63 protein-coding genes and 1 tRNA gene (1 of these 64 cut by a window edge) are annotated in these 53,731 nt (G+C 60.5%); 24 read left to right on the plus strand and 40 right to left on the minus strand.

Translation table 11 applies throughout. The annotated features are described in order from the left end of the window. The 5 genes from GKN89_RS21905 to GKN89_RS21925 form a co-directional block, all read right to left on the minus strand. Positions 1–396 (minus strand): STN domain-containing protein (locus tag GKN89_RS21905; RefSeq protein ID WP_195934029.1); only part of this gene is annotated, 396 nt, incomplete at its 3' end. 156 nt (positions 397–552) lie between these two features. Continuing rightward, positions 553–1,506: a FecR domain-containing protein gene (locus GKN89_RS21910; RefSeq protein WP_019454233.1), complete on the minus strand. Its 954-nt coding sequence runs from the start codon at positions 1,504–1,506 to the stop codon at positions 553–555. A 76-nt stretch (positions 1,507–1,582) separates the two neighbouring features. Then, a complete protein-coding gene (locus GKN89_RS21915; protein WP_019454234.1) occupies positions 1,583–2,083 on the minus strand; it encodes an RNA polymerase sigma factor in 501 nt (166 codons plus the stop codon). 144 nt (positions 2,084–2,227) lie between these two features. Further along, positions 2,228–2,428: a YaiA family protein gene (locus GKN89_RS21920; protein ID WP_004940491.1), complete on the minus strand. Its 201-nt coding sequence runs from the start codon at positions 2,426–2,428 to the stop codon at positions 2,228–2,230. 47 nt (positions 2,429–2,475) lie between these two features. Further along, positions 2,476–2,880 (minus strand): nuclear transport factor 2 family protein, encoded by a 405-nt coding sequence (locus tag GKN89_RS21925; RefSeq protein WP_025160072.1) that lies wholly within the window; start codon positions 2,878–2,880, stop codon positions 2,476–2,478. Between the two features lie 98 nt (positions 2,881–2,978). On the opposite strand from GKN89_RS21925, the gene GKN89_RS21930 reads away from it, so the two are divergent. Continuing rightward, entirely contained in the window at positions 2,979–3,719 is a 741-nt protein-coding gene (locus tag GKN89_RS21930; protein ID WP_154747764.1) for an AraC family transcriptional regulator, read from the plus strand. 36 nt (positions 3,720–3,755) lie between these two features. Here the strand turns inward: GKN89_RS21930 and aroL are convergent, their stop codons facing one another. The 4 genes from aroL to GKN89_RS21950 all read right to left on the minus strand — a co-directional run bounded on the left by aroL (position 3,756) and on the right by GKN89_RS21950 (position 8,193). After that, positions 3,756–4,280 carry a shikimate kinase AroL gene (aroL, locus tag GKN89_RS21935; protein ID WP_063918821.1) on the minus strand — a complete coding sequence of 175 codons (525 nt, stop codon included), beginning with the start codon at positions 4,278–4,280 and terminating at the stop codon, positions 3,756–3,758. A gap of 109 nt (positions 4,281–4,389) precedes the next feature. Continuing rightward, positions 4,390–4,908, minus strand: a complete 519-nt coding sequence (locus GKN89_RS21940) for a GNAT family N-acetyltransferase (RefSeq protein ID WP_019454238.1) — start codon at positions 4,906–4,908, stop codon at positions 4,390–4,392. A gap of 53 nt (positions 4,909–4,961) precedes the next feature. Beyond that, complete coding sequence (locus GKN89_RS21945) at positions 4,962–7,085, minus strand: TonB-dependent siderophore receptor (protein WP_154747765.1); 2,124 nt, start codon at positions 7,083–7,085, stop codon at positions 4,962–4,964. After that, entirely contained in the window at positions 7,078–8,193 is a 1,116-nt protein-coding gene (locus GKN89_RS21950; protein WP_019454240.1) for an ABC transporter substrate-binding protein, read from the minus strand. Before GKN89_RS21950 ends, GKN89_RS21945 begins: the two co-directional genes overlap by 8 nt. 217 nt (positions 8,194–8,410) lie before the next feature. On the opposite strand from GKN89_RS21950, the gene GKN89_RS21955 reads away from it, so the two are divergent. Next, on the plus strand, positions 8,411–8,872 hold the full coding sequence (locus tag GKN89_RS21955) for a GNAT family N-acetyltransferase (protein ID WP_019454241.1): 462 nt from the start codon (positions 8,411–8,413) through the stop codon (positions 8,870–8,872). Here the strand turns inward: GKN89_RS21955 and GKN89_RS21960 are convergent, their stop codons facing one another. Together GKN89_RS21960 and GKN89_RS21965 are read right to left on the minus strand one after the other, a co-directional pair. Then, positions 8,873–9,430: a class I SAM-dependent methyltransferase gene (locus GKN89_RS21960; RefSeq protein WP_025160073.1), complete on the minus strand. Its 558-nt coding sequence runs from the start codon at positions 9,428–9,430 to the stop codon at positions 8,873–8,875. A gap of 241 nt (positions 9,431–9,671) precedes the next feature. Then, complete coding sequence (locus tag GKN89_RS21965) at positions 9,672–9,956, minus strand: YdgH/BhsA/McbA-like domain containing protein (protein ID WP_019454243.1); 285 nt, start codon at positions 9,954–9,956, stop codon at positions 9,672–9,674. 309 nt (positions 9,957–10,265) lie between these two features. Here GKN89_RS21965 and GKN89_RS21970 point away from each other — a divergent pair, with 309 nt between their 5' ends. After that, on the plus strand, positions 10,266–11,441 hold the full coding sequence (locus GKN89_RS21970; protein WP_154747766.1) for a low temperature requirement protein A: 1,176 nt from the start codon (positions 10,266–10,268) through the stop codon (positions 11,439–11,441). A gap of 199 nt (positions 11,442–11,640) precedes the next feature. Here GKN89_RS21970 and GKN89_RS21975 read toward each other — a convergent pair whose 3' ends face one another. After that, a complete protein-coding gene (locus GKN89_RS21975) occupies positions 11,641–13,002 on the minus strand; it encodes an esterase-like activity of phytase family protein (protein ID WP_063918818.1) in 1,362 nt (453 codons plus the stop codon). A 427-nt stretch (positions 13,003–13,429) separates the two neighbouring features. Between GKN89_RS21975 and aqpZ the strand changes: the two genes are divergently transcribed. Then, positions 13,430–14,125 carry an aquaporin Z gene (gene aqpZ / locus GKN89_RS21980; RefSeq protein ID WP_004940529.1) on the plus strand — a complete coding sequence of 232 codons (696 nt, stop codon included), beginning with the start codon at positions 13,430–13,432 and terminating at the stop codon, positions 14,123–14,125. A 56-nt stretch (positions 14,126–14,181) separates the two neighbouring features. Here aqpZ and GKN89_RS21985 read toward each other — a convergent pair whose 3' ends face one another. After that, positions 14,182–14,952, minus strand: a complete 771-nt coding sequence (locus tag GKN89_RS21985; protein ID WP_019454248.1) for a class I SAM-dependent methyltransferase — start codon at positions 14,950–14,952, stop codon at positions 14,182–14,184. 117 nt (positions 14,953–15,069) lie between these two features. Between GKN89_RS21985 and GKN89_RS21990 the strand changes: the two genes are divergently transcribed. The 3 genes from GKN89_RS21990 to GKN89_RS22000 all read left to right on the plus strand — a co-directional run bounded on the left by GKN89_RS21990 (position 15,070) and on the right by GKN89_RS22000 (position 17,373). Then, entirely contained in the window at positions 15,070–15,855 is a 786-nt protein-coding gene (locus GKN89_RS21990; protein ID WP_154747767.1) for a helix-turn-helix transcriptional regulator, read from the plus strand. A 125-nt stretch (positions 15,856–15,980) separates the two neighbouring features. Further along, positions 15,981–16,730 (plus strand): DUF2076 domain-containing protein, encoded by a 750-nt coding sequence (locus tag GKN89_RS21995; RefSeq protein ID WP_154747768.1) that lies wholly within the window; start codon positions 15,981–15,983, stop codon positions 16,728–16,730. 97 nt (positions 16,731–16,827) lie between these two features. Further along, positions 16,828–17,373: a GNAT family N-acetyltransferase gene (locus GKN89_RS22000; RefSeq protein ID WP_154747769.1), complete on the plus strand. Its 546-nt coding sequence runs from the start codon at positions 16,828–16,830 to the stop codon at positions 17,371–17,373. Here GKN89_RS22000 and GKN89_RS22005 read toward each other — a convergent pair. The 5 genes from GKN89_RS22005 to GKN89_RS22025 form a co-directional block, all read right to left on the minus strand. Then, positions 17,364–17,615 (minus strand): hypothetical protein, encoded by a 252-nt coding sequence (locus GKN89_RS22005; protein ID WP_063918814.1) that lies wholly within the window; start codon positions 17,613–17,615, stop codon positions 17,364–17,366. The genes GKN89_RS22000 and GKN89_RS22005 overlap by 10 nt on opposite strands. A gap of 86 nt (positions 17,616–17,701) precedes the next feature. Continuing rightward, positions 17,702–18,154, minus strand: coding sequence for a thiol-disulfide oxidoreductase DCC family protein (locus GKN89_RS22010; protein WP_154747770.1), 453 nt, complete (start codon positions 18,152–18,154; stop codon positions 17,702–17,704). 75 nt (positions 18,155–18,229) lie between these two features. Continuing rightward, positions 18,230–18,559, minus strand: a complete 330-nt coding sequence (locus GKN89_RS22015) for a hypothetical protein (RefSeq protein WP_019454254.1) — start codon at positions 18,557–18,559, stop codon at positions 18,230–18,232. Between the two features lie 154 nt (positions 18,560–18,713). Beyond that, positions 18,714–19,340: an isochorismate family cysteine hydrolase YcaC gene (ycaC, locus tag GKN89_RS22020; RefSeq protein WP_004928476.1), complete on the minus strand. Its 627-nt coding sequence runs from the start codon at positions 19,338–19,340 to the stop codon at positions 18,714–18,716. A 117-nt stretch (positions 19,341–19,457) separates the two neighbouring features. Beyond that, positions 19,458–20,339, minus strand: a complete 882-nt coding sequence (locus GKN89_RS22025) for a pirin family protein (protein WP_019454255.1) — start codon at positions 20,337–20,339, stop codon at positions 19,458–19,460. Positions 20,340–20,464: 125 nt separating this feature from the next. Here GKN89_RS22025 and GKN89_RS22030 point away from each other — a divergent pair, with 125 nt between their 5' ends. Continuing rightward, positions 20,465–21,373: a LysR family transcriptional regulator gene (locus GKN89_RS22030; RefSeq protein ID WP_154747771.1), complete on the plus strand. Its 909-nt coding sequence runs from the start codon at positions 20,465–20,467 to the stop codon at positions 21,371–21,373. Here the strand turns inward: GKN89_RS22030 and GKN89_RS22035 are convergent, their stop codons facing one another. Further along, complete coding sequence (locus GKN89_RS22035; RefSeq protein ID WP_063918813.1) at positions 21,374–21,757, minus strand: glyoxalase/bleomycin resistance/extradiol dioxygenase family protein; 384 nt, start codon at positions 21,755–21,757, stop codon at positions 21,374–21,376. Positions 21,758–21,759: 2 nt separating this feature from the next. After that, entirely contained in the window at positions 21,760–22,542 is a 783-nt protein-coding gene (locus tag GKN89_RS22040) for a DeoR/GlpR family DNA-binding transcription regulator (protein WP_154747772.1), read from the minus strand. Between the two features lie 138 nt (positions 22,543–22,680). Here GKN89_RS22040 and GKN89_RS22045 point away from each other — a divergent pair, with 138 nt between their 5' ends. Continuing rightward, positions 22,681–23,370: a ZIP family metal transporter gene (locus tag GKN89_RS22045; RefSeq protein WP_154747773.1), complete on the plus strand. Its 690-nt coding sequence runs from the start codon at positions 22,681–22,683 to the stop codon at positions 23,368–23,370. Here the strand turns inward: GKN89_RS22045 and GKN89_RS24330 are convergent. Then, on the minus strand, positions 23,350–23,571 hold the full coding sequence (locus GKN89_RS24330; protein WP_162136464.1) for a hypothetical protein: 222 nt from the start codon (positions 23,569–23,571) through the stop codon (positions 23,350–23,352). The genes GKN89_RS22045 and GKN89_RS24330 overlap by 21 nt on opposite strands. Here GKN89_RS24330 and GKN89_RS22050 point away from each other — a divergent pair. Next, positions 23,477–24,094, plus strand: coding sequence for a hypothetical protein (locus GKN89_RS22050; RefSeq protein WP_154747774.1), 618 nt, complete (start codon positions 23,477–23,479; stop codon positions 24,092–24,094). The two genes, GKN89_RS24330 and GKN89_RS22050, sit on opposite strands and share 95 nt — an antisense overlap. 35 nt (positions 24,095–24,129) lie before the next feature. Here GKN89_RS22050 and GKN89_RS22055 read toward each other — a convergent pair whose 3' ends face one another. The 4 genes from GKN89_RS22055 to GKN89_RS22070 all read right to left on the minus strand — a co-directional run bounded on the left by GKN89_RS22055 (position 24,130) and on the right by GKN89_RS22070 (position 26,288). After that, on the minus strand, positions 24,130–24,393 hold the full coding sequence (locus GKN89_RS22055; protein ID WP_019454261.1) for a DUF333 domain-containing protein: 264 nt from the start codon (positions 24,391–24,393) through the stop codon (positions 24,130–24,132). A 53-nt stretch (positions 24,394–24,446) separates the two neighbouring features. After that, a complete protein-coding gene (locus GKN89_RS22060; protein ID WP_074055268.1) occupies positions 24,447–24,935 on the minus strand; it encodes a DUF2501 domain-containing protein in 489 nt (162 codons plus the stop codon). Between the two features lie 126 nt (positions 24,936–25,061). Beyond that, a complete protein-coding gene (gene pagP / locus GKN89_RS22065) occupies positions 25,062–25,652 on the minus strand; it encodes a lipid IV(A) palmitoyltransferase PagP (protein ID WP_025160075.1) in 591 nt (196 codons plus the stop codon). Positions 25,653–25,859: 207 nt separating this feature from the next. Continuing rightward, positions 25,860–26,288 carry a universal stress protein gene (locus GKN89_RS22070; RefSeq protein WP_154747775.1) on the minus strand — a complete coding sequence of 143 codons (429 nt, stop codon included), beginning with the start codon at positions 26,286–26,288 and terminating at the stop codon, positions 25,860–25,862. A gap of 675 nt (positions 26,289–26,963) precedes the next feature. Here GKN89_RS22070 and GKN89_RS22075 point away from each other — a divergent pair. Continuing rightward, positions 26,964–28,643, plus strand: a complete 1,680-nt coding sequence (locus tag GKN89_RS22075; RefSeq protein ID WP_154747776.1) for an alpha-keto acid decarboxylase family protein — start codon at positions 26,964–26,966, stop codon at positions 28,641–28,643. A gap of 19 nt (positions 28,644–28,662) precedes the next feature. On the opposite strand, the gene GKN89_RS22080 is transcribed toward GKN89_RS22075, so the two are convergent. Beyond that, positions 28,663–29,535, minus strand: coding sequence for a LysR family transcriptional regulator (locus GKN89_RS22080; RefSeq protein ID WP_154747777.1), 873 nt, complete (start codon positions 29,533–29,535; stop codon positions 28,663–28,665). Between the two features lie 105 nt (positions 29,536–29,640). Between GKN89_RS22080 and GKN89_RS22085 the strand changes: the two genes are divergently transcribed. Further along, positions 29,641–30,483: an alpha/beta fold hydrolase gene (locus GKN89_RS22085; protein WP_154747778.1), complete on the plus strand. Its 843-nt coding sequence runs from the start codon at positions 29,641–29,643 to the stop codon at positions 30,481–30,483. 11 nt (positions 30,484–30,494) lie between these two features. On the opposite strand, the gene GKN89_RS22090 is transcribed toward GKN89_RS22085, so the two are convergent. Next, positions 30,495–31,601, minus strand: coding sequence for a DUF1615 domain-containing protein (locus GKN89_RS22090; protein ID WP_154747779.1), 1,107 nt, complete (start codon positions 31,599–31,601; stop codon positions 30,495–30,497). Between the two features lie 179 nt (positions 31,602–31,780). On the opposite strand from GKN89_RS22090, the gene tehB reads away from it, so the two are divergent. Beyond that, positions 31,781–32,644, plus strand: coding sequence for an SAM-dependent methyltransferase TehB (gene tehB / locus GKN89_RS22095; protein ID WP_154747780.1), 864 nt, complete (start codon positions 31,781–31,783; stop codon positions 32,642–32,644). Here tehB and GKN89_RS22100 read toward each other — a convergent pair. Beyond that, positions 32,639–33,352 (minus strand): 2OG-Fe(II) oxygenase, encoded by a 714-nt coding sequence (locus GKN89_RS22100; RefSeq protein WP_063918805.1) that lies wholly within the window; start codon positions 33,350–33,352, stop codon positions 32,639–32,641. The genes tehB and GKN89_RS22100 overlap by 6 nt on opposite strands. After that, entirely contained in the window at positions 33,349–34,404 is a 1,056-nt protein-coding gene (ada, locus tag GKN89_RS22105) for a bifunctional DNA-binding transcriptional regulator/O6-methylguanine-DNA methyltransferase Ada (protein ID WP_154747781.1), read from the minus strand. The genes GKN89_RS22100 and ada overlap by 4 nt, the downstream gene beginning before the upstream one ends. A 237-nt stretch (positions 34,405–34,641) precedes the next feature. Between ada and leuE the strand changes: the two genes are divergently transcribed. Then, on the plus strand, positions 34,642–35,280 hold the full coding sequence (gene leuE, locus GKN89_RS22110; protein WP_016928933.1) for a leucine efflux protein LeuE: 639 nt from the start codon (positions 34,642–34,644) through the stop codon (positions 35,278–35,280). A gap of 159 nt (positions 35,281–35,439) precedes the next feature. Continuing rightward, positions 35,440–36,939 (plus strand): aldehyde dehydrogenase family protein, encoded by a 1,500-nt coding sequence (locus tag GKN89_RS22115; RefSeq protein ID WP_154747782.1) that lies wholly within the window; start codon positions 35,440–35,442, stop codon positions 36,937–36,939. Positions 36,940–36,972: 33 nt separating this feature from the next. On the opposite strand, the gene feaR is transcribed toward GKN89_RS22115, so the two are convergent. Continuing rightward, positions 36,973–37,872, minus strand: a complete 900-nt coding sequence (gene feaR / locus GKN89_RS22120; RefSeq protein ID WP_019454274.1) for a transcriptional regulator FeaR — start codon at positions 37,870–37,872, stop codon at positions 36,973–36,975. 225 nt (positions 37,873–38,097) lie between these two features. Between feaR and GKN89_RS22125 the strand changes: the two genes are divergently transcribed. Further along, complete coding sequence (locus tag GKN89_RS22125; protein WP_154747783.1) at positions 38,098–38,820, plus strand: phosphatase PAP2 family protein; 723 nt, start codon at positions 38,098–38,100, stop codon at positions 38,818–38,820. 35 nt (positions 38,821–38,855) lie between these two features. Here the strand turns inward: GKN89_RS22125 and GKN89_RS22130 are convergent, their stop codons facing one another. Together GKN89_RS22130 and GKN89_RS22135 are read right to left on the minus strand one after the other, a co-directional pair. Next, positions 38,856–39,497: a protein disulfide oxidoreductase DsbA gene (locus tag GKN89_RS22130; RefSeq protein WP_019454276.1), complete on the minus strand. Its 642-nt coding sequence runs from the start codon at positions 39,495–39,497 to the stop codon at positions 38,856–38,858. A 108-nt stretch (positions 39,498–39,605) separates the two neighbouring features. Continuing rightward, positions 39,606–40,010 carry an Exc2 family lipoprotein gene (locus tag GKN89_RS22135; protein WP_019454277.1) on the minus strand — a complete coding sequence of 135 codons (405 nt, stop codon included), beginning with the start codon at positions 40,008–40,010 and terminating at the stop codon, positions 39,606–39,608. A gap of 195 nt (positions 40,011–40,205) precedes the next feature. Here GKN89_RS22135 and GKN89_RS22140 point away from each other — a divergent pair, with 195 nt between their 5' ends. Beyond that, positions 40,206–40,454, plus strand: a complete 249-nt coding sequence (locus tag GKN89_RS22140) for a hypothetical protein (RefSeq protein WP_019454278.1) — start codon at positions 40,206–40,208, stop codon at positions 40,452–40,454. Here the strand turns inward: GKN89_RS22140 and GKN89_RS22145 are convergent. Further along, positions 40,451–41,218 (minus strand): NAD(P)H-dependent oxidoreductase, encoded by a 768-nt coding sequence (locus tag GKN89_RS22145; protein ID WP_154747784.1) that lies wholly within the window; start codon positions 41,216–41,218, stop codon positions 40,451–40,453. The two genes, GKN89_RS22140 and GKN89_RS22145, sit on opposite strands and share 4 nt — an antisense overlap. A gap of 84 nt (positions 41,219–41,302) precedes the next feature. Here GKN89_RS22145 and GKN89_RS22150 point away from each other — a divergent pair, with 84 nt between their 5' ends. Next, positions 41,303–41,683, plus strand: coding sequence for a helix-turn-helix domain-containing protein (locus tag GKN89_RS22150; protein WP_154747785.1), 381 nt, complete (start codon positions 41,303–41,305; stop codon positions 41,681–41,683). Here GKN89_RS22150 and GKN89_RS22155 read toward each other — a convergent pair. Beyond that, positions 41,680–42,261 carry a flavin reductase family protein gene (locus tag GKN89_RS22155; protein ID WP_019454281.1) on the minus strand — a complete coding sequence of 194 codons (582 nt, stop codon included), beginning with the start codon at positions 42,259–42,261 and terminating at the stop codon, positions 41,680–41,682. The two genes, GKN89_RS22150 and GKN89_RS22155, sit on opposite strands and share 4 nt — an antisense overlap. Positions 42,262–42,435: 174 nt before the next feature. Between GKN89_RS22155 and GKN89_RS22160 the strand changes: the two genes are divergently transcribed. The 5 genes from GKN89_RS22160 to GKN89_RS22180 all read left to right on the plus strand — a co-directional run bounded on the left by GKN89_RS22160 (position 42,436) and on the right by GKN89_RS22180 (position 48,071). Further along, on the plus strand, positions 42,436–44,037 hold the full coding sequence (locus GKN89_RS22160) for an ABC transporter substrate-binding protein (protein WP_019454282.1): 1,602 nt from the start codon (positions 42,436–42,438) through the stop codon (positions 44,035–44,037). A 276-nt stretch (positions 44,038–44,313) separates the two neighbouring features. Continuing rightward, positions 44,314–44,838 carry a cytochrome b561 gene (cybB, locus tag GKN89_RS22165; protein WP_154747807.1) on the plus strand — a complete coding sequence of 175 codons (525 nt, stop codon included), beginning with the start codon at positions 44,314–44,316 and terminating at the stop codon, positions 44,836–44,838. Between the two features lie 53 nt (positions 44,839–44,891). Beyond that, a complete protein-coding gene (locus tag GKN89_RS22170; protein WP_154747786.1) occupies positions 44,892–46,178 on the plus strand; it encodes a hypothetical protein in 1,287 nt (428 codons plus the stop codon). Next, on the plus strand, positions 46,175–47,350 hold the full coding sequence (locus GKN89_RS22175; protein WP_019454285.1) for a hypothetical protein: 1,176 nt from the start codon (positions 46,175–46,177) through the stop codon (positions 47,348–47,350). Before GKN89_RS22170 ends, GKN89_RS22175 begins: the two co-directional genes overlap by 4 nt. Before the next feature lie 16 nt (positions 47,351–47,366). Next, positions 47,367–48,071 carry a hypothetical protein gene (locus GKN89_RS22180; RefSeq protein WP_154747787.1) on the plus strand — a complete coding sequence of 235 codons (705 nt, stop codon included), beginning with the start codon at positions 47,367–47,369 and terminating at the stop codon, positions 48,069–48,071. A gap of 3 nt (positions 48,072–48,074) precedes the next feature. Here the strand turns inward: GKN89_RS22180 and GKN89_RS22185 are convergent, their stop codons facing one another. After that, positions 48,075–49,175 (minus strand): hypothetical protein, encoded by a 1,101-nt coding sequence (locus GKN89_RS22185; protein ID WP_154747788.1) that lies wholly within the window; start codon positions 49,173–49,175, stop codon positions 48,075–48,077. Between the two features lie 492 nt (positions 49,176–49,667). On the opposite strand from GKN89_RS22185, the gene GKN89_RS22190 reads away from it, so the two are divergent. Beyond that, the gene (locus tag GKN89_RS22190; RefSeq protein ID WP_154747789.1) at positions 49,668–50,201 is read left to right on the plus strand and encodes a hypothetical protein; all 534 of its coding nucleotides are present in this window, start codon (positions 49,668–49,670) and stop codon (positions 50,199–50,201) included. A 51-nt stretch (positions 50,202–50,252) separates the two neighbouring features. Here the strand turns inward: GKN89_RS22190 and GKN89_RS22195 are convergent, their stop codons facing one another. The 5 genes from GKN89_RS22195 to proB form a co-directional block, all read right to left on the minus strand. Further along, entirely contained in the window at positions 50,253–50,471 is a 219-nt protein-coding gene (locus GKN89_RS22195) for a TM2 domain-containing protein (protein ID WP_015376761.1), read from the minus strand. A gap of 455 nt (positions 50,472–50,926) precedes the next feature. Then, positions 50,927–51,706, minus strand: a complete 780-nt coding sequence (locus tag GKN89_RS22200; protein WP_071891938.1) for an alpha/beta hydrolase — start codon at positions 51,704–51,706, stop codon at positions 50,927–50,929. 231 nt (positions 51,707–51,937) lie between these two features. Further along, a tRNA-Thr gene (locus tag GKN89_RS22205) sits at positions 51,938–52,013 on the minus strand. 189 nt (positions 52,014–52,202) lie between these two features. Beyond that, complete coding sequence (gene proA, locus GKN89_RS22210) at positions 52,203–53,456, minus strand: glutamate-5-semialdehyde dehydrogenase (protein WP_015376739.1); 1,254 nt, start codon at positions 53,454–53,456, stop codon at positions 52,203–52,205. Positions 53,457–53,465: 9 nt separating this feature from the next. Then, positions 53,466–53,731, minus strand: the end of a protein-coding gene (proB, locus tag GKN89_RS22215) for a glutamate 5-kinase (RefSeq protein WP_033634090.1). It continues 838 nt past the right edge of the window; 266 of the gene's 1,104 nt are visible here — the last part of the coding sequence; its start codon lies beyond the right edge, outside the window — the gene reads right to left on this strand; the stop codon is at positions 53,466–53,468.

The raw sequence follows: 53,731 nt of genomic DNA on the forward strand, positions 1-53,731 counted from the left end.
CGCCAGCGCGCCGCCATCGCCGTTCGCCGCCGGCAGCCGGCTCAATACGATCTGCCCCTGCGGCTGCAGGCGGAAAGCCACCGGATTGCCGCCGATCAAGCGCCGCAGGCCCTGTTCAACGCTCATGCTGCCGTTCAACGCCGCCGCCTGCATGCCGTCGAGCTTCACCTCGTCGAAAAACACCTGCATGCCGGCCTGCTCGGCGAAGCGCAGCATGGCGCTCTGCAGAGGCTGCGCTTCAATGTTGAAATTCTTTTGCTGTGCGGCCTGCGCGCCGCTCGCTTCAGCCTGCGCGGCGATCGCCACAACAGGCTGAGTCAGCACCATCGCCGCCAACGCAGCGCGTACCGCCGTGGCCAAGCGGCCGGCCGGCGTGGTTCCCTTGTGAATAAACATGCGTGTGTGTTCCACCCGAAAGAATGCCAAACCAAGTGATAATGGAAATCAATCTCGTTTAAACATAAGGACGTTCCGGAGGGTGAAAACCCGTAAAGATTTTTTACAGAAAGTGAAAATAGCGGCGAAACGGGCGTCCCGGCCCACCTGCGCCGCTCAGTAAAGCAGCGTGATGCCGGGGAGATTCAGTTGGCGGGCGGCGAGTTCCTGACGAATGGCGCTGACACCGTCGTCGAGTTTATTGAGCGCGAACACGCCGCTTACCGTGCGCGCTCTCAGCGCAGGGGTGACAGCCACGATGCGCGTCTCGCGATAGCGGTTGAGCTGCGCGAGCGCCTGCGTCAGCGGTTGGCGGTCGATCACCAGCCAGCCGCGCCGCCAGGCATCATCGCCGGCCGTTTGCCGCGTCAGCCACAGCAGGCCGCTGCGGTAATGCGCCGCCTGGCGTTGCGCGACCACCAGCGAGCGCTCGCCGCGCTCGAGCGTCACCCGCACGCTGTGCTGATGCACGCTGACGTCGACGCCCTGCCCGGTGCGCGCCACGCTGAACTCGGTGCCCAGCGCCTGGGTGACGCCGTTTTCCGCCTCTACCCTGAACGGGCGCTTTTCCGGCCCGTTCACCGGTGCGACGATAAAATAGGCGGCGCCGCTCAGCAGCCGCACCTTGCGTTCGTTGGCGGAATAGGCCAGCGCGATCGCGCTGCCGCTGTCCAGCGCCACCCGGCTGCCGTCCGGCAACGTGACTTCGCGCACCTCGCCGCGAACGGTTTGATAATCCGCCTGCATGCCGATCCATATATCCGGCCCGCGATAAACGCCGAAGGAAACGGCGATCGCCACCGCCGCCGCCATCGCCCAGCGGGCTCCTCTACGGCGAAATGGCGTTTTCAGCGCCGCTACCTGCGGCTGCAGCGCCTGTCGCTGTTCTGGCGGCAGTTGCCCCAGCGTCGCCCACAGCAAGCGAGCCTGACGCAGCGCCGCCGGATGCTGCGGATCATCGGCCAGCCAGGCCTCCAACGCTCGCCGCTGGTCGGCGGCCAGCGCCCCTTCGGCCAGGCGCACGGCCCAGGCGGCCGCCTGTTGCCGCGACTGCGCGGTTAGCGGATTCATGATGGCATAGACCCCTGTTTTTTCTGGTTATAGGTTAAGACGTCTGAAGGCGGATAAACCCGTAAAAAAATTGTCATTATTGATCGTCCATCAACGTCATCAGCCGCTCCAGCGCGCTGGCCAGATGCTTCTCCACCGTACTGAGCGATACGCTCAGTTGAGCCGCCACCTGCGCCTGGGTCAGCCCGTCGAGCCGGTTGAGCCGGAAAATCTGCTGCGTGCGCGGCGGCATGCCCGCCAGCGCCTGTTGCAACAGCTGCAGCATTTGGCTGTCAATCGCCAGCTGCTCGAGCGCCGGTTCGCCGGAGGGATACTGCGCCAGAATGTCATCCTCTACCGCATCAGTCTGTCGCCGCTGCTGTTGCCGAAGATGGTCAAGCATCAGATTCTTGGCGGTTTTATACAGGTAAGCCTCGATATCGAGAATATTGCCCTGCGGGTATTGCTCGGTGAGGCGGGTAAAACTTTCCTGCGCCAAATCCGCGGCCAGCTGAGGGTCGCGCAGTTTGGCGTTCAAGTAGGCTTGCAGCGGCCGCATATGGCGCAGAAACAGCGCCTGCAACTCGGAATTGGACATCTCTTTTCCCAGAAGTGAAACACCCAATAGGGGCGATAAAAATCACATAAATGATTATCATTATCAATATTGTTCTGGGAAATATGTGCTAAGGCAGGGATAAACAGGAAACCGGCCTGACGCCGGTTTCCGCTGGGCTGCAGGTCAGAGCTCTAACGCCTCGTCTTCATAGCGATGCTTGGCGTCGAGCGCTTCCTGCTCGGTTTCATGCTCACTGAGCAGCGTATTCGGCTCAATGTCGTCGGTGCGCACCTCAAAGCGGCGCAGATGCAGGTTCGGGTCGCCTCGAAACACCTCTACGACGCGGGCACTCCGTGGATAAGCAGGTTGATCATTTTCGCGCATGCCGTTCTCCCGTGTGTTTCACACAGTAGCAAGTATAGCAGCCGCCCTCATTCCGACACGCGCGAGCCAAGATCGCGATCGCCGGGATCGCCCGCCAACAGCTCGGTCAGTTCTTCGCAGGCGCAAATGCGGCCTTCACGCACGGTGAAGTGCGCCAGCACCCGCACGCGGCTGCAGGTGCCGTCGCGCTTTTCCACCTCGACCAGATGGTGGGTCAGCACCGCCTCGCCCTGCTCCGCCGCCGCGATGATGCTCAGCGTCATGCGGCGGGTTTGCCGCTTCAGCAGCGCCATATGCTGCTCAAACTGCTCGAAGTGCAGCACCTTGCCATCCACCTGCTGGCGGTAGTCCGCGCTGAAGCGGGCGGCGAGCTGGGCCGGCCGATGCTCCGGGTTGGCGACGATCTGCCGCAGCGTATCGAGCACCAGATTCAATGGGGTAAGTTGAGTCATCACGTTTCTCCGAATAGGGTGAATGGCGATCCTATCTCGGTCGGGTGATGGCATAATAACCGTATCAGGACTTTCAATAACGTTAAACGGCCAACACGATGCAGATCCGCAGCCAACGCCTTCAGCATGAAAAAAAGCACCTGACGCCCTGGCATCAGCACCAAGGCGGCCAGATCTATCTCTTGACGCGCGGCATGCTGGCGCTGGAACTGCCCGGCCGGCAATGGGCGATCACCGGCGGCACGCTGGGCTGGCTGCCGCCGGGGTGCGCCCATCAGGCCCTGGCCTGCGGCGATGTGGCGGGCTGGAGTCTGTATCTGCCGGTGGAAAGCGCGCCGGAGATGCCGCTGCAGCCGCAGCTGTTCACGGCCTCTGCGCTGTTGCAGGCGCTGGTGGAACGCATCGCGCAGTTCCCTGCCGGCCCGCTGAGTGCGCCGCAACGGCGGCTGCTGCAGGTGCTGCTGGACGAAATGCACGCGGCGAGCGGCGCCCCTTTGCAACTGCCGCTGCCGCAGGACGCCCGGTTGCTGAACATCGCCCGCGCGCTGCTGAACGATCCCGCCAGCCTGCGCAGCCAGCGCGACTGGGCCGTCTGGGCCGGGCTCAGCCCGCGCACCCTGAGCCGCCGCTTTCTGCAGGAAACCGGCATCGGCTTCGCGCTGTGGCGCCAGCAGGCGCGGGTATTGCGTTCACTGGAGGGATTATCACGCGGCGAAGCGGTCGGCGAGGTGGCCGACGCCTGTGGCTATGACAACGTCAGCGCCTATATCGCCGCCTTCCGCCGCCGCTTCGGCGTCACGCCCGGCGCCTACTTTGCGGCAGTTCGGCTAACGGAATAGGGAAACGGGCGCACGGCGCCCGAAGAGAAGAAAAGGTTATTTCACCGTCTCACGCGGTAGCACCGCGAGGATTTGTTCCACCACCCGCTGCGGATCGGCCGCCGCATCCATCACGTAATGCGCGGCGTCCTGATACAGCGCTTCGCGCGCCGCCAGTACCTCGAGCATCTCCTCGGCGATCGGCCTGCCGGTGAGCGTCGGGCGCTGCGCATCTTCCGGATAGGCTTCCAACCGCTGCGCCAACACGCTGGCCGGCGCGCGCAGGTAGATAACGGTGCCATGCTGACGCATAAACTGACGGTTCTCCTCCGCCAGGATCGCGCCGCCCCCAGTGGCAACTATGGTTGACGGTTTGGTCACGGTCTGCAACGCGATAGTCTCGCGGCGGCGGAACCCCAGCCAACCTTCGCGCTCGACCATTTCCGCCACGCTCATCTGCGCCGCCTGCTGCATAAACAGATCGGTATCGACGAACTGATAGCCCAACGCCAGCGCCAATGCGCTGCCTACCGTGGTCTTGCCGGCTCCGCGAGCGCCTACCATGAACAGGGTTTGTGTCATTACGGGTTGTCCCTTATACGGTGACTTGAGTGCATTGCATACCAAAATACCGAACGGGTGCGATGGCGTGGTGGCAGCATCATACCCTGCCCGCTCTGTATTTCAATATTTACGATAGTGTAAATTCCATGGCACAGCGACTGCCGGCGGCAAAGCCATGCGCCAGATCCTCATCCAGATGCCGCCGCAGGGCGACCGTGAGTTGCGCGCCTTCAAGCGGCCGGAATCCCAGCCGCCGGTAGTAAGGCGCATTCCACGGCACGTCAATAAAGGTGGTGAGCGTCAGGCGACAGGCGCCTTGCCGTTTGGCCTCTTCCGCCACCGCCCCGATCAGGCGGCGGCCGACGCCCTGCCGCTGCCAGGTGCCGGCGACCGACAATTCGGCGATGTGCCAATCTTCCCCCTGAGCCTGCACGGCGATAAAACCGGCGCACTCGCCGTGGTCGCTTTCCGCCAGCCATTCACGGCGATCGGCAATAAATGCGGCGTGCTGTTGCGGGGTCATCACCTCGCCTTCAGCGATAAAGCGCCATGTCGGCTGCTGGCGAAACAGCTGCGCCGCCGAGCGTTCAACCGCCATCAGATGCGCGATATCCCGCTGCTGCGCCAAACGAATCTGCAGGCTCATGCGTTCTCCTTAACGTTGGGGCGGTTATTTAAGCAAATTTCACCGCCCGTGGCTTAGAAATCGATACTGCCGCGCAGCACCACCTCACGCGGCTCCCCCACCGCCACGCGCAAGTTGCCCCCGCTGGATGGGTAGTAGGTTTTATCGAACAGGTTCTTCACGTTCAGCTGCCATTTCACCCGATAGCCGTTGATCGGCATGGTGTAAGCGGCGAACGCATCGGCAACGGTGTAATTATCCAGGTAGAAGCTGTTGGCGGCGTCACCCGGGCGGCGGCCGACATAGCGCGCGCCGGCGCCGATGCGCACCTCATCGCCGCTGTACAGGCCCAGACTGCCCAGGTTCTGGGTCAGGAACAGCGAGGCGGTGTGGCGCGCCACGTTGGTCATCTCTTTGCCCTTGTTGTCCGGATCGTCCACCACGCGGGCGTCGGTATAAGCATAGGAGCCGATCAGGCTCAGCGAATCGGTGAGATTGCCGGCCACGTCCAGCTCCACGCCCTGCGAACGCACGCGCCCGGCGGTGCGCGTCACGGTTTCGCCCTCCACCAGCTCATTGACCATCACGTTGCGCTTGGTGATGTCGAACAGCGCCAGGGTGCCGGTGACGCCGTTAGGCAGCGCCAGCTTGCCGCCGACTTCCCAGGATTTGCCCTGCTCCGGCGGCAGCGAACCGATCTGGGTGGCGATGGAGGAGTTCGGCTTGAACGACTCGGTATAGCTGCTGTACAGCGACACATAAGGCGTCAGCTTGTACACCACCCCGGCGCGCGGCACCAGCTTGCCGTCCGAGCTGTCGGTGTTGGTCTGGAACGGCCGCCCCTTGCCGGCATAGACGTCGAAAGCGTCGTAACGCAGCCCGCCCATCACCAGCCATTTATCGGTCAGTTGGATAGAATCCTGCATAAACCAGCCGTAGCTGGTGAGGTTTTCCCGCTGGTCGCTGTCTTTGGCGCTGACCGCCGTCGACGGCGGCATCAGGCCGTATACCGGATGATAGATATTGAAATCGCCGTTCTTTTTGCCGCGGATCATGTCGCCGCGGTAGGTGCGGTTATCCTCAAAATCGAAGCCGAACAGCATCTGGTGGTTGATGCTGCCCCAGTCCACGTCGCCATTGAGCGTCAGCTGCACCGCGTTGGCATGACTGACGGCGTTGGCAGTCGCATCGGCCTGGCGGCTCAATTTACCGTTCTCCGGGTTCAACGCCGTGGCGCGCGCCTGGTTGTCGCTGTAGCTGTTGCGACTATAGGCGTAGGTCAGCGAGCTTTTCCAGCGCTCGTTGAGCGTCTGATCGATCTGCAAAGTGACGCTGTCCTGATCGCCGCGGGTGGCGTTGTAAGCCTCGTCGAAACGGCGATCGCGCGGCGTATTCACCGGTTTGCCGGTGCGCGAATCGATAATAGTGCCGCGATCGAACGGCACCAGATATTCCATATGCTCGTAGGCCAGCCGCACGGTGGTGTTCTCGCCGTACCACATCAGCGAGGGCGCGATCACCGTCTGACGATTGCGGCCAAAGTTGCGCCAGTAGTCGGTTTCATCGTGATCGACGATCATCCGATAGGCGAATCCCGACGTGCCGAGCGGCCCGGTGACGTCGAGCTGGCCGCCGCCGCCGTTGAAACTGCTGCCCCAGCCCTCCACGTGGGTATGCTGCTGCAGCTGGGGCTTTTTGGTGATCATGTTGATCATCCCGCCCGGCTCGCCCATGCCGTACAGCATCGAGGCCGGCCCCTTGAGCACCTCCACCCGTTCGGTGGTCGGCGTGAAGTTGCGCGCCTTCACCGAGCGCACGCCGTCGCGCAGAATGGAGCCGTCGCGGTTGTCGCCGAAGCCGCGCTTCATTACCGCGTCCTGAGTGCCGCCCAGCGTGTTGGCCTGGGTAATGCCGCTGACGTTGTATAACGCTTCGTCCAGGCTGCTGACCGCCTGATCGGTAATCACCTGCTGCGGCACCACGTCGATCGCCTGCGGCACGTTCAGCAGGTTGGTTTCGCTGCGGGTGCCGGTGACGCTGGTCAACGGCTGATAGCTCTGCACGCCGTCGGCGTCTTTACGGCCGATCACCACCAGGTTCTCGTCCTGCGACGCGGCTTTTTCCGCCGCCCACGTCGGCGATGTCGCGCAGGCCGCCAAAGGCAATGCGCACCACCAACCGCGCTTGTTGTTATTCATTATCTAACTGACTCCAATAGGTCCCTGAAAAAGGTAACGGCAAAAACTGCTGATACAGCTGTTGGAAGGTCTGTTGCGGGTTAATGTCGGCGAACAGATCCGGGTAAAACGCTTTGGCGAACATCTCGACCAGCACCACGTGGTACGGGCTGAGGTAAAAATTGTGCCAGACGCTCCAGGCACGGTGGTTTTTCACCGCCTGCAGGCTGGCCAGCATCGGCTGTTTGGCGATCAACTGGTGGAAGCTGGCGGCAGCCTCCTGTGGGCTGACCTGCGGCCCGAGGCGCAAGTCGGACAGCCGTTTGCCCTGCGGCCCGGCCATGCCGGTGGCGAGGTAAACGTCGGGATTGGCGCTCAGAATGGTTTCCGGGTTCAGTTCGCCATACACGCCTTTGACGCTGGCGTTGGCGATGTTGTCACCGCCGGCGAAGGTCAGCAGATCGCCGAGATTACCGTGCGCGGCGGTGGTGCAGCAGGTGTCGCGTCGCCCCAGATGCAGATGCAGCATCACTTTGGGTTTCGCCCCCTGATAGCCCGCCAGCCGTTGCTGAATCACCGCCATATGCTGCTGATAAAATTCGATGAACTGCTCGGCGCGCTCCTGGCGATTGAGCACGTCGCCCAGCAGCCGCACGCTCGGCACGGTGTTGTTCAGCAGATCGATGCGCAGATCGACATAGATCACCGCCACGCCGGCCTTGTTCAACGCGGAAACCAGCAGATCGTTGTCGCCGTCTTCACGCGCGTAGCGCGCCAGGATCACCAGATCCGGCTTCAGCTGCAGCAGGCTTTCGATATTGACCTGGCGAAAATTGTTGCCGCTGATAACGGGGATCGCGGCGATCTGCGGAAACTTCTGCGTATAAAGCTGCCAGCTTTGCGCATCGAAGCGCGCCAGATCCGCCGGCCAGCCGACGATGCGCTGCGCCGGGTTGCCCGGCTCCAGCAGCGCCAGCGTATACAGCATGCGGCTCTCTCCCAGCACGATACGCTGCGGGTTATCCGGCACCACGACCTGACGGCCGGTGATGTCGGTGACCGTTTTCGCCTGGGCGGGGAACAGGCCGAACCACAGGGAAAGCAGCAGTAAAATGAGGGAATTGCGCATGATTGAGCCGAAACGGAGAAATAGTGTGCGCATGATAATCACTCTCATTAGCACTTGCAATCCTGCACCGCGATTGCCAAAAGAAATCCGGGAAACGACGCCGGACGCGGGGCGAAACACCGCGAAACCGCTAAAAGAACGGCTTTAAAAAGTTAAAAAAATGGCCGAAAAATAGGTTAAATGGGGTAGGAACCCAGAAAAGAATCGGGAGACATCCATGACTCAACGCATCATTCCGCTGTCGGATTGCCCGCAGTTTGCCGATGTGTGCGCCGCCTGGGCCTTCGGCCAGTGGGGCTCACAGCGCGGCGGCTCGCTGGAGCGCACCCAGCTGCGCTTCGCCCAATGCAGCCGGCCGAGCGACGATCACCTGACGCTGATGATGATCGACGGCGATCGCCCGGTGGGCATGGCCAGCCTGTGGCCCAGCGACGATCATCAGCGCCAGGACCTCACCCCGTGGCTGGCCGGCGTCTTCGTGCATCCCGATCACCGCCGCAAGGGCATCGCCCACCGTCTGGAGATGGCGATCGTCGAGGCGGCGCGGCAGCGCCATCATCCCGTCTTGCATCTGATCACCGACAAGTCGGAAGCGCTGTACGCCGGCTGGGGTTGGCATCCCCTTGAACGCCGCCGGCAGCACGACGAAGAGGTGGTGGTGATGGCGAAGAAACTGTAGTTAACGCGGGGTACAAACATACACCAGCGCCGGCGGGAAGTTGCGCACTACCCGCAGGCGTTTCCAGTGAAAATAGCGTGACAGCAATTTTTCCGACAGGTGACTGTATTGGAACAGCACCAACGTGCCGTCGCGCGCCAGCAGCCGTTGCCGGGCCTGCTGAAGAATGCGCGCGCTGATCCTGAGCGGGATCGACAGCAGCGGCAGACAGGAAAACACCACGTCGTAATCCGTGGCCATCCGGGTCGCCGAATGGGCCATCACCTGCAGCCGCCGATCGTCAATCCCGCGCAGCCGATGCACGAAATGGGGTTGGATCTCGAAAGCCTCCAGAGTCGCGTCGGCGCGCATCCGCCCCAGGATGCGTTTGGTCAGTACGCCGTCCGCCGCGCCCAGCTCCGCGATCGACAGCGCCCGGGTCCACTCCACCTGGTTCAACATCGCCTGACACAGCCACGGGGAGGAAGGCGCCAGCGTACCGACGGTGCGCGGTGAAGCCATAAATTGCTGCAGGTAAGCGAAGTGATTCATCAGTTGTAGCCGGGTCGCATTTAACATTGAGGCCTCCTTGGGTTAAGCCCCCAATGTGAACCGAATTTCTTAAGTCTTCATTAACATGATTCCGAAAGCGGCGAACACAGTTGTAATCAAATGCAACCTCCGCGGCAGCGGCACAAATAAAAACGGTCGTAATAATGACCTGAAAATAAGCCGCTTATACGCCGACTTACCAGATAATTATTACGACCGTTTATTTTATTGGCCACGTTGCCGTGGCCAAAGGGTAAAAAGTCAACGCTTAGCGATAAATTTCCGCATTGCCGCGCCAGTTGCTGGAGTCCCCGGGGGTGTCCAGACCGATGATGCGGTAATGGCTGGCGCCGTCCGCCGCGGCTTTTTCTTTCAGGGCGTGAATGGCGTCATGCGGTGAGCCGCTAATGCCGGAAACCGACACCACGCCGAGGCTTTGCAGATTGGCGGCCTGCTCGCTGTTAACCTGTTTCACCGACGACAGCGGCGCGGCGAAAGTGGAGAATGAGGCGGCGGCGATCAAGACTGCTGCGATGCTTGGGATAAGTTTCATGATTGACTCCAGGTGTTCTTGTTTATTAGCTCGTGGTCAGTGATGTTAATTATCCGCTAGCCAATGAAAACGGACGTCATGCAACGTAAAGAACATCAATCATTGTGAGGAGAATAAGGAGGAAGTGAGAGCGAGTGTGTATTTTCAGGCGGGAATGACTTTATAGACCTCACCTTACCCCTATTTGATGAACAATTAAAGACGGTGCGAGATAAAGAATGGGCGCCGTCGCTATTTAAGATTTTTTACCCGCCGGAGCGCGCTGAGCTACGCTGATTTTGTGGCTTACCCTTTTAAGGAAGAACGCTTATGTCGCAAAACCTGCTGCGCGTGCGTGACGGTCATGGCGCTTCGGTCTCATTCTCCGAGCTGCTGTTCGATCTGATCTACGTTTTCGCCGTGACCCAACTCTCCCACTATCTGCTGCATCACCTGACGCTGACCGGGGCGCTGGAAACCCTGCTGCTGTGGTTCGCCGTCTGGTTGGCCTGGCAATACACCGCCTGGGTCACCAACTGGTTTAACCCGGATACCCGTCAGATCCGCCTGCTGCTGTTCGCGATCATGCTGCTGGGGCTGTTCGCCGCCGCCGCGTTGCCGCAGGCGTTTGGCGAACGCGGCCTGATCTTCGCCCTGTTCTACGTCGCCATCCAGGTCGGGCGTTCCATTACCGTGCTGCGCCTGCTGGAACCCGGCCACCCGTTAAAGCAAAACTTTCGCCGCATCCTCGGCTGGCTGTGCATCTCCGCCGTCTTCTGGATCGCCGGCGGGCTGGCGGAGGGCAGCGCGCGCCCGGCGCTGTGGGCGATCGCCGTACTGTGCGAATACGTCTCGCCGATGTTCGGTTTCCGTCTGCCGGTGCTGGGGCGCTCGGACAGCAGCAGCGAATGGACCATCGAAGGCCACCATCTGGCGGAGCGCTGCCAGCTATTCGTGATCGTGGCGCTGGGGGAGACCATTCTGATCACCGGCGCCACCCTGAGCGAGATGGAAAGCTGGAGCCCGCCGGTGCTTATCGCCTCGCTGGTGGCCTTTCTCGGCAGCCTGGCGATGTGGTGGGTCTACTTCGACACCAGCAGCAAAGCCGGCAGCCACGCCATCAGCCAGGCGGAAAACCCCGGCCAACTGGGCGCTTACTTCCATTACGTCCACGTTGCGCTGGTGGGGGCGATCATCGTCTGCGCCGTGGCCAACGAGCTGGTGATCGCCCATCCCGACGGCCGCATCCAACACGCCACGGCGGCGGTGTTGCTGCTCGGCCCGGCGATTTACCTGCTCGCCAATGCGCTGTACAAACGGCTGGTGTATCACCGTTTCCCGCTGTCGCATCTGGTCGGGCTGCTGGCGCTGGCGGTATTGGCCCCTTTCGCCTATTTAACCGATCTGCTGATGATCAATGGCCTGACGACGCTGATCATGGTGATGGTGGCGGTGTGGGAGAGCATCTCGCGCGGCAGAGCGCCGCAGCGGCAGGCGGAAGCCTGAAGCAAACGGGGGCGCTGTCGCCCCCGCTGTGAGATTGATGACAAAACTCATGCTATTGCCGGGTTTGCAAAGAGCAGCGGATAAAAAACAAGGAAAATCAATTTATTGATTTTCGGATGATGGCCACAAAGGAGGAAAAACCACGTTTTTTCCTCCTTTGTCAACGGTCTGACGGGGGCGCTGTCGCCCCCGATATCGGTCACTGCAAGGGTTGCGGCAAGGTGAGCACCCAGAGCTCGCTCAGCGATTCCGGCTGCTCCAGCGGGCGCAATTCGATGCGGGCGTCGGTCTTGTCGCCGTCGAGGCTCAACCGCCCTTCTTTCTCCAGCTGATAGTCGCCGATTTTCTTGCTCTTTGGCGACGCATCCACCAGCTTCGCCTGCAAGCCGAAATCATTGTCATTGATCACCGCCAGCGTGCGATCGTCGATCAGCGCCAACCCTTCCGCTTTCTCCTGACGCCAGCCCAACTGGCGCAGATCCGCCACTTCCCGTTTCTGCGCCAGCTTCACGCCGCGTTTAGCGAGATCTTTCGCGTCGTCGAACTCCAGCGCTTTCCCCTGGCCGTCAAACGCGCTCAGATCGCTGGCCTGCGCGAGATCCACCAGGTAGATTTTGTTGATCATCGTTTTGTCTTTACCGCTGCCCTGTTCAATCAACAAGATGCGCTGATTGTCCAACGCCACCACATCGCCAATCTTGGCGTCTTTGGCTTTTTTATAGCTGTCGACATCGATGGGATAGCCGTACATGGCGGTTTTGCCACTACGCGGATCGAAGCTCACCAACCGGGTAAACTGCGCCTTGTTTTTGCTTTTGCCATCGACATCCAGCGTGCTCTGCACCGCCGCCAAAATGCGCCCATCCGGCATCCGGGTCAGCCCCTCAAAACCGCGATTAGGCTGGCGCCACTTCAGGATGTTCGGCAAACCGCCCGCCACCGCCTGCTCGCCGGCCTGTGGCGTTGGGCCGTATTTGGCGAGAATTTTACCTTTGCCGTCGATATGGATCAGAAACGGGCCGTACTCATCGCACAGCCAGTAACCGCCGTTGCCGTCACTGGTAATGCCCTCGGTATCCAACCCGCGGCGATCGCCCGACAGCGCCTGCAATGCGTCATTCAACGCCACTTCGTTCGTGGAACCAATCAGCTCGCTCGGCAGCGGCAGTCCGCTAATCGGCCCTTTTTCGTCATGCAAAGGCCGTGCATTCTCGGCCACGGCCTTGCCGCCGCCGATGCGGATGTCCATCAACAGAGGCGTGAATTGCGGATTGGCGAAAATCTTGGCTTCTTGCTTGCCCACCGCCGGGGCATCGGCATTAGGGCCGCGATCGGTCAGCGTCGTCAGCACCAGATCGTCGCCCTGTTTCCGGTTGAACGTCAGCCCGGAGCCGATTCCCACCGGCAATCCCTGCGGGAAATTTTTGGCGAACGCCCCCTGATAGGCGACGCGTTCCCCGCCGGGGAAGCCGACCACATAACGCGCCACCTCAATATCAGCAGCATGAGCCAATACAGGAAACAGTGAAGCCAACAGCAGGGAGAGCGATTTTATTTTCATGTTTTTTTACCCGAGGTTGAATGAAGCGTTGTCAGGCAGAAGACGATATTAATTTAGCATGACACTTAGATGACAATAGGCGCTTCGTCAAATGTAAAACAGGCAATATGATTGGCTGGCAAATAGAAATTAGCAATTAACCCGAGCGTATTGAATGGAGAAAACCGCTGGAAAAAAATGCCCGGAAATAGCCCGTCATTTCGCTTAGGGTAAATTCTCATAGCGAAGATAAAAAAATCGGCAAACGCGCGCCAGTGCGGTGAAAAACGGTGTTTTTCCCATAGACAAAATAAAATGCCGGGGATTTAATACCGCCGTTATTCAAGGTGCATTAAGAAAATTCTATAGAATATCTGCATGAACTGAAAAAGCTGTTCTATAGTTTTTAGTGCTAACGCCCGTTAGTCTATTCCGCAGGATGGAATCTATGTCAAAGCGACTTTTTGCTGAATTTTTTGGCACATTTTGGTTGGTGTTTGGTGGTTGTGGTAGCGCAGTATTAGCAGCGGCATTCCCACAGCTGGGTATTGGTTTCCTCGGCGTCGCGCTCGCTTTCGGTCTGACCGTAGTGACGATGGCCTATGCCGTCGGCCATATTTCCGGCGGGCATTTTAACCCGGCGGTCACCGTCGGCTTATTCGCCGGCGGCCGTTTCGCGGCGAAAGACGTTATTCCTTACGTTATCGCTCAGGTCATCGGCGGTATCGCCGCAGCGGCGGTGCTGTATTTGATCGCCAGCGGCAAAGCCGGTTTCGACGCCACCGCAGGCGGTTTCGCCTCCAACGGTTACGGCGAACACTCACCAGGCGGTTATTCTCTGCAAGCCGCGATCGTGATTGAGCTGGTGCTCACCGCCTTCTTCCTGATCGTTATTCACGGCGTAACCGACAAGCGCGCGCCGGCAGGCTTTGCCCCGCTGGCGATCGGCCTGACGCTGACCCTGATCCACCTGATCAGCATCCCGGTGACCAATACCTCCGTCAACCCGGCGCGCAGCACCGGCGTAGCGATCTTCCAGGGCACCTGGGCGCTGCAGCAGCTGTGGGTATTCTGGCTGGTGCCACTGGTCGGCGGCATTATCGGCGGCCTGATCTACCGCTGCCTGCTGGAAGACAAAAAATAAGCGCATCTTGTCGATAGCGTTTCGCGGGGCAGCCTTTATCGGCTGCCCCGTTGCTTTCAGCCTCTCGTCGCTTCAAACATCATGATATCGCTGGTAAAGGAGCCGTCCGGCTGAATGGCGAAATGCGCCGCCACCTCTTGCGACACGCTTTGCTGCAGCGCGCGGATCGCGGTAACGAAATGCGCCGGCGTGCGCATACGCGCCACCCAACTGCCGAACTCCAGCACCAACCGATCCGACGTCACCTCACGCACCACCAGCCCGGCCTCGGTCAGCAACGTCAGCCATTCGCCCGGCGCATAGTTGCGCACGTGCGAGGTATCGCGCAGCACTTCCACGGTTTGCAGATAGATATCCAACAGCGGATGCCCCGGCGAAACCACGTCCATAAAGATCGCTTTGCCGCCCGGTTTGAGCACCCGCCGCACTTCGCGCAATGCCTGGCCAACGTCGTGCCAGTGGTGCGCCGAATAACGGCTGATCACCAGATCGAAACTGGCGTCCTCAAACGGCAACGACTCCGCCACCCCCTGTTGCAGTTGGATGTTGCCCAGACCTTTTTCCGCCGCCGCCTGCTTCACCACCGCCAGCATTTGCGCCGACAGATCGTAGGCCACCACCTGCGCCACCCTGGCCGCCGCCGTGAAGCTGGCGTGCCCGGCGCCGCAGCCCAGATCGAGCAGGCGCGCGTCGGCGTGCGGCGCCAGCAACTGCGTGAGACGTTGCAAATCCTTGCCCTGCGCATGCACCGCACTGGTTAAATAAGCGTTGGCCTGCTCGCCGAACTGCCGGTCTACCGCGTTTTTGTGACTGTTGCTGATGCTCATGTTTGCTCCCGTTATTATCCGGCTTGCGCCTGTGCCTGAAGGCTTTCGGCTACTATAATCAGGCTGATATACGGGTACAATATGAGCAGTTATCCTGGTATAAATAGGTACCATGCAATGTCATCAGAAGCCTTATCCGGGCCAAAAGCCCTCGGTGCGTTTCTGCGCGCGCACCGCGAACGCATCACGCCGGAAATGATCGGCCTGCCCAGCTCTTCACGGCGCCGCACCAGCGGCCTGCGGCGCGAAGAGCTGGCGCAGATCAGCGGCATCAGCGCCACCTGGTATACCTGGATAGAACAGGGGCGCGAGGTGTCCATTTCCCCCTTCACGCTGGCGCGCATCGCCGGGGCGCTGCGGCTCGGCCTCGCCGAACGCCACTATCTGTTTACCCTGGCGCGCGTCGCCGATCCTGAGCAGGAAACGCACCGCGAAACCGCCAATGACGCGGTGCTGCAAAGCGTGCATCAGATGACGGTCCCCTGCTATCTGTTGGACGTGACCTGGAACGTCGTCGCCTGGAACCCGCAGGCGGCGACGCTGTTCAGCGGCTGGCTGGATGCGGCCAACAGCCCCAACCTGCTGCACTTCATGTTCTTCCACCCGCTGGCGAAAACGCTGGTCAGCGATTGGGAAGAACGCGCGCGCCGCGTGGTGGCCGAGTTTCGCGCCGAGACCAGCCATCATCAAAATACCGAAGAGATGCGCGCCTTTGTGCGCAACATGACGCACAACAGCGCGGACTTTAATCACTGGTGGAAGCAGCATGACGTGATGGCGCGCGAAGGCGGCGAAAGAACCTTCGAGCATCCTCAGCAAGGCGCGCTGCGCTATCGCCAGCTCACCTTTCACCCGGCGGAACACGGCGGCCTGAAGCTGGTGATGCTGATCCCGCTGCCGTAATTGGTAACAAATTCATAGACAGGTTTACCCACCATTTATTTATTGGTTCACGCAAACGCGCTAGGGTGATTGTTACCGATGATAGTGATCATCCAGCACCGTTATTTATCTCCTGAGGTACTCCTATGCAATCCGAAGAACAACGCCTTATCGATGGTCTGTTTGGCCGCCTGAAAGAAGCCGAGACCAAGACTGGCCCACGGGATCTCCAGGCAGAGCAGCAAATCAATCAGCATATTCGCGAGCAACCTTCCGCCCCTTATTACATGGCGCAGGCGATGATCATTCAGGAAGCGGCGCTCAAGCAGATGGACCAGCGGGTCAAAGAGCTCGAGGCCCAGGTGGCGCAGCTGCAGCAAAACGCCAACGGCCAGCAGAGCAGCGGCGGCTTCCTGGCCGGGCTGTTCGGCGGCGGCAACCGCAGCACGCCGAGCCCGCGTGAACAGTATCAGGCGCAGCAGCAAAATACGGCGGCCTGGAACAACGCGCAGCAGGGGGGCTACGCGCAGCAGCAGCAGCAGCCTGCCTATGCCCAACCTCAGCAGGCGGCGCCTTCACGCGCCGGCGGCTTCCTGGGAGGTGCCTTGCAAACGGCGGCCGGCGTCGCCGGCGGCGTGGTATTGGCCGACATGCTGACCGGCATGTTCCGCCATTCGCAGCCGCAGGAAATCGTGAACATTATCGAAGAGACCCCGGCGCAATTGGACGACAGCGCGATGCGCAATTTCGACGCCTCCAACAACCTTGATACCTTCAACAACGGCGATGGCGGCAGCTTCCTGAACCAGGACAACGGCTTCCAAAACGCCAACTATCAGGACGACACGGACTACGCCGACGACGATTACAACGACGACGACGATTCCTTCCTGTAATACCCGTTCCCCCTCTCGCCCTGAGAGGGGGATTTCCCGTTTCGCCGATCTGGACTACAGTGAACGCTGTTCATTTATCCAGTCAGGAGAAACGACGATGAGCTTTACGCCTTCAGATCCGTTCTTCAGTGAACGCCTGCAGATGCGCCCGCCGGTGATGGCGGACCTCGAACGCTTCTACGCCATCTTCGGCGATCCGCAAACCCAGCGCTTTAACCCCGCCGGCCCGCTTACCAGCGAAGCGCAGGCCGCTTCGGCGCTGCAAGACCGGCTCGCCGGCTGGCATCAACACGGCTACGGCTCCTGGGCGCTCGCGCTGCGCGAACGGCCGGATTGGATTATCGGCTTTGGCGGATTGTCCTGGAAACCGCTCGGCGCGCAGCGCACCGTGAACCTCGGCTATCGCTTCGACACCCGCGTGTGGGGCATGGGGCTGGCCACGGAAATGGCGCGCACTTCATTGCGGTACGGTTTTATCGGATTAGGTCTGGAGGAGATTTCCGCCATTGTGCGGGCGGAGAATCAGGCATCGTGGCGAGTGCTGGAAAAGATCGGTATGCAGCGGGCGGATACGCTGGATGACGTGCCCGGCGCGGCGCCGAGCCTGGTGTATACGCTAAGGCGCTGCGACTATCAGGGCTGATCGTCGCTGATTTTGGCCAACGCCAGGCGATAAGATTTGACCTTCTGGCGTTTTTTCAACCAGGTGGTGGCAGAGACGATGAACACCGCGCCCGACATCGCCAGCACGCCGGTCGGATGGCCGTAAAACACCATCAAGGCAAAGTACACGGCGGAAACGATCGCCACCCATTTCGCCGTATTGCCCATGTCGTTTTTCTCCTGGGTCAAACGGCGGATGTGCTCTTCTTCACTGATTCCCATACGCGCTCCTTGTTGGCTGAACGTTCCATTATATGGGGCTGGAGTGTTGATATTTCAAGCGGTTGGATGGTAAAGAAGCGTAAAGCTCAGGCCGGCGGTTCCGGTCGCCGCGGCAGATAGCGCCCGGGTTGATCGGCACCCGGCAGACCGGCGCCGTCATTACGGCCAAACAGCCGGTAGCGATTGCCGGCGACCGCGTCGTACACCTTGTCCGCCAGCTTCGACGGCAGATAACGCCCCAGCGCCAGCGCGCGGTATGGCCAAGCCAATTGGCGCAGCGCCTGAAACAACGCCGCCGAACGCAGCCAATAACGCCCCTGCTCAACATAGACCACGGAATCGAAACGATCGGTCGGCAATCCCAACGCCTGCAGGATCGCCTGTCCTTCGACGGATTGCACCGTCGCCAACAAAATGCGCCGTTGCCGATCGGCGCGAATCAAATATCTCACCAGCCCATGACACAGATTGCATTCGCCGTCGAACAACAGCGCGCGATCGCCGGGTTGGAGGTAAGGCAGCTGTGATAAAGGGGTCATCCCGCCTCCCGATAAACGCTCGCCTTAGCCTAACGCGCCTTGAGCGTACGGGCCAGAGCGGGATGACAAGGCCCGTTAAGGCGCAGGCGGCGCGTCAGGCACGGCCACTACCGCGATGCGCACTTCATAGTGTTTGGCGGTGCCGGCCGGGATCACCGCCGTCAGTTTGTTGATGGTCTCCACCGGATTATCGCTGGCCGAGGTGGCGCAGAACAGCTCGCCGCCGCGGCAGAAACCCGGCTTGGGCGGGTGCCCGCCCGGGAAAGGCGGCATGCGCATCGGCGCGTCCATCAAAGGCGGCAACGCATTGGCCGCAGGCTTCTCAGGCGCCGACATCGCGCTCGCGCTGAACAGCAGCGCCGCCCCCATGCAGGGCAGCGCCAGGATCTTGATTGCTTGTTTCATTGAATTAGCCTCATTTGCCGGGTTCGGGATTACGCTACCCCGCCCCCGGCCAATGAGAAAGCCGCTTTTCGCTACCTTTTCGCCCCGCTGCGCTTTGCTTACATCCCGCGTCTAACGTGATGAAAGGCGAAAGGTTGGGTAAAGGGCCGTCGCGTTACTTACCGTTGGTCAGCGTGTTGTAGCTGGTCATCAGGTTGCGGTAGTCCGGGATATGGTTGGAGAACAGCGTGCCCAGGCCTTCGATATCGTTGCGCCAGTCGCGGTGCAGCTCGCAGGCGACGCCGAACCAGGTCATCAACTGCGCGCCGGCGGCCTCCATGCGGCTCCAGGCCGACTGACGGGTCAGTTCATTGAAGGTGCCGGAGGCGTCGGTCACGACAAATACCTCGAAACCTTCATTGAGCGCAGACAGCGCCGGGAATGCCACGCACACTTCGGTCACCACGCCGGCGATGATCAGCTGCTTGCGGCCGGTGGCTTTCACCGCCTTGACGAAGTCGTCGTTGTCCCAGGCATTGATCTGGCCAGGACGCGGAATGAAGGGGGCATCGGGGAATTGGGCTTTCAGTTCCGGCACCAGCGGGCCATTGGGGCCGTTTTCAAAACTGGTGGTCAGAATGGTCGGCAGGTTGAAATACTTCGCTAAATCACCCAGCGCCAGCACGTTGTTTTTAAACCGATCGGGATCGATATCGCGTACCAGCGAAAGCAGCCCTGCCTGATGATCCACCAGCAATACGGCAGCCTGGTCCTTGTCGAGGCGTTTGTAATTTGCAGTCATGGTTTTACTCCTGTGGGGTTTGATGTTGCGGATGAAATGCCCCGCCGGTGTGACGGGGCATTGAGATTTAAGTGTAGCGCCTGAGCCAGGGAGCACTTCCCGCCCCAGGCGCAGGCATCAACCGACGCTCGCTTCGGCCTTCATGCTGCCGAACTTGCCGCTGTTGAAGTCGCGGAACGCCTGCTGGATTTCCGCGTCGCTGTTCATCACGAACGGGCCGTAGCCGACGATAGGCTCATCGATCGGTTCACCGCTCAGTACCAGCAGCGCGACGTCGTTGTTGGCTTCGATAGTGATCGAGTCCCCCGCCCGGTCGAAACGCACCATTTGGGTTTCGCGCACTACTTCTTCGCCGTTGACCAGGATCGCGCCGTGCAGCATCACCAGCGCCAGCGTATGGCCTTCTTTCACCGTCAGCGTGGTGGTGTGGCCGGCATTCAGCTTCATGTCCCACACGTTGAGCGGGCTGAAGGTGCGCGCCGGTCCGGCATGGCCGCCGAAGTCACCGGCGATCACCCGCACCTGCCCTGCGCCGTCCGCCAGCGGAACCACCGGAATGTCGGCGTTCAGCAGCGTCTGGTAACCCGGCTCGGCCATTTTGTCCTTGGCCGGCAGGTTGACCCACAACTGCACCATTTCCATGGTGCCGCCGTTGCGCGAGAAGTCCCGCGAATGGAACTCTTCGTGCAGGATGCCGGAGGCGGCGGTCATCCACTGAACGTCGCCGGGGCCAATCACCCCGCCGCTGCCGGTCGAGTCGCGATGCTCCACTTCGCCCTGATAGACGATGGTCACCGTTTCAAAACCGCGATGCGGGTGCTGACCCACGCCGCGGGTGCCGGAGGCGGAGCGGAATTTGGTCGGCGCCGCGTGATCCAGCAGCAGGAACGGGCTCATTTCCGCCCCCAAATCGTTATAAGAGAACAGCGAATTCACCAGGAAACCGTTACCGACCCAGTGCGCTTCCGGGCTGTTGTGAATACCGAGGATTTTTTTCATCTTGAACTCCCGTTTCAGACCTCACGGCCTTAAGTTGATGCCAGAAGTTTAATCTGCCGGGGTTTGCTGCAGTAGTAGGCAAGATGTACACTCAGCGTTCTACTGGTGGAACGATAAGGGCTACGATGCAGACCGATCTGAACGACCTGTTTTTCTTCGCCAGCGTGGTCGATCACCAGGGATTCGCCCCCGCCGGCCGGGCGTTGGGCATTCCCAAATCCAAACTCAGCCGCCGCGTGGCACTGCTGGAAGAGCGGCTGGGCGTGCGCCTGATCCAGCGCTCGACGCGGCGTTTCTCAGTGACCGAGCTCGGCCAAACCTATTATGCGCACTGCAAGGCGATGCTGGTGGAAGCGGAAGCGGCACAGCAGGCGATCGAACAGACGCGCGCCGAACCCTGCGGCACGGTGCGCATGTCCTGTCCGGTAGCGATCCTGCACACCCGCGTCGGCAGCATGGTGGCGGCCTTTATGGCCGATTACCCCAAGGTGACGGTACATCTGGAGGCCACTAACCGCCGGGTGGACGTGGTAGGTGAAGGGCTCGATCTGGCGATCCGCGTGCGGCCGCCACCGCTGGAGGACAGCGATCTGGTGCTGAAGATCCTGGCGCAACGCACCTGGTGCGTCGCCGCCAGCCCGGCGCTAGTGCGCACTCTCGGGCCGGCGCAAACGCCGGAAGACCTGCGCAAATACCCGACGCTCGATCTCGGCCCGGCGCGCGCTCAGCACCAATGGCGGCTGACCGGCCCGCAGGGTGAACAGGTGGAATGGGAGCACACGCCGCAGCTGGTCACCGACGACATGCTGATGCTGCGCACCGCCGCCATCGCCGGCGCCGGCATCGTTCAGCTGCCGGCGATGATGATGCGCGACGATATGCTGCGCGGCGAGCTGGTGCAGCTGCTGCCGGGCTGGCAGCCGCAGGGCGGCGTGGTGCATGCGGTCTACCCGTCGCGCCGCGGCCTGTTGCCGGCGGTGCGGCTGCTGCTCGATTATCTGGGCGAGCAGTTCGCCAGCATCGAAGAAGAGTGATCAGGCGGTGATTTCGATCGCGTTGCCGTCCGGATCGCGGAGGACGGCCTCGTAGAAGCCATCGCCGGTCCAGCGCGGCGCGGACAGCAAGATGCCTTCCTGCTGTGCGCGCTGCGCCAGCAGATCGACCTGCCGCTCATCCCCCAGCGACAGCGCGATGTGCGCCCAGCCCACCCGTTCCTCCTGAGCCTGCGCCGGCAATAACGTCGGCACGCGCATGATCTCCAGCGTCGGCCCGGCCGCCAGGCTGACGAAACGGGAAACGAACCCCGGCCGATTGCGGCTGACGTACTCCTCGCCCGCCTCACCGTTGAAATAACGCTGCCAGAACGTCAGCTGCGCGTCGATGTCGCGGGTCCACAGGGCAACATGGGCTATTTTCATCATCATTCTCCGGTCGATAAGTCGCTGTGCCAAACCTGGCCGCCGCCCTGCGCCACCTGCAACTCGAGCTGCGGGTGCGCGCCGCGCGCCGTCACCAGATGGTCCACCCGCCCGGCGGGCAGGAAGGGATAAGGGGCGTAGGTATTGAGTTTGTCGCGGGTACACAGCACCGCCACGCTGCCGGCGCGCCTCAGCAGCCGCTTTTTGAAGGTGGCGTCCTGATAGCTCAGCGCGGAAAAACCGCCGTCCGGGTCATAGGCGCAGATACCGGTGAACACCAGATCGAAATGAAAGCCGTCGATCTCTTCCGCCGCCTTGGCATCCACGCAGCCGCCGACCTGTTCATCCAGTTCACCGCCGATCAGAATGGTGCGGATCCCCGGCCGTTCCAGCATCTTCACGGCGATGCTCAACGCATTGGTCACCACCGTCAAACGCCGATCGCGCGGCAACAACTCCGCCAGATACAGGTGAGTGCTGCCGGCGTCGAGGAAAATCAGCTGTTCTTCGCCGATCAGCGCCAGCGCGGTCTGCGCCAGCGCCAGCTTCTCATCGCCGCTGAGCGCCATGCGCGCCGCAACCGGGCCATCGACCGGCGTTGGCGCCAACGCGCCGCCATAGATGCGCTTGCACAGGTTTTGCGCCGCCAGCTGGCGCAGATCGCGACGGATAGTCGCTTCAGTCGTATTCAGCCGCTGCGCCATCTCCAGAGCCAGCACCCGCCCCTGTTGGCGGAGCGTTTCGAGAATAGCCTGGTGGCGTTCATTCGGTAACAATTTGGACATCACATAAGCCCGCTGATGCTAAAGTGATCACAAATGTACATAAATGAACAAAATCGTACAAACATTTTTTCACCACGCTGAATCGACGGCGCTCATCTAGACTGAGAGAGACATCACAGATAAAGGGATTATTACGCGATGACCTCCGCCGTGCTTTATACCCTGTTTCCCGCCGCAGCTACCGTCATCGGCGCGGCGGTGGCGCTCTATCGTCGCCCCGGCGACGCCACGATGCGCGTCATCCATCACTTTACCGCCGGCATCGTTTTCGCCGCCGCAGCCACTGAGATCCTGCCCGATCTCAAACAGCAGTCGCCCGTGGCCGTATTGCTGGGCGGTGCCGCGGGGGTGCTGTTGATGTTGTTGGTTCGCCGGCTGGGCGAAAAGGCACAGGGGCCGGTCGGCTTTATCGCCGCAGTCGGCGTCGATATCTTCATCGATGGGCTGGTGCTGGGCATTGCCTTCGCGGCCGGCGCCAAAGCCGGTTTGCTGTTGACGCTGGCGTTAACGCTGGAGGTGCTGTTCCTGGGGTTGTCGATCGTCGGCGATTTGAAAGATTTCCTCGGCAGACGGCTGCGCGCCATGGCGGCGATCGTCGGGCTGGCGCTGCTGCTGCCCATCGGCGGCCTGCTGGGGGCCCCGGTGGCCATGCTGGGCGCATTTTGGCTGACCACCTTCCTGGCCTTTGGCCTGATCGCCCTGCTCTACCTGGTGACCGAGGAGCTGCTGGTCGAAGCGCATGAGGGCGGGAAAGAGACCCCGTTCGCCACCGCGATGTTCTTTGCCGGCTTCCTGCTGCTGTTGCTGTTAGAGGAAGGTTTGGGGTAAAAAAACAGGAATTTCATGGCGCATGCCGCCCGGTGGCAACGCTTTGGCTATACTGAGGCAAGCGAAGTTACCGCAGACGTAACGGCTTGGGCGCAAAGGGAAAACGATGTTATTGACGATCGCAAGGTGGCTGTTCCAATTACCCGGGAAGCTGTTTGGGCTGATTTTTAAAAATCGCCTGAGGATATTTCTGTTCTTCATGCTGGTTGCCGTCGGGGTGCTCGGCGCCAAGCGCTATCTGCGCGCCCACCAGTATGACGACGAATTCAGCCTCTCCGCGCCCACCGATTACAACCGCGCGATCAAGCGCGAACTGCCGCAGCGCGAAGCGCGTGAGCAGTGCGGCGGACCGCTGCATGATAATGCCGGGCAAGCTTGGCCTGCGTCAGCCGGCTATCTGCATCAGCCGACTCAGCTGCCTGCCACCGGCCTTCATCGGCTGACGCTGGACAACCGGGACAACGGTTTCGCGGTGCTGGTCAAGCTGGAAACGCCGGCGGCGCCGCAACAGCTGGCGGAAGTTTTTATCCCGGCCGCCGGCAGCTTCGAGGTGAAAATCAATGCGGATGCGGAACACGTGATGAAAATCAAGAACATCAAGACCGGCTGCATGTTCCGCTCCAGGCCGTTCAACCTGGATAAGCAGAGCGATTGGCGCCTGCCGCTATCGCTGCAAAAGGACGGCAGCCTGCAGCTGCAGCCGATAGGCGATCGCCAATTCTGATCGGGCGCCGGGCAGAAAAACCGGCGCCGCGCGGGTTACTTTTTCACCGGATGATCGCGCCGGAACAGCTCCCAGCTTTCTATTTCCTGCCCATTCGGCAAAGTGCAGGTGGAATACTGGCCCGCCGCGTTCTCTTTGGCGTTCAGCTTGCCGCCGATTTTGGTGCAATACACGTCAGCCGGGTTCGCCATGCCGATCGGTTTCACCTGCGGCGGTGGCGGCGCATCGTTGGATTTCACGGAACACCCCTGCAACATCGTCATCCCTGCCAGCAGGGAAAGCATCAACGTTTTTTTCATTTTTCCAGCTTATGCAAAAAACGAACGGCGGAGCGCGCTCCGCCATTCGCTGATCATGAAATAAAGGATTTGCCCTGTTTCAGCACCAGATCGCAGGCTTTCTGTTTCACCTTCTCGGTGATCTGCGAGGTACCCAGGCTGTTCAGATCCAGGCTCTTGCCTTCCCCGGTCTGCAGCAAGCCGCCCAGGCCCTGCTGATAATCCTGGCTCTTGGCGTTTTCAGTGCTGGTGATGCCCAGCTTGCTGAGCAGTTGATCTTTCACCCCTTCGGCGCCGTTAGCCGACAGCACGTTGTTTTTCACGCAGTACTGCAGGATGCCGGCGGCGTTGGTCATGCTGCTGGAGCTCAACGCTTTGTCGCCACCGTTCAGCAGGCCGGTCAACGAGGAGAGCGACATGCCGCCGCCGCTGTCGCCGCCCGATTTGCTCAGTTCGCCCGCCGCGCTGCTGAGAGAATCCATCAGACCGGCGGCCTGGGTGGCGCCGCTGGCCAGGGTCGCGGACAGCGCCAAAGCCAGCAGTAAACGATGTTTGGTGATCATAGTAGTAAAACTCCTGTAAGAACGGCATGCGATCGGCGCAGCGCGCCGGGATACCTTTCCGACGCCGCCGGCGGCGACAAGTTCCTTTTATCTCGCCGCCGCGCCGTTTTTCGGAATCCAGGAAGTTTAGAACTGCCAGCGCAGCCAGGCGAAGAACACGTTACCGTTGTTATAGGTGCCGGGAATGTAGGTCGCCTGGAACGTCAGCCGCTGATAGCCGATAGAGGCCAACGGCAGCGGCGCCGGGATAGGAATGTATTTCCAGTTATCGCGTGCGGTGACGCTGGCGGTGAAGCCCAGCCCCAGGCGGAAATCCTTGTCGTCCAGCGGGCGCCAGATCTTCTCGTAGGCGTAGCCGCCGATCGGCTCCCATTTGTTGAAGGAGTCCTTGAACGCCATGATGTAGATGCCGTGCCAGTCACCGTCGCTGTCGTAGCGGGAGATGCCGTAACCGGCGCCCCACGGGCGCTCGTTGTACTTATCGATATGTTCATCATCGTAAGTCCAACGGTTGTGCCAGGTGATGGCCGGGATATAGAGATCGTGGTTAGGCGAATTGTTCCAGGTCTCCGCCACGTTATGGGTAAAACGCTGCCATAGACCCGGTTTCTCAGCTTGCGCGGTATTGCCACTTTCTGTACTAACCTCAGCGTAAGAAGGCAGTGCAGGAAATATCAACGCCAGAGAACATGCCAAAAGAGTCCGTTTGAGAAACATCGTAAAGCTCCTGTAAAAATACGGCCGCAGATTTTTACCGATAGCCCAGGCAAGATCAAGCTGTATCTAATTTATCCAACGCCCGTTGTGTTTTGGTTAAGCTTAGCACCGGAAAATTCACTTTGGTTTATAACAGCTTGCACCGGCAGCTGCATATTATCGCCTTTCGGGCGGCAAAACCGTGGGAAAAGTCCGCTTTGTCGCACGCTACTCACGAGCAAGGTGCTTGACCAGCACATCGACATCGAGACGGTTCACAAACTCCAGGGAATAGGAGGAGTAAAGACCGAACAGGCGGTTTTGGTGCCCGACCACCACCAGATCGATACCGGCCTGGCGAATAAAATCGCTCACGTCCTTAAAGCGCCGAATGGTGACGATCTCTTTAACCGCAACCGGCGCATCGACGGCGCTCACCAGCCGGCTCAGCATCGCCTTGGCGGCGATCACTTCCTGCGCCTGACGATCCTTGACCAACGCGTCGCTGCCGCATTCCAGCTCCGCGTAGTCGGCGTTAAGGTGGCCGACGGTGATGGCGACAGGCAGCCCGCGCACCATCGCCACCGTTTGACGCAGCAATGGCAGCCCATCATGCTCATCATGAATCAGCACCAGAATATGTCGATAGCTTTTCATCGCTCTTTCTCCCCGCCGGTCAGTGCCCCTGGGGCGCCGCCCTCTCTGGTAGGTATACGCCATCTGCGCGCACGTAGAGAAAAGTTTACGTATCAGTTCGCACGGAATGTGATGGCCGCCACGTTATATTAGCGCCCGTGACGGCACATTTTTACCCCGGCCCGACGCCGCGCGCATTGCGGCATCCGTAAAGCAAAACTGACAACCCTGCCCGAATAAAAAAACTCCATTGTTAAATTTTTGTTTTTGGATAGTTACGGAATGGTTTCGTGAAATAAGCGTGCGGCGGATCACCAAAATGCGTCCTTACGTGAGGTTATGCATTTCTTTCTCAGGCAAAACGCGCTGCAGCGCCCAATGGGATTTTACGCGGCGTCAGAAGTACCGGATCATTCGTCCTGCATCATGCCAAATGCCACTACGCCGCCATTTTTCCGCCGATATACCGTCAATGAAAAATACCGCTCGGCCCTGACACACAATAACCACACTATTTATACATAAAGCCATCGCGTAAAGCGCCGAATACAAACCGCCTATTCATCGCCTGCTCCCCCTATCTTGAACAAGCCGCCACTTTAAATAACTGTTAATGCTAACGACACAACATCGCCAGCAATTTATTTTTGCTGATTTTCGCCTGACAAAATAAAGATAAATAATCCGGAGCAATCAATGAAAATAACTATCGGGTCATTCATTCTGCAACAGCTGCACGCCCTGGACGTCGATCGCATTTACGGCGTGCCCGGCGACTATAACCTCAGCCTGCTGGAGCTGCTGGAAAGCGATGAACGGCTGGCGTTTGTCGGCAACTGCAATGAGTTGAACGCCTCCTACGCCGCCGACGGCTACGCCCGGATGAAGGGCGCCGGCGCGCTGATCGTCACCTATGGCGTCGGCGATCTGGCCGCGCTGTCCGGCATTGCCGGGGCCTATGCCGAATCCTCGCCGGTGATCTGCATCGCTGGCACGCCGCCGCTGCACGCGATGAAAAATCATCAGCTCTTACACCATACCCTTGGCGACGGCAATTTCGACAACGTCATGAACTGCTTTAAACAATTCACCGTCGCTCAGGCTCTGATTACGCCGGAAAATGCCGCGCAGGAAATCCCACGCGTTATTTCCCGCGCCTGGATAGAGAAGAAACCGGTGTATTTACAGCTGCCGTCAGATATTTGCGATGTCGAAATTGAAGTCGCCGAAGCGGCGAAGGCACCGCAGTTGCCGGCCAGCGATAAATACAATGTGCAATTAGCGGCGATGGCGCTGTTAACCAAAATAAAACGCGCGCAGCGCCCGATCATGTTGGTCGACCAAATGGTGGATCGTTATCGGCTACAGAAGTTGGTTATCGATGTCGCTCACCGCTTTGCCATTCCCCTGACCAATATGCCAACCGCCAAATGCATTATCCCGGAAAACACCGCCGGTTGGATGGGCGGCTACAGCGGCAACCTGTCGCGCCCCGAACTGTATGACCGCATGGCCCACTCAGACTGCGTGCTGAGCTTCGGCGTGCGTCTGGTGGATTCCACCACCGGTTATTTCTCGCAGCAAATTCCCGCCGCCGCTCAGGTGGACATTCAGCCGTTCTCGATGAAACTGGACAACACCTCCTACCCGGCGGTATCGACGGCGGATCTGCTGCAGGCGCTGCTGGAGCTGAGCGAAGATGCGCCGGCGCAACGCCTGCCGCCGCTGGCCGATCCGCGTGACAAGCTGGCGACGCCGAGCGACGCCCCCATCGACCAGGCCTATCTGTGGCAACGGATCCAACGTTTCATCCGGGCGGATGACGTGGTGGTGGTCGAAAACGGCACCTCGGGCGCCGCCATCGGCGGCATGCGCATGCCCGACGGCGTCAAGGTGGTCAACCAACCGATTTGGGGCTCGATCGGCTATACCCTACCGGCGCTGCTCGGCACCCTGATGGCGGCCCCGGAGCGCCGACACCTGCTGTTCATCGGCGACGGCTCCTTCCAGCTCACCGCCCAGGAAGTCTCCACCCTGCTGCGCTGCGATCAAAAGCCGATCATCTTCCTGATCAACAACGATGGCTACACCATCGAGCGCTATATCCTCGGCGAAAGCTCGTCCTACAACGATATCAGCCCGTGGGACTACGCCAAACTGCCGGCGGTGCTGAATACCCAAGCGCAGCCGTTCAGCGTGGCGGTGGAAACCACACAACAGCTGGAAATGGCGCTGGAACACGCCTCGCGGCAGGATCGGCTGGCGTTTATCGAGGTGAAAGTGCCGATGATGGACACGCCGCCGGTGATGAAAGAGTTCTGCAACCGTTGCAACAGCTTTAACTTCGGCCTGACCAACCCACGCCGCAGTGCCTGAGGCGCTACCGTGCCGCTTCTCAGGAAGCGGTATCGGTTTGCAACGCCGCCGCGATCTCGCTCCCCAGCGTTTGCGCCAGCGAACGCCGGGGGCCCTCCCCGATACGCAGCGCATTCACCACCGTCGGCAGCGGCAGCAAACGTTCCAGCGTCCTATCGATTCGCACTCGTCGATCCAGACATCGCTGATTGAGCACGCCGACCCCCATACCGGCGGCAATCGCCGTCAACATCCCGGTAACTGAAGGGCATTCCAGAGTTATTTTGCAGCCTATGCCTGCAGTGCTCAGCAACCGTTCCGCCAGGCTACGATAAAAACAGTCCGGTCCGTAGCTCACCAATTTGATGGATTCCCCCTGCCGATAGTGCCAGCCAGGCGACGAACACCAATGCAAACGTTCCCTACCGAGCAACGTCTCGGCCTCATCATGCGGGCCGTCAAACCTCTGGTACAGGATCAGGTCGAGTTCTCCCTGTGCCAATCCGCGGCGCAGCGACTGGCTTTGGCCGATAACCAACTGCACGTCAACCTGCGGGTGCCGATCGCTGAACGCCGCCAACAGGGCTGCCAACGGCGGCAACGGCGTCTGCTCCGTGGCGCCGAGCCGCACCGCGCCCTGCAGGGCTGAAGGCGCAAAATGCGCCAGCGCCCGATCGTGCGCACTCAAAATGCGCCGCCCGTGTTCGGCCAACACTTCACCGTCTGCGGTGACGGCCAATGCCGCCCCCTGGCGATCCAGCAATGTGCGCCCCAGTTGCGCCTCCAGCCGTTTGATTTTCCAACTGACCGCCGACTGGCTGAGATTAAGCTGCTGCGCCGCTCGGGTCATGCTGCCGCTGTCAATCACGCACAGTAGCGCACGCAAGGCATCTATCGACAAACGCTGGTTCATGTTTCCACTATGACAAAACTGGGATGAGCTCACCATAACTTGTCATTGGCGTCATGAAAAGGCGCCGGTTAGGGTAGAAAAACATCCCTTCTCTGGAGATTCGTCATGAATGCTTTTCCCAATCTGCTTAACCAACACCGGATCATCAACGGCCATCGCATCGCCGCCGGCGTCCACGGCGCGGGGGAACCGCTGGTGCTAGTGCATGGCACCCCAGCGCACGCGATCGTCTGGCGGCACCTGCTGCCGTCGTTGATTGCGGCGGGATTTCGGGTTCATCTCTACGATCTGCTGGGGTTCGGCGCCTCGGAGCGGCCGCTGACGGCGGATACCTCCATCGCCGCGCAGGCGGAACTGCTGATCGCATTGCTGGATGACTGGGAGCTGGAAACGGCGCACATCTTCGGTCATGACATCGGCGGCGCGCTGTCGCTGCGTGCGGCCTTCAGCCATGCCGCGCGTTTTCGCTCGCTGACCATCGCGGACATCTGCAGTTACGATTCCTGGCCTTCGCCGTCCTGGCGCGACATGCGCGCCCATTATCAACACTATGCAGTCATGGCGCCGGAACAGCATGAACAGGCGATGACGCGGCAATTGAAAATGGCGGTGTTCGACAAAACGCTGATGGAGGGCGAACTGCTACGCCACTATCTGACGCCGATCGTCGGCGTCATCGGCCAACCGGCGTTTTACCGGCATCAGATCGCCCACTACGATGCCCGTTATACCGCCGATTTTTCCGAGTGCTTGCCGGCGCTGCACCTGCCGGTGCAGATCCTGTGGGGAGCCGACGACGAGTGGCAACCGCTCAGCTACGCTCATCGGTTGCAAAGCGATATTCCCGGTGCCAGGTTGCAGGTGTTTCCCCAGGCCGGGCATTTTCTGATGGAGGATGCGCCACAGGCGGTGGCGCAAGCCGTGATCGACTTTATTCACTCGCTCTGACGGCGCAGCCGTTACCCGCCGCCGGCGCGCGCCATGCAGCGCTGGCGACGTTCGTCCACCCGCTTGGCGAACCAGGCGGTGGTCAGCTTGCGGGTGATTTTCGGGCTTTCCAGCTGGATGCCCGGCAGCATCTCGCGCGGCAGTTTGCCGCCCGCCAACGCATAGACTTTCTTATACAGGTCGGTGTCGGCGAAGCCGGCGGTATCGCCTTTCTCCAACGCCCGGCGAATGGCGCTGTCGCTCATGTTAAGACGCTTGCCGAGTGTGCGCACCGCCAATTCGGTGGCACCGGGCTTGTCGCTGCCGAAGTCGATCAGATCGCCGTCCAGCGCCAGCGGAATGGCGCTCGCCCGGCTGACCGCATTTTGGAACGCCGCGTTGCGGCTGGCGTACCACCCGGCGTTGAAGTCGGCGAAGCGATAAATCGGCCGGCTGTAATCGGCCGGATATCCCAACAAATGCATAATGCCGAAATACATGCCGCCGCGCCGGCTGAAGACTTCGCGGCGAATAGAGCCGTCTACCGGATAAGGGTATCCTTTGGCGTGCGCCTCGGCGAAGGCGACGCTCACCTGCATCGGGCCGCCGGTATGCACCGGGTTCAAATGGCCAAACAGCTTCTGCCCCATCGGCACGCGGTCAATCATGTCATCGAAAATATCGCTCAGATCCTTCTCGGTGCGCACCTTATCCAACCGCTCGCTGTAACTCTGGCCGTTCGACGACGAGATCTTCAACGCGGTATGCACCAAAAAGTTCGGGATGTGCATCTGATCGGCGCGGCGGTCGATCTCCTTCCAGGCGATCTTCGGCAGCCCCGGCACCTGCGGGTTGGCCTGGAACGTCGATTCCTGTTCGGTCACCGCCAACACTGAGCACAGGTTTTCATTACTCGGTTCGATGTCCTGCGCGGCGAAGGCGGCGGCGATATCGGTGGCCCAGCCCTGACGGTCGCCGGCGTTGGCCGGGATCAGTTTCATCAGTTGAGCTTTGACGTCGGCAGGGCGCGCCGCCGGCGCCGTGGTGGTGGTTTTATTGGTGCAGCCCGCCAGCGCCAGCAGCGCGGCCAGGCTCAGCAAACGGAAGGGCATCGGGTGGCATAAACGGCGTATCGGCATCTTTTCCCTGAACGTAATGACATCAACAGCACTGAAATTAGCCCAGCCGCCGCGCACAATCCAGTATAAAGATCTCGTCGCGTCTTTCCGTCAGGCCGCTATGTTCAAACGACCGATAAAAATGTATTTTATATGCATCATATAAATCACTTTGCTCGCCCAGCCAGAGGAGCCCCCCTATGGAGCAGCAGCTGCTTTGCTATAAAACCCTGCCGGAATGGAACAGCGACACGCTGCCGGAAGCCTTTCGCCAGCGCCACAACACCCAGAGCGGCACCTGGGCGAAACTCACCGTGCTGAGCGGCAGCCTGACGTTCGCCATGATGACCGAGGATGGCGCCACCACCGAGACCTGGCAGTTCAGCCCCGAAAGCCAGCCGCCGTTTATCGAACCGCAGCAGTGGCATCGCATCGTTTCCTTCTCGGACGACATGACCTGTCGGCTGGCGTTTTACTGCACGCCGGAAGAGTACTACCACAAGAAATACCAACTGACGCGCACCCATTCCGAAGTGATCGAGGCGGCGGCACGCATCGCGCCGGGCAAGGCGCTGGATCTGGGCTGCGGCGGCGGGCGCAATTCGCTCTATCTCAATCTGAAAGGCTTCGACGTCACCGCCTGGGACAAGCACGCGCCGTCGATAGCGCGCCTCAACCAGATCATCGACGCCGAGCAATTGACCCACCTGAGCGCCAGGGTGCAGGATCTCAATATCCACCGCTTCAGCGGCGAGTATGACTTCATCCTGTCCACCGTGGTGTTGATGTTCCTCGAGCGCCAGCAGATCCCGCATATCGTGCAAAACATGCAGGACAGCACCGTGCCCGGCGGCCATAACCTGATCGTGGCGGCGATGGATACCGAGGATTATCCCTGCCCGCTGCCGTTCCCGTTCACCTTCAAGCCGGGCGAGCTGAAGCACTATTATCGCGACTGGCAGATCCTCAAATACAACGAGGACGTCGGGCAACTGCACAAGACCGATGCCGCCGGCAACCGCATCTCGCTGCGCTTCGCCACCCTGCTGGCGCGCAAGCTATAACGCGTCGTGAAAGATCACCCCTAGCGTGTGGCGTTGCCCGGTGCGTATCCGGCTGACGCCGTGGCGCAGATTGACCCGATAGTAGCCTCTCGCCCCGGCCACCGGCCGATGGTGCACCGCGAACACCACCGCGTCCCCCTGCTGCAAGGGCACCACCTCCGGCCGGCTCTGCATGCGCGGCCGCTGCTCGGTCAGCACAAACTCGCCGCCGGTGAAGTCTTGCCCGGGGGCGGAAAGCAGGAACGCCACCTGCAGCGGAAACACCCGTTCGCCGTACAAATCCTGATGCAAACAGTTGTAATCCCCCTCCGTGTAACGCAACAGCAGCGGCGTTGGCCGCCGCTGGCCGGCCTGATGGCATTCAGCCAGGTAGGCCTCGTGTTCGGCGGGATAACGCGTCTCCAGACCCAGCATGGCATTCCAACGATTGGCCAACGGCGCCAACCGCGCGTACAGCAGGCTGCGCGCTTCGGCCACCGGGGGCGGTAACGGATACGCAAAATACTGGTACTCGCCGCGGCCAAAACCGTGACGCGCCATGACGATGCGGCTGCGAAAATGTTCGCCATGCGGATAAAGCGCCGCCAATTGCCGGCACAGTTCGGCGCTGAGCACGCCCGGCAGGCGCGCGCTTCCCTGCGCATCAAGTTCGCGTTCGATCGCCGACCAGTCCAATTCGACCAACCGCGCCGCCAGCGCGCCGCTCATCGCTGCGCCTCTTTTTCCAGCAAGGCTTGCTTGCGCTCGACGCCCCAGCGATAACCGGACAAGGCGCCGTCGTTGCGCACCACCCGGTGGCAGGGGATCGCCACCGCCAGCATGTTGGCGGCGCAGGCGCCGGCTACTGCGCGCACCGCCTTCGGCGCGCCGATGCGCCGGGCGATATCGGCGTAGCTGACGGTTTCACCGACCGGTATCGCCTGCAGCGCCCGCCAGACTCGCTGTTGGAATGCAGTGCCGCGAATATCCAGCGGCAGCGCCAGCCCGCTCTCCGGCGCTTCGATCAGCCCCACCACCTGCGCCATCAGCGTTTCATACTGCGCGTCGCCGCCGATCAGTTCAGCGTTGGGGAATTTGTCCTGCAGATCCTGCACCAGCTGCTGCGCATCGTCCCCCAGCAAAATGGCGCAGATGCCGACTTCGCTTTGCGCCGCCAGGATCTCGCCCAGCGAACAGCGCCCGACGGCGAAATGGATGCGCATGCCTTTGCCGCCCGCCCGGTAGGCTTTTGGCGTCATGCCCAGCGCGGCGTTGGCTTGCTGGTAAAAGCGGCCGTTGGCGCCATAGCCGGCGTCGAATATCGCGTCGGTCACCGTCTCCTGCTGCTTAAGACCGCAGCGCAACCGCTGGCTGCGCTGCGCGTCGGCATAGCCTTTCGGCGTCAGGCCGGTGATCGCCTTGAACAGCCGGTGAAAATGGTACTGGCTCAACCCGACGTGGCGCGCCAGCATCTGCAGCGACGGCGCTTTCTCCGCTCGTTCGATATAGCGGCAGGCCTCGGCGATCTGCTGCGCATGCTGCTCAGACAGCGGCGTTAGCCCCTGTCGGCAGCGTTTACACGGCCGATAGCCGGCAGCCTCCGCCTGCGCCGCGTCGTCGAACAGCTCCACGTTTTGCCGATTCGGCTGGCGTGACGGGCAAGAAGGCGAGCAATACACGCCGGTGGTTTTCACCGCGTAGATAAAGCGGCCGTCGGCGTGTTTGTCGCGGCTGACAATCGCCAGCCAGCGCGGATCGGCGCTGTCGATTAAGTTTTTCATCATCCGTTCCTCACTGCGGTTTCGGTGTTAACCAGCATAGTGACGGGCCGTTAGCGAAACACGCCGACTCTTGCTTTTTAATTCGGCGCCGACGTTTTCAACAATCTTTCGACAATTTTTAACCAACAACATGAAGTTTATTACGTTGCCAACCCGCTTGCACGGCGTTAGGATCTCGGCCGGCCACGGGCGTGGCCAGTGTTTTTGCCTGTTAGTTGCGCGCATGGAGAGGTTATTGTGTTAGAGAGTTTTGGCGTCCTGAATTTATGGACCTATTTGGCCGGGGTGGTCTTCATCATCATTCTGCCGGGGCCGAATACGCTGTACGTGCTGAAAACCGGCGTATCGCGCGGCGTGCGCGCCGGCTACACCGCGGCACTGGGCGTGTTTATCGGCGATGCGATCCTGATCTTCTGCGCCTATATCGGCGTGGCTTCGCTGATCCGCACCACGCCGTTCCTGTTTACCCTGGTGCGTTTTCTCGGCGCGATTTATCTGCTGTTCCTCGGCGCAAAAATCCTCTACGCCACCTTCGTGCAGAAGGCGCAGGCGCAACAGCAGCAAATTGAAGGCGGCCACAGCATTCTGCGCAAGTCGCTGACGCTGAGCCTGACCAACCCGAAAGCGATCCTGTTTTACGTGTCGTTCTTCGTGCAGTTCATCGACTTCAACTACGCACACACCGGGCTGTCGTTCACCATTCTGGCGCTGATCCTCGAAGCCGTCAGCTTTATCTACATGAGCACGCTGATCTTCTCCGGCGCGATGCTGGCGCATTTCTTCAATCACAAGAAAGGCCTGGCGAAGCTCGGCAATGGCCTGATCGGCCTGCTGTTCCTCGGTTTCGCCACCCGTCTGGCGACGCTGAGTTCGTAATCCCTCTCGGCCGGCGCCCGCCGGCCGCAGTTTACTCGTCCGTCACGGCAAAATGACACGCAGGGCAAACCGAATGTCAGGCAGACCAAAGCCGCCGCTTTCCCGCTGATATAGACTTTCAGGGTTAACCCTAACCTGATGAGCCTGATCGGAGGATGTATGTCTGACAATACCGTAGCCGTGCTGGATAGCGTATCGCGTTTTCTCGATCGTCAGCATGGGCTGTATATCGACGGCCAGTGGCGCGCGTCCGTCGCGGAAGGCCGCCTGGCGGTGTATAACCCCGCCAATGGCCAGCAGATCGCCACGACCGCCGACGCCAATGAACACGACGTCGCACTGGCGGTGCAGTCCGCCCATAAAGCCTTCAGCGAAGGCGTCTGGGCGCAGCGCCTGCCGGTAGAACGCGAGCGCATCCTGCTGCGCTTCGCCGATCTGGTGGAGCAGCATGCCGAAGAGCTGGCGCAGCTCGAAACCCTGGAACAGGGCAAATCGATCAACATCGCCCGCGGCTTAGAAGTCGGCAACACCCTGAATTGGATGCGTTACACCGCCGGGCTGGCGACCAAAATCACCGGCCAGACGCTGGACGTGTCCATTCCGATTCCGCCGGGCGCCAAATATCAGGTTTATACCCGCAAAGAGCCGATTGGCGTGGTCGCCGGCATCGTGCCCTGGAACTTCCCGCTGATGATCGGCATGTGGAAAGTGATGCCGGCGCTGGCGGCGGGCTGCTCCATCGTCATCAAACCGTCGGAAACCACCCCGCTCACCCTGCTGCGCATGGCCGAGCTGGCGAGCGAAGCCGGCGTGCCGCCGGGCGTGTTCAACGTGGTCACCGGCCGCGGCACCGTGTGCGGCAAGGCGCTGACCGAACATCCGCTGATCGCCAAAGTCAGCTTTACCGGTTCCACGCCGGTCGGCAAAAGCATTGCGCGCGCCGCGGCGGATCGCCTGACCCGCGTGACGCTGGAGTTGGGCGGCAAAAACCCGGCTATCGTACTGAAAGACGCCGATCCGCAGCAGGTGATCGAAGGCCTGATGCTCGGCAGCTTCCTCAACCAGGGGCAGGTGTGCGCCGCCAGCTCGCGGATTTATATCGAAGCGCCGATTTACGACCAGCTGGTAGCCGGTTTTGAACAGGCGGTGAAATCGCTGTCGGTCGGGCCGGGGATGGATGCCGGCGCGCAAATCAACCCGCTGGTGTCGCTTGCGCACCGCAACAAGGTGGCGGCCTACCTGGACGACGCCCGGGCGAAAAACGCCGAGCTCATCGGCGGCGCGGCCGGGCCGGACGCCAACGGCTTCTACATTCCGCCGACGCTGGTGATCAACCCGGACGATCGGTTGAACCTGACGCGCGAAGAAGTGTTTGGCCCGGTGGTCAACCTGATCCGGGTGGCGAGCGCCGAAGAGGCGCTGAGCAAGGCCAACGACACCGACTTCGGGCTGACCGCCAGCCTGTGGACCACCAGCCTGCAGAAAGCGATGGCGCTGACGCCGCGTATTCAGGCCGGCACCGTGTGGGTCAACACCCATACGCTGATCGATCCGAACATGCCGTTCGGCGGGTTTAAACAGTCGGGCAGCGGCCGCGATTTCGGCCCGGATTGGCTGGACGCCTACACCGAATCGAAATCGGTCTGCATCCGCTATTGAGTGAAGCGGCGCGGGCCTGCCCCGCGCCCAGACTTATTGATATTGCCGGCGGTATTCGCTCGGCGACATGCCAAAGCGCTGCTTGAAAGCGGTCGAGAAATGGCTGTGATCGGTGAAGCCCCAGTCGAGGCCGATGCCAGCCAACTTCTCCTGACCGGCGGCGCTGCGCAGCGCCTGCGCACACAGATCCAGCCGGCGGTTCCTGATGTACTGCGCCACCACCAGCCCCTGTCGGGCGAACAGCCGATACAGGCTGCGCAACGAGACTCCCAACTCGGCCGCCACCCATTCCGGGCGCAGCTGCGCCGACTGGATATGCCTGTCGATCAATGCCAACGCCTTGTCGAAAACCGACGGAGGCCCCTCCGGCCGCGCCTGTTCGAGCGCCAGCGCCGGACGCAGCAGCGCCGCCAATGCATTCAGCACCGCCTCGCTTTCCGCCGCGGCGAGCAGCGGATCCTGCATGCTGCTCAGCACCAGTTGGCGGCTGAGACGCACCGCGCTGAGCTCCGCCCCCAGACGCCGCGCGCACGGCGGCGGCAACGGCAGGCAGCCGCGCGGCAACAGCAGAGAAATTTGGCGCGAATCGCGCTGGAAGGTGAAACTGCTGGGCTGTGAGGCGTCAATCAGCGTCATATCGCCGGGAGAGAGCACCGTCTGGCGGTCGCCCTGCTCCATCAACGCACTGCCGCGCAGTTGGAAAACGGTAAAAAAGTGCGCGCCGTCGCTGCGGGCGATCTCGCGCGGCGTGCGGTACAGCCGGGCCTGGGACACATCGACCACGCTCAGACGCAGCGCATGGGCGCGGAATTCCTGCATCGCTCCGCTGAAGCCCGGCCCCAGCGTTTTCGCGCAGAACCTGCCGCAGGCGGTGTTGATTTTCCCCAGCCACTCTTCGAAGCCGGCGTCCCGGAGCGTTGCCAATGCCGTCATGATCTCTCCCTTCGAACAGCAGCAGCGCTGCGCCGTTGAACAGAAAAACACCATAACAATCCGTTAACACACAATCAATGATCAACGGGGGATTTGGCGCCGCGATCACAATTCACCGGGCGCGTTGTCATCAATTCGCCACGAAACCGTCATCGCATCATCACAACCCTCATCAAAGATACAAGGCTGCTGTTCCCTTCACTTTGACACCCTGGACCTGATCCGATGAAATCATTGCAAAAATCCGCTTTGGCGCTGTGCTTGTTTACCGCCAGCGCGCTGGCCGCGTTCCACGCGCAGGCGGCAGAGGAAGCCCAACCGTTCACCACCGCGCAGCAGGTGGATCTGACCCACATTCTGCCGCCGCCGCCGGCCAACGACTCGGCTCAGACCCAGCGCGAACTGCGGGAAGTGCTCGACATGCAACAGAAACGCACGCTGGAGATGGCCAGCCAGGCCAAAGCGGATGCGGAAGAGAACGTTTGGGTGTACAGCAACGTGATGGGGCCGAAGTTCAACGCCCAGGCGTTGCCGGCCGTGAGCGCCTTCTTCGATCGCATCGTCGCTACCGAAGCGGCGGTGGTCGATCCGGCGAAAGATTTCTGGAAGCGCCCGCGCCCGCATATGCTGGACAGCCGCATCGAGCCGATCGTCAAACGCTCCAGCTCCGGCTCCTGGCCTTCCGGCCACACCACGCTGGGCACGCTGATGGGCATTACCCTGGCCAACATGGTGCCGGAGAAGCGCGCCGCCATCATGACGCGCGCCTGGCAATACGGCGACAACCGGGTAGTGGCGGGCATTCACTACCCTTCCGATATCGAGATGGGCCGCATCGCCGGCAGCGTGATCAGCCAGCAGCTTTCACAGCAGCAGGATTTCCAGCAACAGTATCGGCAAGCGCGCGACGAGCTGCGTCAGGCGTTGGATTTGCCCGCGGCGAAATAGACCCGGCGGCTAACACCGGGCCCAGGCGGCCCGGTTTACGGCTGTTTGTCCAACAGGTAACGCACCACCGCCGCATACTCTTTGGCGTAGCCTTCAACGCTGGTGCTGGCCATGCCGGCATTGTCTATCTTGTATTTGCCTGCCACGTAGAACGACGGGGTGCCGCGCACCTCGAACGCTTTCACCGCTTCGTTCTGCTTGGCGATCAATCCTTTGACCAGCAGGCTGTGGCGCGCGTTTTCGTAGGTGGCGGCATCGATGCCGGCCGCCGTGAACACCCGCTGAATATCCTCGGCGCCGTTGACGGCGCGCTGTTTCTGCACCGCTTCGAACATCGGCCCTTCAATCTTGTCTTCCACGCCCAGCACCGTCGCCACCGCCCAGGCCTCGGTCAGCTCATTGCCCAGTTTGCCCATCAGGCTGACGTGATATTTGGTCAGCTTCTCGCCGGCGGGCAGCGCCTGCGCGACAGTGCTGCCTACGCGATAGGTTTCGGCGAACTGATAGCAAGGGCCGCAGTAGAAGGAGAAAAATTCCACCACCGCCGGCGCGGTGGCCACCGGCTTATCCAGCCGGGTGTATTGCTCGCCCGCACGGTAATCCGCGGCCTGAACCGCGGGTAACGCCAACATCAATACGACGGCGGCGGCGAACGAACGCTTAACTTTTGCCAACATAAACACTCCTGGTTTCATCTATGAACATCGTCCTTAGCGGCGGTTTTTATAATCAAATAACCGCCAGAAGACCAGTTTTTATTACCTTCTATTTGTGAGGGATTATGTTCAGCGCCCTTCGTAGCCGTCCCAATAGGCGCCTACCGCCTCCTGCGAGAGCACCTGACGGCGTTTAGGATTGTCGGAGCCGCTGTAGGCGCGGTTGATGAAGATGGTTTTGTGTTCCATGTTCTGCTGGAATTCCGGGCTGGCCAGATAGTCGGCTTTTTTCTGCGCTTCACTGCGCGCCACGCCCGCCGCGCGATCCTTTTTCCCCATTTGGTAGAATTGTTCGAACATCGGCACGGCGTTTTTAATGCTGCCGTTCACGTCGGTGCGGAACCCCGGCTCGAAGTCGTCGCGGGTTTGATAAATGTAGTGCTTGGCATGCAGCTCGGCGCTGCTGAGATGCTGGGTGCAGGCGCTGAGCGCCAACAGCGGCAGCAACAGCGCCGCGCTTTTCAGTCTTTTCATATCGTCTATCCCTGTCAGTGAGGAAGGTTCCTTCAGCGCCACGAGCATAGCGCTGAACGCCCGCGAACGTCAAACGGCAGGAGAGAGTCATCTTATTGTTTTATATTAATATTATATAAATTGATTGGTATTCATTGCCTGAAACACTATGCTTTAACAGACAGGGCAAAACACTCACCGACAGCGAGGTGGCCAATGAAACCGATCGACAAAAACGTGGGAGAGTACGACCTCACGGCGGAAAAAAAAGCGGGCATGATCACCGGCACGATCCGCGGTGAACTGCCGGACAGCGACGCCAATCTGCCGCTGCTGCCCTTCTCCGGCACCTTCGCCGGCCCCAGCGTGGCCGAAGCCATCGCCGATATTCAGCAGCAGTTCCCCGACATCGAACCGGCGATTATCGACGATTTGCGCGAGGAGCTGCTGAAGGCCGGGTTTTAATCCGGATCGCGGTGCCGCACGAACGGGCTGTAGACCGGCGCGCCGGGCTTCAGCGCCAGATCGGCGTCAAAATCGTCATTGCGGTTGAACGGTACCGCCGGCCAGGCGGCAAGATCGCTTAAGCCTTCCCGATACGCCTGCGTCACCTGCGCCAAAGCGGCGTTCTGCGCCCGCCGCTCCTCGTCCGCCAACCCGCCGCGCACGCCATAGACCAGGAACGGCTCCAGCACGCTAAAGCCGATATAGTGCAGCGCATGCATGATTGGCCACAGCATCAGCCGCATATCGCCGTCGCGCCCGTCCGGCGCACAGGCCTGAGCGGAAGCGCCGGCGGTGACGGTCAGCAGCGCCCGTTTGCCGCGCATCACGCCGTTCTCATGGCGGTGGCGGCTGTCGTACACCCCGCCGTAAACGAACACCCGATCCATCCAGCCTTTGAGGATGGCCGGTGCGCCGAACCACCAGAAAGGGAACTGCAGCACCAGCGTATCCGCCCAGCGCAGCAGCTCGATATGCCGCCGAATCTCCGCCGGCAGCGCCTGGATCGTCCAGTGATGGCGCTGCTCCTGCATCGCATCAAATCTGTCCGCCTGCTTTCTGCTGGGGTAGTGGCCGGCGCCCTCGCGCGGATCAAACCCCTCCTGATACAGATCGACCGTCTTCACCTGGTGCCCCTGCGCCAGCCAGGCCTGCCGCGCCTGTTCAGCCAAATGGGCATTGAAAGAATGCGGCTCGGGGTGAGCCAGCACAATCAGCACGTTCATCCTGTTTCTCCCGTTGTAAGGTGGTGCTGTTATGCTGTGGCTTTCTCACCCCCTTGGCAATTACGCACCTGAAGGTAACCCCCAATGGCTTATCCCGGCGACGTCTATTCGAGCAAGTGTTCCGCGCGCGATGCGCTGGCGCTGATTTCCGGCAAGTGGGTGATGCTGATCCTGCCTGCGCTGGCACAACGCCCGATGCGCAACGGCGAGCTGCTGCGCCGCATCGACGGCATTTCGCAGAAGGTGCTGACACAAACGCTGCGTCAATTGGAACGCAATGGGCTGCTCGAACGGCTGGATTTAAGTGAAAAGAATCAGTCGCATGTGGAATACCGGCTCAGCGCCGTCGCCTGCTCGCTGGGCGAGACGCTGGCGGCGCTGGATAAGTGGGCGGAATACCATTTCCCCGAGCTGGACGCCGCCCGCGAGCGCTATGATGCTGACCGCAGGCGCAAGGCCGATTAAAGCGGTTTGGCCCGCAGCGTCTCGCCGCTGCGCACGAAATTGCCCGCCCCCAGATGATGAATGGTGTGCAGATCCGCATTGGCGGCGGTGAAGTGCCAGCGCCCCTGTTGGAATACCCGTTCGTCCGCCGCCGCGCTCAGCACCTCACCGAAACAGGTGTCGTATTTTTCCTGCGCGCCGCTTTCCGGCAGCAACCGACACTCCAGCCACGCCACGCAGCCCTGTTCGATCAGCGGCACCTGCAGCGTGGCGCTCGGCGCTGCGGCGATGTGGAAGCGGGAGAACTTGTCGTCGTCCAGCCCGGACACGCTGCCGACCGCGTAGGTGGCGTCGATGAACATCGCCGCCGGCACGCAAATACCGAATGCGCCGCTCTCTTCGATCATCTGCCGACTGTGTGCGCCTTTATCGACCACGATGGCGATGCGCGGTGGGCTGAACTCCACCGGCATCGACCAGGCGGCGGCCATCACGTTGCGTTTGGCGCCGTCGCGGCTGCGACTGGTGATCAAGACCGTCGGCCCGTGGTTCAGCAGGCGGCTGGCGTGTTCGAGGGCGACAGGGCGAAAGTGGCTCATCGGGAAATCCTTGCGAGTGAGTGATTGTCCCGCAGTGTAGATCTACGCCGTAAAGGCAAGCAATGCGGGGCGCACAGAATGCGCAGATGAGAGGCTTGTTCCCCGTCTCGCCATCCGTTATCTATAGTTAAATCAATTCGCCGGTAACGGCCCATTCCACCTGAGGATCTTGCCTTGACGTTTTTAAAACACCCTATCGCCGGATTGGCGCTGGCCGGCTGCGGCCTGTTGTCGGCGGGCGGCGCGCTGGCCGCTTCCGATGCGCTGGTGTACTGCACCGTCGCCTCGCCGGAATCGTTCAACCCACAGCTTTCCAGCTCCGGGCCGACCTTTATCGCCACCTCACAGGTGCTGTACAACCGGCTGGTAACGCTGCGTGAAAGCGATAAAACGCCCGCTCCTTCGCTGGCCACCGAGTGGAGCGTCAGCCCGGACGGCAAGACCTACACCTTCACCCTGCGCCAGGGGGTGAAATTCAACAGCAACAAATACTTCACCCCAACGCGCGACTTCAATGCCGAAGACGTGGTGTTCACCGTGATGCGGCAGAAGGATCCCGCTAACCCCTACCACAAGGTTTCCGGCGGCAATTATGAATACTTCACCGACATGGGCCTGGACAAGCTGATCACCAAGGTGGAAGCGGTGGACGAGCATCACGTGCGCTTCACGCTGAGCCAGCCCAACGCCGCCTTCGTCGCCGATTGGGCGATGGATTTCGCCTCGATCCTGTCCGCCGAGTACGCCGACGCGATGTTGAAAAAGGGCACGCCGGAATACGTCGACAACTGGCCGATCGGCACCGGGCCGTTCGCGCTGCAGCAGTACAAGCAGGATTCGCTGATCCGCTACATCGCCAACCCGCACTACTGGCAGGGCGAAGTGGCCAGCAAGCACCTGATCTTCTCCATTACGCCGGATCCGCAAACCCGGCTGGCCAAGCTGAAAACCAACGAATGCCAGATCATCCCGGCACCGCTGCCGGAACAATTCGCCGCCATCAAGGCCGACAGCAACCTGCAGCTGCACGATATTACCGGGCTGAACGTCGGCTATCTGGCGTTCAACACCCAGAAAAAACCGTTCGACAACCTGCTGGTGCGCCAGGCGCTGAGCTACGCGGTAGACAAGAAAGCGATCGTCGCCGCCGTGTTCAAAGACAGCGGCACCCCGGCCAATTCGCTGCTGCCGCCGGGCATGCTGGGCTACAACGATAAACTGCCGGAGTACGCCTACGATCCGCAGAAGGCGCGCGAACTGCTGAAGCAGGCCGGGCTGGAGCAGGGCTTTGAGACCGACATCTGGTCGATGCCGGTACAGCGCCCCTACAACCCGAACTCGAAGCGCATCGCCGAGATGATTCAGAGCGACTGGGCGAAGGTGGGCGTGAAGGCCAAGATCGTCACCTGGGAGTGGGGCCAGTATCTGGCCGGGCTGCGCAAAGGTGAACAGCAGAGCGCGCTTTACGGTTGGGTGTCGGACAACGGCGATCCGGATAACTTCGCCACCCTGCTCGGCTGCGCCGGCGTGCAGAGCGGCGCCAACGTGGCGCGCTGGTGCGATAAGGATTACGACAAACTGATCCAGCAGGCGATCCAGGAAAACCAGCCGCAGGCGCGCGCCAAGCTGTATCAACAGGCGCAGGTGATCTTCGCCAAACAGGCGCCGTGGCTGCCGTTGGCCACCGGCAAGGTGTTCTACGCCACCCGCAGCAACCTGAGCGGCTATGTGGTGGACGTGAACGGCAGCGATTTCGCCAAGGCCAAATTAAACTGACCCCAGGGCGCCGCAGCGGGGCTGCGGCGCCCCCCGTCTCATCGCTTAATAAGCTGCCAGCCTCTGAACCTACCGCGCATTAACTTCACAACTTACGATGCTAACTGTCTCCCCTGTCGCCAGGCACTTAACCCATTAAATTCATAGCTTAATAAGCCTATCCCCCTGGCATTTTGCTTAAACTGCATGCAGGCGCTTTCCTCGCCTGTAACATTTCGTTACCATCGGCGCACAGACCCTTTAACATCAGAAGGTAACCCGGTGCCAAACACCTACATGCCGTGGCAAATCCGCCTGCACTGGCTGGTGGCGATCCTGCTGGTCATCACCTGCGCCGCCATCGAGCTGCGGGGCTTTGCCGAGCCGGGCAGCGCGCCGTGGTACGTGCTGGTCGTCACCCACTTCAGCTGCGGCGTGACGGTGTTTGCGCTGATGATCGCCCGCCTGTTCCTGCGCTGGCGTCACGCCTCGCCCGCTATCACGCCCAAACCGCCGAAGTGGCAAACCGGCCTGGCGCATCTGACGCATACCCTGATTTACCTGCTGCTGTTGACGCTACCGGTGCTGGGAGTGTATTCGCGCTATCTGGGCGGCAAAGAGTGGTACCTGTTCGGCCTGCCGATGCCGTTCGCCGAGGTGGCCGATCGGCCGCAGGCGCGGATGATTATCGGCTGGCACAAAACGCTGGCGTCATTCGGCTACTGGCTGATCGGCCTGCATGCCGCCGCCGCGCTGTTCCACCACTACATCGTCAAGGACAATGCGCTGGTGCGCATGCTGCCGTTGATGAAAAAGCGCTGAATACCCGGCGCCAGGGATGAATTTTCGGGCCACGCCCGCTGACAGGGAATGACATGCAAACCCAATTTTTTCATGTGACCGTCGAGCAATGCGCCTGCCAACAGACGGCGCCCGACAACCTGGTGAGGCTCATCGCTTCCGGCCAAACGTTCTTTTTTTACCGCGACGACTTCAGCGACAGCGAAAACCTGCTGGCCACGCTCGCCGCCGGCGATCGGGTGAAGATCGGCGCTCACCGCCTGCGGGACGGCAGCTACTGGCTGCACTGGCTGCTGCACGGCACGAAAGGCCGGCTGGAGCCCGACAGAACGCTGAAATACAAGCTGAAATACTTTGCCCTGCTGTTGCTGGGCATCGTGCTGGCCGGCGGTTTCCCGGCGGGCTTTTTCATCATGGACCGGGAAGACTCCTGGCTGACCATCGTCCTGTTCTTTATCGCCATCATCGCCGGCCTTATCGGTGTCGGCATGGTGTTGTTCGTCGGTTCAGAGCTTCTGCTGATCGGGCACCGCGGCCGCAGGCGCCTGCTCAGGGCGCTGGATCGCGTGCTGCTGGGGCAAGACGTCACGCCGCCCGGCTCACTCAGCCTGAAAATCCCCGGCATCAAATACCGGGCCGCCCGCGCAGACACCGTGCCGGCGACCGCACCGCTACAGACCGCGCCTCCCCTTCCGAACGGCGTCGAGGCCTCCGGCATCGAGACGGTCAACGCCCTGAGCTACGAACTCTGCCAATATGAGCTCCCGCGGCAGGTACAGTATTTGGACACTTATGCGTGGCGTCAGAAGGATACGCACTTCGCGTTGACGACCCGCGCGCTCAACGTCCCCAATACCAAACTGCATCCGGTATTTCGTCGGCAACATCCGCTTTTCATCGCCAAAGGCGACCCGCTGCAGGTGTTGTACTGCGAGAATGACGTCATTCCCGAGTTGCCCAAGGTGCGTGGAATCATCAATCACCGCGACCGCCAGACCTATCTCATCGGCAGCAATCGCTACTTCACCGAAGCCGGCCTTAACCTGTGCGCACGCGCCGTCTTCATTCTCGGCGCGATCATGATGTGCATTATGCTCGCCCTGATAGTGTGGGATAACGCCGATACCCCTGCCGGCTTTCACCTGGATGCCTGGACCCTGAAGCGCCTCGGCAGCGAATTGCCGCCGATTCTGCTGCTGATGATGCTGATGGTCAGCGGCCTGGCGCTGCTGATCGAGGGCTTCGCCCAGATCTGCCGCCTCTACGCTTTTGACCAGCACCGCACGTTTAAGACGTTCAAATACCTGCGCACTCTGCGCCGCAGGCTATGGCGGCAGGAACAGGTGACGGAGCTGAAATGATGACGTTAGCGCTTTATAAAAGACCTCTTCTCATCCTGACGCTGTTTTTGGCCAGCGCGCTGGGCTTTTATTTCCTCGCTCCTGAGCAACGCTACGCACAGTGGCAATGGACCCAGGGCGACGAGGCGTTGCCGACGATAGCCCGCTACGATCTCATCCACAGCTACCCGGCACAGGACGGCGCTCTGCTGCTCACCAGCAAAAGAAGTGAGACCAGCGCCTACAACAGCTTTTACGGCTGGGCGGCCAACTACCTCAGCCAGGTGCTGTTCGTCGGCCCAAAGGGATTACAAATGCTGGGGGAGCTCGACGAGTCGATCCACGATGCGGTTTGCAGCGCGCAAGAGTGCGTGCTTTTTCTGTCCAAGGGGCGCCGGCTGGTCGATGTGCAGCGGGGCACCATCGGGCCGCTGCTCCCCTGGGCGGAAGGCGATGACAATCTCCCGTCCTTGATCGGCGGCAAACTGGTGGCGCTGCCGGGAAAACGCGCGCTGTATTTCATCAGTACCGAGGGCATTTTCTACAGCCCGGACTTCGGCGCCCATTGGCGACAGACGCTGAATCTGCCGGCACTGCTGGACGAGCGGCAGCTGCTGGGCTTTGAGCGCGGCGAGGAAGAGTCATCGACGCGTTTCGGCAAAGCTGCTCGCAAATCCATGCCCGAGATCTTTACCGCCGTTGATGGCGATCGCGTGCTGTTCTGGATGAACCCGGTGCTCGGATCCGGCGCGTTGCACATCGCCGTTAACGGCAAAACCGGCGAGATGACTGAATGGCATTGGCTACTGGTGCGCGTGAACGAAAGCGCGCAGGCCCCGGATGGCGGCATCTACCTGATCGCGCAGACGCTGGACAGAGGGCTGTATCAGCTCCTGCGCTATCAGCCCGATGGGCAGCTGACGGCGCTGCTGGAAAATGGTGATAAATCGCTGTATCAGCTGTGGGCGGGCAACGACAAGCTGGTTGCCCAAACGGATAACGGCGATGCGCGTCTCTCGCTGATTTTCGATCTGCGTTCATCCGACGTGCGCTACCGGCAACCGTTGGAGTACCGCTACAACGGGCGCGACGACGCACGCCAGACCGTGGTCGAACCGGAAAGCCACTACGACGACGCCCGGGATACCCCGGCGCTGCCTTACTTCGTTCGCTACCGCGCCACCACGCCGTGAACATGAGGAACTTGCCATGCTGTTAGGTTATGGCGCCGGCGTCGCGGGGCTGCTGGCGCTGTTGTTGGCCTTGCTGCTCGCCGGCATCCTGATCGCCTGGTGGGGCTGGCGCTACGTCGCCGCCCGCTGCGGCCGCCCGCGTCCGCCGCTCTCCTGGGGCGGCTATCTGCTCGCCTCGGCGCTGGCGGTGTACCCGGTGGCATGCATGCTGGCGCTGATCGGCACCCTCATCCAGGATATCAAAAGCCAACGAGCTGAAGATCGTTGGAACCAACGCAGCTACCTGACGCTCGACGAGGCCAGGCCGTTTGGTGAGATCGCGCTGCCAAAAGGAAGCTGGGTAAACCGGCAGGATCCGCGCCTGCCCGGCAGCGAAAACAGCCCCGTTACGATGAACGGCGTCACCGCAGTGCGCTTCCCTCAGCCGCAAAACGTGGCCGGCGTGCCGATCGTCGCCTTCGAGGTTTCACCGCCGGTGATGGAGCTGGCGAGCGCGCATACCTTTACCCGCCCGAGCGGCCAAACGGTGCGCTGCGAAGCCGGTTGGCTGGTCACCTTCTTTTTGCCGCCGGATCGGCCGGCCGTGCAGTGGGAGGAGTGGCAAGCCGGGCTGCCAGCAGCGGCGTTTCGGCCCAGCGGTTGGACGTTCAGGGAATGCTTCTCCGGCAGCCCGATCGCCGTGCTGACCCTGCAGAACGGCGAAGTCAGGGTGCTGCCTTAAGCATCATGTCGTGGCGTTGGGCAGGCGCACGGTCATGCGGTTATTGGCCGTGGGCAGCTGCAGTGGCGCGTCCTGCCAGCTCACCGCGACAACCAGAACCGGCGGAGCCGCCACGCGCGGCTCGCGCCCGTCCGGCCCCACGCTGTAGGCATCCCATTCAATCACGAACACCCCGCCATCCTGCGGCTCTACCCGCTCGACGAAAAAGGTGGTGTCCGCCCCGCGCCCGCCCGCTGGTTTATGCGCGTAAGAGAGTAGGCTGAACCACTCGCCGGCAAAATACAGATGGTACAGACCGTCGACGATCTGCTCGCCGCGGAACTGGCAGCCGCCGACGCTCAAGCCGTCACCCGTCGGGGATTCCGTCACGCGTTCGAGATCGCGTACCAAGAGATCGGTCGGCCTGTTATCCAGCAATAGCTCATAAGGCGGCGCGTGCAGCAGCGCGGCGGGATCGTCCGCCTGGCGCAGATCCGCCGGTAACCGCGAACGCGCCGCCAGCGTGCGGCCGCTGGGCAAGGCGATCTCCAGACGATCCGCCGGATCCTCCACCCACTGCGGCACCCACAGGCCACGCACCGGATGCAACGGCGTAGCCTCCACCTGCCGACACCTCGCCCGTAGCCGCGCCAGCGCCTCAGCGGCACCGGCGGCCAAGGCTTCCTGTTCGCGATCGGTCAGCGCAGGCAGCGCGTACATCGCCCGGGCGGCGGGTTCGTATACCGTCAGCCCCTCACCCTCGCGGCTGCGGGTCGGGATCAGGCGCAGCTTGCCATCATCCACGTCCTGCGGCGCCGCACAGGCGCCCTGCACAATCGCTCCGTCGCGCAGCAGCAGCGTCCAAAAGTTGGGGCCGCCCATGCCCAGCTCCCCTACGCCGCCGATCTGCCGGTCGCTGTCACCGGCGTGCGCCATCTCAATCGGTTGCGAACGCCAGTCGGTCTTGCGCCACTCGGCGGCCTGCCCCTCGGGTTGTTGCGCGCCTTTAGCGGCGTATTTCGTCCACTGCAGCAGGGCAAACAGCGCGATGCACAGCGCGCCGAGAATCGGGTAATCCTGCCAAATCAGCAACCAACCGACGATCAAAAGGGCCCAGGCGGCCATGGCGATATCCTTGTTTCAACAGAGAGCGGCCGCCTGATTCTAGCGCAGGAAACGTCAGGGGTTGAAGCCTATGCCATGAATAATTAGCCGTTAAATAGAAAGATAATAATTTCAGAGTTATTTCTGTGACTATAAAGATCACATAAATAACGCTTCACAGAGTGCCTTTAACGTAAAAAGATAACTGCCTGTATATCAATATAATATTTACCCCTTGTTAAAAACCGGAAAAGGAAAGCGGAAAAAAACTGCAATAATTTGTGCATATTCCAAACATTGACTATGTTTAGACATACTATTTATATGCAGCTGGACACAAGCAAAGACACTGACAGCAATTAAAAAAGTCCGTTTTTTAACGGGCGAGGAAATATTTTATCGACAATATTCCGAGGAGGCTTTATCTCCATGGAACGGATAACTTTGCGTTTTATCAAGCCAATAGGCTACACACCGCAATTAATATCATTATTAGCATTCCGGAGAGCGACAATGAAAATCGTTACAGGCATTATCCTTACCTCTGTGGCCGCCTTCAGCAGCGTGGCTTACGCGGCCGATGCGCAGCCTACCACCGGCAGCGCGGCGGTGATGCTGGAACACGTGCACGCCGTGATGGAAAATGGCAGCCCGGCGCCGCAGCATGACGCCGCCTGCAAAAAAGAACTTTCCATGCCGGAATCGAAATATATGGGCATGAAGGTCAAAACCGATTACACCATCAACAGCAGCACCATGATGATGTCGGCCAAGTCGATGTTCCCATCGCCGGATTCCATGAAACCGATGGAGCTGACGGTCGATCTCTCCGCGCTGGGCCTGGCGGATGTGTATGCCTTCGGCGCCTTTAAACCGGCGGCGCTGCCACAGGCGTATATTTATTTCACCATCGACAAGAATTTTAAAGATCCGGTCAGCACCTTTATGATCATTAACCAAGGCAAGCAATATAACTGCGTGATTTCCAGCTCGAATAAAATGATGAGCAAAGAAATGCGCGGCAAGATGATGATGAAGAAACAGTAACGGAATGAAAAACGGCGCTTCCCTTAACAGGAAGCGCCGCCAGAAAAAGCATTAAATCAGACCAGGATTGTATTTCTGGTTGAATTTCTCTTCCGACTGGAACAGATAAATAATACCTTCGATAAAGCCGACAATCGCCGGGATCCCCGTCCAGCAGAACAGCAGGTAGAACAACCCCCACCACTTCATCCCTAAGTAAAACTTGTGAATGCCCAGCCCACCCAGGAAGATGGCCAGCAGGGCCGCCGCGAGCTTGTCTTTTCTGCTCATAGTGCACTTCTCCTAACTTCTCACCGAACCACCGGCATGTCCAAAAACGGATGCCGCTCCACAGAGCGCCGCATCGCAATGCTTGAGGAGGAAAACATTCACCCATCAAGGCTCAACAGGGGTAATTATAACAGTGATTAATTAAACGGTTGTTTAACCGGGGAAAGGCAAGCAAAAGACGTACGGCAAGAGAAGGAATATTCCTGCGGCGAAGACTCAACACTTTAATATCTTGTTGTTTTTAAAGTGGATAATGTGCATGTATTCATGACTATCATGCCAGCCGTTGACGCCGCGCTAAGCGTGTTGCCCCTAGGGGGCCATATCCTTGTCGACTATTTTATTTTCCCTGGTGACTTCCCACTGACAATCTAGGTGACTCGCATTGATAGGATTCGCAGCGTCAGCCCGGACTAACAGCAATAAAATCGATCTTGAATAACGCTATGTCTATTCTAAAGCCCGTCATATTGTGGACGATGCCCAGCGATCAGATTTGCCACCTGTGCATAATCCTTAATAACGCCGGGGTGGCGCCGTCCGGTGCAAAAAACAAAGCTACAGCGCTGTTCATTACCGATCAACTTCTCCGCCAAATTTCTGGCTCGCAGCTTAGGCGTGGCGTTCATTCTAAGGATCTGCATTTTCTCTGTTTCATTACTTTGGGGATGAAGCTTTTCTTCATACTCTCCCACCATCAGCGTGACCTGATTGACATGTTCATCAATGGCTAACTTGCCGTCAGGAATCAACGCCCCATTGCCCCACCAAATGGATGGACTGGCCGCTAAATAATTTTGAAATGCATCAGGATGATTAAACAGGGTATACAACACAAAATGACCACCGTGCGAATGGCCTGCCAGCGTTTGCCGATCTACGTTGACAGGATAATGCGCTTCGACCCATGGTTTAACGCATGCGGCAATAAACTGATAAAACGCTGCCGCTCCACCCCCTTCCGCAAACTCTTTCTCTCCTGAGGGAACCGTATAATCGCGGGTTCTTGCCTTCAAGACATCCACCCCGTCTTGATAGCCAATGCCGACATAAAGAATATCCCCATCGCGTTTTCTGTTGTTACGTTCCGTCACGACCGAAAACTGGGAGTTAGCATCCAAAAGATACAGCGGGTTCAAATTGCCGCCAATCCCCCTACGATGAGAGATAAAGACTCTGTATCTTTGACCATTAAAGACAAAACACTTCGTTCTTGAAATTAAATCTTCACACATAACAACCTCACTTGTTTAAATGAATTAATCGCGTTAATGCCTTTCTTCTCAGATAAGAAAAAGACGGTGAGGTCCCAACGTAGCAACGCATATTCCCGTTTACGACGTTTGTGTGTTGTGCGATTTATGGCACGCAAGCCCAGGTATTGCACCATGCGCCGGATTAATAGGCTTTAGCTTTGCGGCAGAGTCGGTGACGGAGTGTACGAAAGGGAAAGTTAAAAAGTGAGGTGGTGCCGATAATAGGAGTCGAACCTACGACCTTCGCATTACGAATGCGCTGCTCTACCAACTGAGCTATATCGGCATCGAGCCAAGCCTGCGGGGCAAGCCGGAAGTGCGTTGAACAAGGTAGACCTGTGCGTGAAATGAGTCAATAGCCGCCGGGGTGTTTGGTTGTTTTGCAAGCAACCGCACTGCGGCACACTCAACCTTCCCAAAAACAATCAGGGCGCAGCATGCTGCGCCCTGACCTCTTTCTGACCGCAATCCGGCCCTAGCTGCGCACCAGATCGTCGCCGTAGCCGATCCACTTGTAGGTGGTCAGCGCGTCCAGGCCCATCGGGCCGCGGGCGTGCAGTTTCTGGGTGCTCACCGCCACTTCTGCGCCCAGGCCGAATTGGCCGCCGTCGGTGAAGCGGGTGCTGGCGTTGACGTACACCGCCGAGGAGTCCACCGCGCGCACGAAGTGCTCGGCGCTGCTCAGCGAGCGGGTGAGGATCGCGTCGGAGTGGTTGGTGCCGTGGGTGCGGATGTGGTCGATGGCCTGATCGATATCGTCCACCAGCAGCACGTTCAGATCCAACGACAGCCATTCGTCGTCGTAATCTTCCGCGTTCACCGGCACCACCGTCGCCGGGCCGCCCTGCAGCAGCGGCAGCGCATTTTCCGCCGCGTGCAGCGTCACGCCCGCCGCCGCCATTTTGGCGCTCAGCGCCGGCAGGAACTCGGCGGCGATGCTGCGGTTCACCAGCAGCGTCTCCAGCGAGTTACAGGCGCTCGGGCGCTGGATCTTGGCGTTTTCAATCACCGTCAGGGCCTTGTCGAAATCGACATCGGCATCCACATAGGTGTGGCACACGCCGATGCCGCCGGTGATCACCGGGATGGTCGATTGCTCGCGGCACAGCTTGTGCAGGCCGGCGCCGCCGCGCGGGATCAGCATGTCGACATAGCGATCCAGGCGCAGCAGTTCGTTCACCAATGCGCGATCCGGGCTGTCGATCGCCTGCACCGCCGCCGCCGGCAGGCCGCACTGTTCCAGCGCCTGCTGGATCACTTTTACCGTCGCCTGGTTGGTGTTGTGCGTCTCTTTACCGCCGCGCAGGATCACCGCGTTGCCGGTTTTCAGGCACAGGCTGGCGACGTCGATGGTGACGTTCGGGCGCGCCTCGTAAATCACGCCGATCACGCCGAGCGGCACCCGGCGGCGCTCCAGCTTCAGCCCGCTGTCCAGCAGGTTGCCGTCCAGCACGTGGCCGACCGGATCGTTCAGGCGGCACACCTGGCGCACGTCATTGGCGATCGCCGCCAGCCGCGCCGGGGTCAGCAGCAGGCGATCGAGCAGCGCTTCGCTCATGCCGGTGGCGCGCGCCTGCGCCATGTCTTGTTCGTTCGCCAGCAGGATCGCTTCGCTGTTGGCTTCCAGCCTGTCGGCCATCACCGACAGCACCTGATTCTTCTTCGCCGTGCTCAGCACCGCCAGCTGCCAGGAGGCCTGCTTGGCGGCCTTCCCCATCTGCTCCAGCATGCTCACTCCTTAACTGACAATCATATCGTCGCGGTGCACTGCCACCGGACCGTATTCATAACCGAGGATTTCGGTGATTTCCTGCGAGTGGTGCCCGGCGATCATGCGCATCGCATCGCTGTTGTAGCGGCTGACGCCGTGCGCCAGATCGCGCCCCGCCAGGTTGCGGATGCGGATCACTTCGCCGCGCGAGAAGTCGCCCTTCACTTCGCGGATGCCTTTCGGCAGCAGAGAGCTGCCGCGCGCCATCATGGCTTCCACCGCGCCGTCGTCGA

Source organism: Serratia sp. YC16 (genome assembly GCF_009707615.1).
Taxonomy (GTDB): Bacteria; Pseudomonadota; Gammaproteobacteria; order Enterobacterales; family Enterobacteriaceae; genus Serratia; species Serratia surfactantfaciens.

Bases quoted from the DNA above. Each gene is read 5' to 3' on its own strand.
- GKN89_RS21945 (WP_154747765.1), bottom strand. From the start codon at position 7,085: ATGAATAACAACAAGCGCGGTTGGTGGTGCGCATTGCCTTTGGCGGCC.
- GKN89_RS21960 (WP_025160073.1), bottom strand. From the start codon at position 9,430: ATGTTAAATGCGACCCGGCTACAACTGATGAATCACTTCGCTTACCTG.
- GKN89_RS22135 (WP_019454277.1), bottom strand. From the start codon at position 40,010: ATGAAAAGACTGAAAAGCGCGGCGCTGTTGCTGCCGCTGTTGGCGCTC.
- GKN89_RS21920 (WP_004940491.1), bottom strand. From the start codon at position 2,428: ATGCGCGAAAATGATCAACCTGCTTATCCACGGAGTGCCCGCGTCGTA.
- tehB (WP_154747780.1), top strand. From the start codon at position 31,781: ATGGAGCAGCAGCTGCTTTGCTATAAAACCCTGCCGGAATGGAACAGC.
- GKN89_RS21975 (WP_063918818.1), bottom strand. From the start codon at position 13,002: ATGAAAATAAAATCGCTCTCCCTGCTGTTGGCTTCACTGTTTCCTGTA.
- GKN89_RS22035 (WP_063918813.1), bottom strand. From the start codon at position 21,757: ATGAAAATAGCCCATGTTGCCCTGTGGACCCGCGACATCGACGCGCAG.
- GKN89_RS21955 (WP_019454241.1), top strand. From the start codon at position 8,411: ATGACTCAACGCATCATTCCGCTGTCGGATTGCCCGCAGTTTGCCGAT.
- GKN89_RS21930 (WP_154747764.1), top strand. From the start codon at position 2,979: ATGCAGATCCGCAGCCAACGCCTTCAGCATGAAAAAAAGCACCTGACG.
- GKN89_RS22170 (WP_154747786.1), top strand. From the start codon at position 44,892: ATGCAAACCCAATTTTTTCATGTGACCGTCGAGCAATGCGCCTGCCAA.
- GKN89_RS21950 (WP_019454240.1), bottom strand. From the start codon at position 8,193: ATGCGCAATTCCCTCATTTTACTGCTGCTTTCCCTGTGGTTCGGCCTG.
- GKN89_RS22025 (WP_019454255.1), bottom strand. From the start codon at position 20,339: ATGAAAAAAATCCTCGGTATTCACAACAGCCCGGAAGCGCACTGGGTC.
- GKN89_RS22115 (WP_154747782.1), top strand. From the start codon at position 35,440: ATGTCTGACAATACCGTAGCCGTGCTGGATAGCGTATCGCGTTTTCTC.
- GKN89_RS22130 (WP_019454276.1), bottom strand. From the start codon at position 39,497: ATGTTGGCAAAAGTTAAGCGTTCGTTCGCCGCCGCCGTCGTATTGATG.
- GKN89_RS22010 (WP_154747770.1), bottom strand. From the start codon at position 18,154: ATGACCCCTTTATCACAGCTGCCTTACCTCCAACCCGGCGATCGCGCG.
- GKN89_RS22195 (WP_015376761.1), bottom strand. From the start codon at position 50,471: ATGAGCAGAAAAGACAAGCTCGCGGCGGCCCTGCTGGCCATCTTCCTG.
- GKN89_RS22045 (WP_154747773.1), top strand. From the start codon at position 22,681: ATGACCTCCGCCGTGCTTTATACCCTGTTTCCCGCCGCAGCTACCGTC.
- GKN89_RS22085 (WP_154747778.1), top strand. From the start codon at position 29,641: ATGAATGCTTTTCCCAATCTGCTTAACCAACACCGGATCATCAACGGC.
- GKN89_RS22155 (WP_019454281.1), bottom strand. From the start codon at position 42,261: ATGAGCCACTTTCGCCCTGTCGCCCTCGAACACGCCAGCCGCCTGCTG.
- GKN89_RS22190 (WP_154747789.1), top strand. From the start codon at position 49,668: ATGAAAATCGTTACAGGCATTATCCTTACCTCTGTGGCCGCCTTCAGC.
- GKN89_RS24330 (WP_162136464.1), bottom strand. From the start codon at position 23,571: ATGAAGAACAGAAATATCCTCAGGCGATTTTTAAAAATCAGCCCAAAC.
- GKN89_RS21940 (WP_019454238.1), bottom strand. From the start codon at position 4,908: ATGAGCCTGCAGATTCGTTTGGCGCAGCAGCGGGATATCGCGCATCTG.
- GKN89_RS22100 (WP_063918805.1), bottom strand. From the start codon at position 33,352: ATGAGCGGCGCGCTGGCGGCGCGGTTGGTCGAATTGGACTGGTCGGCG.
- GKN89_RS21910 (WP_019454233.1), bottom strand. From the start codon at position 1,506: ATGAATCCGCTAACCGCGCAGTCGCGGCAACAGGCGGCCGCCTGGGCC.
- GKN89_RS22005 (WP_063918814.1), bottom strand. From the start codon at position 17,615: ATGGGAATCAGTGAAGAAGAGCACATCCGCCGTTTGACCCAGGAGAAA.
- proA (WP_015376739.1), bottom strand. From the start codon at position 53,456: ATGCTGGAGCAGATGGGGAAGGCCGCCAAGCAGGCCTCCTGGCAGCTG.
- GKN89_RS22200 (WP_071891938.1), bottom strand. From the start codon at position 51,706: ATGTGTGAAGATTTAATTTCAAGAACGAAGTGTTTTGTCTTTAATGGT.
- GKN89_RS22125 (WP_154747783.1), top strand. From the start codon at position 38,098: ATGAAATCATTGCAAAAATCCGCTTTGGCGCTGTGCTTGTTTACCGCC.
- GKN89_RS21970 (WP_154747766.1), top strand. From the start codon at position 10,266: ATGTCGCAAAACCTGCTGCGCGTGCGTGACGGTCATGGCGCTTCGGTC.
- GKN89_RS22050 (WP_154747774.1), top strand. From the start codon at position 23,477: ATGTTATTGACGATCGCAAGGTGGCTGTTCCAATTACCCGGGAAGCTG.
- feaR (WP_019454274.1), bottom strand. From the start codon at position 37,872: ATGACGGCATTGGCAACGCTCCGGGACGCCGGCTTCGAAGAGTGGCTG.
- GKN89_RS22150 (WP_154747785.1), top strand. From the start codon at position 41,303: ATGGCTTATCCCGGCGACGTCTATTCGAGCAAGTGTTCCGCGCGCGAT.
- GKN89_RS22060 (WP_074055268.1), bottom strand. From the start codon at position 24,935: ATGATCACCAAACATCGTTTACTGCTGGCTTTGGCGCTGTCCGCGACC.
- ada (WP_154747781.1), bottom strand. From the start codon at position 34,404: ATGAAAAACTTAATCGACAGCGCCGATCCGCGCTGGCTGGCGATTGTC.
- aqpZ (WP_004940529.1), top strand. From the start codon at position 13,430: ATGTCAAAGCGACTTTTTGCTGAATTTTTTGGCACATTTTGGTTGGTG.
- GKN89_RS21990 (WP_154747767.1), top strand. From the start codon at position 15,070: ATGTCATCAGAAGCCTTATCCGGGCCAAAAGCCCTCGGTGCGTTTCTG.
- aroL (WP_063918821.1), bottom strand. From the start codon at position 4,280: ATGACACAAACCCTGTTCATGGTAGGCGCTCGCGGAGCCGGCAAGACC.
- GKN89_RS22090 (WP_154747779.1), bottom strand. From the start codon at position 31,601: ATGCCGATACGCCGTTTATGCCACCCGATGCCCTTCCGTTTGCTGAGC.
- GKN89_RS21915 (WP_019454234.1), bottom strand. From the start codon at position 2,083: ATGTCCAATTCCGAGTTGCAGGCGCTGTTTCTGCGCCATATGCGGCCG.
- GKN89_RS22175 (WP_019454285.1), top strand. From the start codon at position 46,175: ATGATGACGTTAGCGCTTTATAAAAGACCTCTTCTCATCCTGACGCTG.
- GKN89_RS22015 (WP_019454254.1), bottom strand. From the start codon at position 18,559: ATGAAACAAGCAATCAAGATCCTGGCGCTGCCCTGCATGGGGGCGGCG.
- cybB (WP_154747807.1), top strand. From the start codon at position 44,314: ATGCCGTGGCAAATCCGCCTGCACTGGCTGGTGGCGATCCTGCTGGTC.
- GKN89_RS22055 (WP_019454261.1), bottom strand. From the start codon at position 24,393: ATGAAAAAAACGTTGATGCTTTCCCTGCTGGCAGGGATGACGATGTTG.
- GKN89_RS21925 (WP_025160072.1), bottom strand. From the start codon at position 2,880: ATGACTCAACTTACCCCATTGAATCTGGTGCTCGATACGCTGCGGCAG.
- GKN89_RS22080 (WP_154747777.1), bottom strand. From the start codon at position 29,535: ATGAACCAGCGTTTGTCGATAGATGCCTTGCGTGCGCTACTGTGCGTG.
- GKN89_RS22145 (WP_154747784.1), bottom strand. From the start codon at position 41,218: ATGAACGTGCTGATTGTGCTGGCTCACCCCGAGCCGCATTCTTTCAAT.
- pagP (WP_025160075.1), bottom strand. From the start codon at position 25,652: ATGTTTCTCAAACGGACTCTTTTGGCATGTTCTCTGGCGTTGATATTT.
- GKN89_RS22180 (WP_154747787.1), top strand. From the start codon at position 47,367: ATGCTGTTAGGTTATGGCGCCGGCGTCGCGGGGCTGCTGGCGCTGTTG.
- GKN89_RS21965 (WP_019454243.1), bottom strand. From the start codon at position 9,956: ATGAAACTTATCCCAAGCATCGCAGCAGTCTTGATCGCCGCCGCCTCA.
- GKN89_RS22040 (WP_154747772.1), bottom strand. From the start codon at position 22,542: ATGTCCAAATTGTTACCGAATGAACGCCACCAGGCTATTCTCGAAACG.
- GKN89_RS22185 (WP_154747788.1), bottom strand. From the start codon at position 49,175: ATGGCCGCCTGGGCCCTTTTGATCGTCGGTTGGTTGCTGATTTGGCAG.
- GKN89_RS22075 (WP_154747776.1), top strand. From the start codon at position 26,964: ATGAAAATAACTATCGGGTCATTCATTCTGCAACAGCTGCACGCCCTG.
- GKN89_RS22030 (WP_154747771.1), top strand. From the start codon at position 20,465: ATGCAGACCGATCTGAACGACCTGTTTTTCTTCGCCAGCGTGGTCGAT.
- GKN89_RS21985 (WP_019454248.1), bottom strand. From the start codon at position 14,952: ATGAGCATCAGCAACAGTCACAAAAACGCGGTAGACCGGCAGTTCGGC.
- GKN89_RS21995 (WP_154747768.1), top strand. From the start codon at position 15,981: ATGCAATCCGAAGAACAACGCCTTATCGATGGTCTGTTTGGCCGCCTG.
- GKN89_RS22070 (WP_154747775.1), bottom strand. From the start codon at position 26,288: ATGAAAAGCTATCGACATATTCTGGTGCTGATTCATGATGAGCATGAT.
- ycaC (WP_004928476.1), bottom strand. From the start codon at position 19,340: ATGACTGCAAATTACAAACGCCTCGACAAGGACCAGGCTGCCGTATTG.
- GKN89_RS22000 (WP_154747769.1), top strand. From the start codon at position 16,828: ATGAGCTTTACGCCTTCAGATCCGTTCTTCAGTGAACGCCTGCAGATG.
- GKN89_RS22140 (WP_019454278.1), top strand. From the start codon at position 40,206: ATGAAACCGATCGACAAAAACGTGGGAGAGTACGACCTCACGGCGGAA.